54 protein-coding genes (1 of these 54 cut by a window edge) are annotated in these 56,506 nt (G+C 66.2%); 24 read left to right on the top strand and 30 right to left on the bottom strand.

The genetic code is table 11. The features are described 5' to 3' along the window. The 9 genes from AvAM_RS21810 to AvAM_RS21850 all read right to left on the bottom strand — a co-directional run. Nucleotides 1-375, bottom strand: a 375-nt coding sequence (locus tag AvAM_RS21810) for a GTP-binding protein (protein WP_171012197.1), incomplete at its 3' end; no start/stop codon positions are given. A gap of 174 nt (nt 376-549) precedes the next feature. Then, nucleotides 550-2,652 carry an elongation factor G gene (fusA, locus tag AvAM_RS21815; protein ID WP_137749039.1) on the bottom strand — a complete coding sequence of 701 codons (2,103 nt, stop codon included), beginning with the start codon at nt 2,650-2,652 and terminating at the stop codon, nt 550-552. A gap of 146 nt (nt 2,653-2,798) precedes the next feature. Further along, nucleotides 2,799-3,272, bottom strand: a complete 474-nt coding sequence (gene rpsG / locus AvAM_RS21820) for a 30S ribosomal protein S7 (RefSeq protein WP_005798541.1) — start codon at nt 3,270-3,272, stop codon at nt 2,799-2,801. Nucleotides 3,273-3,443: 171 nt separating this feature from the next. Then, nucleotides 3,444-3,821, bottom strand: coding sequence for a 30S ribosomal protein S12 (gene rpsL, locus AvAM_RS21825; protein WP_015012185.1), 378 nt, complete (start codon nt 3,819-3,821; stop codon nt 3,444-3,446). Nucleotides 3,822-4,136: 315 nt separating this feature from the next. Continuing rightward, nucleotides 4,137-5,306 (bottom strand): D-alanyl-D-alanine carboxypeptidase family protein, encoded by a 1,170-nt coding sequence (locus AvAM_RS21830; protein ID WP_137749040.1) that lies wholly within the window; start codon nt 5,304-5,306, stop codon nt 4,137-4,139. A 91-nt stretch (nt 5,307-5,397) separates the two neighbouring features. Further along, nucleotides 5,398-6,048, bottom strand: a complete 651-nt coding sequence (locus AvAM_RS21835) for an alpha/beta hydrolase (protein WP_137749041.1) — start codon at nt 6,046-6,048, stop codon at nt 5,398-5,400. A 92-nt stretch (nt 6,049-6,140) separates the two neighbouring features. Further along, nucleotides 6,141-6,500 carry a ferredoxin gene (locus AvAM_RS21840; protein ID WP_137749042.1) on the bottom strand — a complete coding sequence of 120 codons (360 nt, stop codon included), beginning with the start codon at nt 6,498-6,500 and terminating at the stop codon, nt 6,141-6,143. A gap of 9 nt (nt 6,501-6,509) precedes the next feature. Continuing rightward, nucleotides 6,510-7,613, bottom strand: a complete 1,104-nt coding sequence (locus tag AvAM_RS21845; RefSeq protein WP_171012363.1) for a VanZ family protein — start codon at nt 7,611-7,613, stop codon at nt 6,510-6,512. Between the two features lie 19 nt (nt 7,614-7,632). After that, nucleotides 7,633-8,061, bottom strand: a complete 429-nt coding sequence (locus AvAM_RS21850) for a CopD family protein (RefSeq protein ID WP_137749044.1) — start codon at nt 8,059-8,061, stop codon at nt 7,633-7,635. 339 nt (nt 8,062-8,400) lie between these two features. Between AvAM_RS21850 and hemB the strand changes: the two genes are divergently transcribed. From hemB to AvAM_RS21865, 3 genes are all read left to right on the top strand, one after another. Continuing rightward, entirely contained in the window at nt 8,401-9,408 is a 1,008-nt protein-coding gene (gene hemB, locus AvAM_RS21855) for a porphobilinogen synthase (RefSeq protein ID WP_137749045.1), read from the top strand. A gap of 69 nt (nt 9,409-9,477) precedes the next feature. Further along, nucleotides 9,478-10,614, top strand: a complete 1,137-nt coding sequence (locus AvAM_RS21860) for a magnesium transporter CorA family protein (protein ID WP_137749046.1) — start codon at nt 9,478-9,480, stop codon at nt 10,612-10,614. 381 nt (nt 10,615-10,995) lie between these two features. Beyond that, nucleotides 10,996-12,600, top strand: coding sequence for a methyl-accepting chemotaxis protein (locus AvAM_RS21865; protein ID WP_137749047.1), 1,605 nt, complete (start codon nt 10,996-10,998; stop codon nt 12,598-12,600). Between the two features lie 161 nt (nt 12,601-12,761). Here the strand turns inward: AvAM_RS21865 and AvAM_RS21870 are convergent, their stop codons facing one another. Together AvAM_RS21870 and AvAM_RS21875 are read right to left on the bottom strand one after the other, a co-directional pair. Continuing rightward, nucleotides 12,762-13,628, bottom strand: a complete 867-nt coding sequence (locus AvAM_RS21870) for an amidohydrolase family protein (RefSeq protein ID WP_137749048.1) — start codon at nt 13,626-13,628, stop codon at nt 12,762-12,764. An 89-nt stretch (nt 13,629-13,717) separates the two neighbouring features. After that, a complete protein-coding gene (locus tag AvAM_RS21875; RefSeq protein WP_137749049.1) occupies nt 13,718-14,407 on the bottom strand; it encodes a dienelactone hydrolase family protein in 690 nt (229 codons plus the stop codon). A gap of 118 nt (nt 14,408-14,525) precedes the next feature. Here AvAM_RS21875 and AvAM_RS21880 point away from each other — a divergent pair, with 118 nt between their 5' ends. The 4 genes from AvAM_RS21880 (at nt 14,526) to creC (ending at nt 18,321) form a co-directional block, all read left to right on the top strand. Then, nucleotides 14,526-15,272, top strand: coding sequence for an SDR family oxidoreductase (locus AvAM_RS21880; RefSeq protein ID WP_137749050.1), 747 nt, complete (start codon nt 14,526-14,528; stop codon nt 15,270-15,272). A gap of 166 nt (nt 15,273-15,438) precedes the next feature. Then, a complete protein-coding gene (locus tag AvAM_RS21885; protein ID WP_137749051.1) occupies nt 15,439-16,074 on the top strand; it encodes a MarC family protein in 636 nt (211 codons plus the stop codon). A 6-nt stretch (nt 16,075-16,080) separates the two neighbouring features. Next, nucleotides 16,081-16,788 carry a winged helix-turn-helix domain-containing protein gene (locus tag AvAM_RS21890; RefSeq protein WP_137749052.1) on the top strand — a complete coding sequence of 236 codons (708 nt, stop codon included), beginning with the start codon at nt 16,081-16,083 and terminating at the stop codon, nt 16,786-16,788. A 66-nt stretch (nt 16,789-16,854) separates the two neighbouring features. Beyond that, nucleotides 16,855-18,321 carry a two-component system sensor histidine kinase CreC gene (gene creC, locus AvAM_RS21895; protein ID WP_137749053.1) on the top strand — a complete coding sequence of 489 codons (1,467 nt, stop codon included), beginning with the start codon at nt 16,855-16,857 and terminating at the stop codon, nt 18,319-18,321. Here the strand turns inward: creC and AvAM_RS21900 are convergent. After that, nucleotides 18,318-18,770 carry a phosphopantetheine adenylyltransferase gene (locus AvAM_RS21900; protein WP_249368298.1) on the bottom strand — a complete coding sequence of 151 codons (453 nt, stop codon included), beginning with the start codon at nt 18,768-18,770 and terminating at the stop codon, nt 18,318-18,320. The two genes, creC and AvAM_RS21900, sit on opposite strands and share 4 nt — an antisense overlap. A gap of 100 nt (nt 18,771-18,870) precedes the next feature. On the opposite strand from AvAM_RS21900, the gene creD reads away from it, so the two are divergent. After that, nucleotides 18,871-20,367, top strand: a complete 1,497-nt coding sequence (gene creD / locus AvAM_RS21905; RefSeq protein WP_249368300.1) for a cell envelope integrity protein CreD — start codon at nt 18,871-18,873, stop codon at nt 20,365-20,367. Next, a complete protein-coding gene (locus AvAM_RS21910) occupies nt 20,364-20,729 on the top strand; it encodes a hypothetical protein (RefSeq protein WP_249368302.1) in 366 nt (121 codons plus the stop codon). The genes creD and AvAM_RS21910 overlap by 4 nt, the downstream gene beginning before the upstream one ends. 142 nt (nt 20,730-20,871) lie before the next feature. Here the strand turns inward: AvAM_RS21910 and AvAM_RS21915 are convergent, their stop codons facing one another. The 4 genes from AvAM_RS21915 to AvAM_RS21930 all read right to left on the bottom strand — a co-directional run bounded on the left by AvAM_RS21915 (nt 20,872) and on the right by AvAM_RS21930 (nt 23,744). Further along, a complete protein-coding gene (locus AvAM_RS21915) occupies nt 20,872-21,918 on the bottom strand; it encodes a sensor domain-containing diguanylate cyclase (RefSeq protein WP_137749054.1) in 1,047 nt (348 codons plus the stop codon). A 198-nt stretch (nt 21,919-22,116) separates the two neighbouring features. Next, nucleotides 22,117-22,650 (bottom strand): hemerythrin domain-containing protein, encoded by a 534-nt coding sequence (locus AvAM_RS21920; RefSeq protein ID WP_137749055.1) that lies wholly within the window; start codon nt 22,648-22,650, stop codon nt 22,117-22,119. A 173-nt stretch (nt 22,651-22,823) separates the two neighbouring features. After that, on the bottom strand, nt 22,824-23,411 hold the full coding sequence (locus AvAM_RS21925) for a hypothetical protein (RefSeq protein WP_137749056.1): 588 nt from the start codon (nt 23,409-23,411) through the stop codon (nt 22,824-22,826). A 114-nt stretch (nt 23,412-23,525) separates the two neighbouring features. After that, on the bottom strand, nt 23,526-23,744 hold the full coding sequence (locus AvAM_RS21930) for a CsbD family protein (protein ID WP_137749057.1): 219 nt from the start codon (nt 23,742-23,744) through the stop codon (nt 23,526-23,528). Nucleotides 23,745-24,138: 394 nt separating this feature from the next. Between AvAM_RS21930 and AvAM_RS21935 the strand changes: the two genes are divergently transcribed. The 3 genes from AvAM_RS21935 to AvAM_RS21945 all read left to right on the top strand — a co-directional run bounded on the left by AvAM_RS21935 (nt 24,139) and on the right by AvAM_RS21945 (nt 29,104). Continuing rightward, nucleotides 24,139-26,133 carry a DUF1800 family protein gene (locus tag AvAM_RS21935; protein ID WP_171012364.1) on the top strand — a complete coding sequence of 665 codons (1,995 nt, stop codon included), beginning with the start codon at nt 24,139-24,141 and terminating at the stop codon, nt 26,131-26,133. An 8-nt stretch (nt 26,134-26,141) separates the two neighbouring features. Next, on the top strand, nt 26,142-27,587 hold the full coding sequence (locus tag AvAM_RS21940; RefSeq protein WP_137749058.1) for a DUF1501 domain-containing protein: 1,446 nt from the start codon (nt 26,142-26,144) through the stop codon (nt 27,585-27,587). A 143-nt stretch (nt 27,588-27,730) separates the two neighbouring features. Continuing rightward, entirely contained in the window at nt 27,731-29,104 is a 1,374-nt protein-coding gene (locus tag AvAM_RS21945; protein WP_137749059.1) for an NAD(P)/FAD-dependent oxidoreductase, read from the top strand. A gap of 69 nt (nt 29,105-29,173) precedes the next feature. Here AvAM_RS21945 and AvAM_RS21950 read toward each other — a convergent pair whose 3' ends face one another. The 5 genes from AvAM_RS21950 to AvAM_RS21970 all read right to left on the bottom strand — a co-directional run bounded on the left by AvAM_RS21950 (nt 29,174) and on the right by AvAM_RS21970 (nt 33,909). Next, nucleotides 29,174-29,944: a hypothetical protein gene (locus AvAM_RS21950; protein WP_137749060.1), complete on the bottom strand. Its 771-nt coding sequence runs from the start codon at nt 29,942-29,944 to the stop codon at nt 29,174-29,176. Between the two features lie 147 nt (nt 29,945-30,091). After that, nucleotides 30,092-30,799, bottom strand: a complete 708-nt coding sequence (locus tag AvAM_RS21955; RefSeq protein WP_137749061.1) for an ABC-type transport auxiliary lipoprotein family protein — start codon at nt 30,797-30,799, stop codon at nt 30,092-30,094. A gap of 9 nt (nt 30,800-30,808) precedes the next feature. Continuing rightward, the gene (locus AvAM_RS21960) at nt 30,809-31,774 is read right to left on the bottom strand and encodes an MlaD family protein (RefSeq protein ID WP_137749062.1); all 966 of its coding nucleotides are present in this window, start codon (nt 31,772-31,774) and stop codon (nt 30,809-30,811) included. Continuing rightward, nucleotides 31,774-32,634 carry an ABC transporter ATP-binding protein gene (locus AvAM_RS21965; protein ID WP_137749063.1) on the bottom strand — a complete coding sequence of 287 codons (861 nt, stop codon included), beginning with the start codon at nt 32,632-32,634 and terminating at the stop codon, nt 31,774-31,776. The genes AvAM_RS21960 and AvAM_RS21965 overlap by 1 nt, the downstream gene beginning before the upstream one ends. A gap of 150 nt (nt 32,635-32,784) precedes the next feature. Beyond that, nucleotides 32,785-33,909, bottom strand: coding sequence for an ABC transporter permease (locus AvAM_RS21970; RefSeq protein WP_137749064.1), 1,125 nt, complete (start codon nt 33,907-33,909; stop codon nt 32,785-32,787). 290 nt (nt 33,910-34,199) lie between these two features. Here AvAM_RS21970 and AvAM_RS21975 point away from each other — a divergent pair, with 290 nt between their 5' ends. Further along, nucleotides 34,200-35,888, top strand: a complete 1,689-nt coding sequence (locus AvAM_RS21975; RefSeq protein WP_137749065.1) for a GMC family oxidoreductase — start codon at nt 34,200-34,202, stop codon at nt 35,886-35,888. A gap of 25 nt (nt 35,889-35,913) precedes the next feature. On the opposite strand, the gene AvAM_RS21980 is transcribed toward AvAM_RS21975, so the two are convergent. Continuing rightward, nucleotides 35,914-36,246, bottom strand: a complete 333-nt coding sequence (locus tag AvAM_RS21980; protein ID WP_137749066.1) for a hypothetical protein — start codon at nt 36,244-36,246, stop codon at nt 35,914-35,916. 43 nt (nt 36,247-36,289) lie between these two features. After that, nucleotides 36,290-37,642 (bottom strand): ammonium transporter, encoded by a 1,353-nt coding sequence (locus tag AvAM_RS21985; protein WP_137749067.1) that lies wholly within the window; start codon nt 37,640-37,642, stop codon nt 36,290-36,292. A 376-nt stretch (nt 37,643-38,018) separates the two neighbouring features. Between AvAM_RS21985 and AvAM_RS21990 the strand changes: the two genes are divergently transcribed. The 6 genes from AvAM_RS21990 to AvAM_RS22015 all read left to right on the top strand — a co-directional run bounded on the left by AvAM_RS21990 (nt 38,019) and on the right by AvAM_RS22015 (nt 43,743). Further along, complete coding sequence (locus AvAM_RS21990) at nt 38,019-38,777, top strand: TSUP family transporter (protein WP_137749068.1); 759 nt, start codon at nt 38,019-38,021, stop codon at nt 38,775-38,777. 250 nt (nt 38,778-39,027) lie between these two features. Further along, a complete protein-coding gene (locus AvAM_RS21995) occupies nt 39,028-39,789 on the top strand; it encodes an ABC transporter substrate-binding protein (protein ID WP_137749069.1) in 762 nt (253 codons plus the stop codon). Nucleotides 39,790-39,810: 21 nt separating this feature from the next. After that, entirely contained in the window at nt 39,811-40,593 is a 783-nt protein-coding gene (locus tag AvAM_RS22000; RefSeq protein WP_137749070.1) for an amino acid ABC transporter permease, read from the top strand. After that, nucleotides 40,590-41,339 (top strand): amino acid ABC transporter ATP-binding protein, encoded by a 750-nt coding sequence (locus tag AvAM_RS22005; protein ID WP_137749071.1) that lies wholly within the window; start codon nt 40,590-40,592, stop codon nt 41,337-41,339. Before AvAM_RS22000 ends, AvAM_RS22005 begins: the two co-directional genes overlap by 4 nt. Nucleotides 41,340-41,395: 56 nt before the next feature. Beyond that, on the top strand, nt 41,396-42,685 hold the full coding sequence (locus AvAM_RS22010) for a DcaP family trimeric outer membrane transporter (protein ID WP_137749072.1): 1,290 nt from the start codon (nt 41,396-41,398) through the stop codon (nt 42,683-42,685). A 170-nt stretch (nt 42,686-42,855) separates the two neighbouring features. Continuing rightward, complete coding sequence (locus AvAM_RS22015) at nt 42,856-43,743, top strand: DMT family transporter (RefSeq protein ID WP_137749073.1); 888 nt, start codon at nt 42,856-42,858, stop codon at nt 43,741-43,743. A 107-nt stretch (nt 43,744-43,850) separates the two neighbouring features. Here the strand turns inward: AvAM_RS22015 and AvAM_RS25960 are convergent, their stop codons facing one another. From AvAM_RS25960 to AvAM_RS22040, 5 genes are all read right to left on the bottom strand, one after another. Continuing rightward, nucleotides 43,851-44,948 carry a hypothetical protein gene (locus AvAM_RS25960; protein WP_249368304.1) on the bottom strand — a complete coding sequence of 366 codons (1,098 nt, stop codon included), beginning with the start codon at nt 44,946-44,948 and terminating at the stop codon, nt 43,851-43,853. 179 nt (nt 44,949-45,127) lie between these two features. Continuing rightward, nucleotides 45,128-46,972 (bottom strand): penicillin-binding protein 2, encoded by a 1,845-nt coding sequence (gene mrdA, locus AvAM_RS22025; protein ID WP_375708166.1) that lies wholly within the window; start codon nt 46,970-46,972, stop codon nt 45,128-45,130. 297 nt (nt 46,973-47,269) lie between these two features. Beyond that, entirely contained in the window at nt 47,270-47,788 is a 519-nt protein-coding gene (gene mreD / locus AvAM_RS22030; protein ID WP_137749075.1) for a rod shape-determining protein MreD, read from the bottom strand. 40 nt (nt 47,789-47,828) lie between these two features. Beyond that, nucleotides 47,829-48,752 carry a rod shape-determining protein MreC gene (gene mreC / locus AvAM_RS22035; RefSeq protein WP_137749076.1) on the bottom strand — a complete coding sequence of 308 codons (924 nt, stop codon included), beginning with the start codon at nt 48,750-48,752 and terminating at the stop codon, nt 47,829-47,831. Between the two features lie 60 nt (nt 48,753-48,812). Next, entirely contained in the window at nt 48,813-49,856 is a 1,044-nt protein-coding gene (locus AvAM_RS22040; RefSeq protein ID WP_063460976.1) for a rod shape-determining protein, read from the bottom strand. Between the two features lie 207 nt (nt 49,857-50,063). On the opposite strand from AvAM_RS22040, the gene gatC reads away from it, so the two are divergent. The 3 genes from gatC to gatB are packed head-to-tail and all read left to right on the top strand — an operon-like array spanning nt 50,064 to nt 53,337. Continuing rightward, the gene (gatC, locus tag AvAM_RS22045) at nt 50,064-50,363 is read left to right on the top strand and encodes an Asp-tRNA(Asn)/Glu-tRNA(Gln) amidotransferase subunit GatC (protein WP_137749077.1); all 300 of its coding nucleotides are present in this window, start codon (nt 50,064-50,066) and stop codon (nt 50,361-50,363) included. Nucleotides 50,364-50,384: 21 nt separating this feature from the next. Continuing rightward, nucleotides 50,385-51,878 (top strand): Asp-tRNA(Asn)/Glu-tRNA(Gln) amidotransferase subunit GatA, encoded by a 1,494-nt coding sequence (gene gatA, locus AvAM_RS22050; protein ID WP_137749078.1) that lies wholly within the window; start codon nt 50,385-50,387, stop codon nt 51,876-51,878. Between the two features lies 1 nt (nt 51,879). Next, a complete protein-coding gene (gene gatB, locus AvAM_RS22055; RefSeq protein ID WP_137749079.1) occupies nt 51,880-53,337 on the top strand; it encodes an Asp-tRNA(Asn)/Glu-tRNA(Gln) amidotransferase subunit GatB in 1,458 nt (485 codons plus the stop codon). 70 nt (nt 53,338-53,407) lie between these two features. On the opposite strand, the gene AvAM_RS22060 is transcribed toward gatB, so the two are convergent. Continuing rightward, complete coding sequence (locus tag AvAM_RS22060; RefSeq protein ID WP_137749080.1) at nt 53,408-54,100, bottom strand: DUF4124 domain-containing protein; 693 nt, start codon at nt 54,098-54,100, stop codon at nt 53,408-53,410. 5 nt (nt 54,101-54,105) lie between these two features. Further along, nucleotides 54,106-54,804 (bottom strand): orotate phosphoribosyltransferase, encoded by a 699-nt coding sequence (gene pyrE / locus AvAM_RS22065; protein ID WP_137749081.1) that lies wholly within the window; start codon nt 54,802-54,804, stop codon nt 54,106-54,108. A gap of 10 nt (nt 54,805-54,814) precedes the next feature. Here pyrE and AvAM_RS22070 point away from each other — a divergent pair, with 10 nt between their 5' ends. Further along, nucleotides 54,815-55,618: an exodeoxyribonuclease III gene (locus AvAM_RS22070; RefSeq protein ID WP_137749082.1), complete on the top strand. Its 804-nt coding sequence runs from the start codon at nt 54,815-54,817 to the stop codon at nt 55,616-55,618. 18 nt (nt 55,619-55,636) lie between these two features. Further along, nucleotides 55,637-56,506, top strand: the start of a protein-coding gene (locus AvAM_RS22075) for a GspE/PulE family protein (protein ID WP_137749083.1). 1,038 nt of this gene lie beyond the right edge of the window; only the first 870 of its 1,908 coding nucleotides appear in the window; its start codon is at nt 55,637-55,639; the stop codon falls past the right edge of the window.

Genomic DNA, 56,506 nt, shown 5'->3' on the forward strand with positions numbered 1-56,506 from the left:
TTGGCGGGCCAACAGGATGTGCTCACGGGTCTGGGGCATGGGGCCGTCAGCGGCCGAGCACACCAGGATAGCGCCGTCCATCTGGGCAGCGCCGGTGATCATGTTCTTCACATAGTCGGCGTGACCGGGGCAGTCCACGTGGGCGTAGTGGCGGTTGGCCGTTTCGTATTCCACGTGGGCGGTGTTGATGGTGATACCGCGGGCCTTTTCTTCGGGCGCTGCGTCGATCTGGTCGTAAGCCTTGGCTTCACCGCCGAACTTGGCAGACAGCACGGTAGCGATGGCTGCCGTCAGGGTCGTCTTGCCGTGGTCCACGTGGCCGATCGTGCCCACGTTGACGTGGGGCTTGGTCCGTTCGAATTTACCTTTTGCCATTTTCAATTCTCCAAAGAGCGATGCCTGTGTTGGGGTTTAACGTCTGCACCCGATTGCTGATTCGTCCTGCACAGAGCAACGGGACGGCACCGGGTCGCAGATTGCAAAAAAATTTGCTATTCAATCAATAGCTGCTAGCGCTTATTGGACAGGCGCCAGCAACTATTTAGAGCATTATTTTGCGCGAGCAGCCATGATGGCTTCAGACACGTTGCGAGGTGCTTCGCTGTAGTGCTTGAATTCCATCGAGTACGTAGCCCGGCCTTGCGTTGCGGAACGCAGGGTCGTGGAGTAGCCGAACATTTCCGACAGCGGCACTTCAGCGCGGATGGCCTTGCCACCGCCTGGGATGTCATCCATGCCCTGCACCATGCCGCGACGGCTGGACAGGTCGCCCATCACGTTGCCGGCGTAGTCTTCAGGCGTTTCCACTTCCACGGCCATCATGGGTTCCAGGATGACCGGACCGGCCTTCTTGCAACCTTCCTTGAAGCCGAAGATGGCAGCCATCTTAAACGCCAGTTCGTTCGAGTCCACATCGTGGTACGAACCGAAGTGCAGCGTGACCTTGACGTCCACCACGGGGTAGCCGGCCAGCACGCCTTGCGTGACGGCTTCGTTGATACCCTTTTCCACCGCTGGGATGAATTCGCGAGGCACCACGCCGCCCTTGATCGCATCGACGAACTCGATGCCTTTGCCGGCTTCGTTCGGCTCGATCTTGAGCACAACGTGGCCGTACTGGCCCTTACCACCGGACTGGCGCACAAACTTGCCTTCGGCTTCTTCCACCGTCTTGCGGATGGTTTCGCGGTAGGCAACCTGGGGCTTGCCCACGTTGGCTTCCACACCGAATTCACGCTTCATGCGGTCCACGATGATTTCCAGGTGGAGCTCGCCCATACCGGAAATGATGGTCTGGCCGGATTCTTCGTCGGTCTTCACGCGGAAGGATGGATCTTCAGCAGCCAGACGCTGCAGTGCGATACCCATCTTTTCCTGGTCGGCCTTGGTCTTGGGTTCCACAGCCTGCGAAATCACGGGCTCAGGGAAAATCATGCGCTCGAGAATGATCTGCGAGTTCACGTCGCACAGGGTTTCGCCCGTGGTCACTTCCTTCAGGCCCACGCAGGCAGCGATGTCACCGGCGCGAATTTCTTCGACTTCCTGGCGCTCGTTGGCATGCATCTGCACGATACGGCCGATACGCTCTTTCTTGCCCTTGATGGGGTTGTAGACCGTGTCGCCCTTGGTCAGCACGCCGGAGTACACGCGCACGAAGGTCAGCTGGCCCACGAACGGGTCCGTCATCAGCTTGAACGCCAGCGCAGAGAACTTCTCTGCGTCGTCGGCCTTGCGGGAAACAGGCTGCTCGTCATCGTCCGTGCCGGTCACATCAGGAATGTCCGTTGGCGCAGGCAGGTAGTCGATCACGGCGTCCAGCATGCGCTGCACACCCTTGTTCTTGAACGCGGTACCGCACAGCATCGGGTGGATTTCCGTGGCGATGGTGCGTGTACGCAGGCCCAGCTTGATCTCGGCTTCGCTCAAGTCACCTTCTTCGAGGTACTTGTTCATCAGGTCTTCAGACGCTTCGGCAGCGGCTTCCACCATCTTCTCGCGCCATTCCTTGGCGGACTCCACCAGGTCGGCCGGGATGTCTTCGTAGCTGAACTTCATGCCTTGCGAGGCTTCGTCCCAGATGATGGCCTTCATCTTGAGCAGGTCCACCACGCCGGTGAACTTGTCTTCGGCACCAATCGGGATCACGACGGGCACGGGGTTGGCCTTCAGGCGCAGCTTCATCTGGTCGTAGACCTTGAAGAAGTTGGCACCGGTGCGGTCCATCTTGTTCACAAAGGCCAGACGAGGCACCTTGTACTTGTTGGCCTGGCGCCACACGGTTTCCGACTGAGGCTGCACGCCGCCCACGGCACAGTACACCATGCAGGCGCCGTCCAGCACGCGCATGGAACGCTCCACTTCGATCGTGAAGTCCACGTGACCGGGGGTGTCGATGATGTTGAAGCGGTGCTCGTCGTACGAGTTGTCCATGCCCTTCCAGAAGCAGGTCGTGGCAGCCGAGGTGATCGTGATGCCGCGCTCTTGCTCTTGTTCCATCCAGTCCATGGTGGCAGCGCCGTCGTGCACTTCACCAATCTTGTGGCTCACGCCCGTGTAGAACAGAATGCGTTCGGTGGTCGTGGTCTTGCCAGCGTCAATGTGGGCCGAGATACCGATATTGCGGTAGCGCTCGATGGGAGTCTTGCGAGCCATGGTGGATCCTTGATGGGTCGTATTGGGGAGGGTGTCGGGCAGCCATACTGGCAAGAATGCCCGTCAATTTTGTGACTGCCTGAATCGACACAAGGCTGCAGGCAAAACACCTGCAGCCTTGGCCTATATCAGGACAAATCCGCGTTTTAGAAGCGGAAGTGGCTGAATGCCTTGTTGGCTTCGGCCATGCGGTGAACTTCGTCACGCTTCTTCATGGCGCCGCCACGGCCTTCGGTGGCTTCCAGCAGTTCGTTGGCCAGACGTTGGGCCATCGACTTTTCGCCACGCTTGCGGGCGGCTTCCTTGATCCAGCGCATGGACAGGGCCAGGCGACGGACAGGACGCACTTCCACAGGCACCTGGTAGTTGGCACCACCCACGCGGCGGGACTTCACTTCCACCATGGGCTTCACGTTGTTGATGGCAACGGTGAAGGCTTCCAGAGGGTCCTTATCGGGGTGCTTCTTCTCGATCAGTTCCAGGGCGCCGTAAATGATGCGCTCTGCAACTGCCTTCTTGCCGCCTTCCATGATCACGTTCATGAATTTGGACAGCTCTACATTGCCGAACTTGGGATCCGGCAGGATTTCACGTTTGGGGACTTCGCGACGACGTGGCATTTTTTACCTCTATCTTTGCTTCAGTTGGCACCGTTTCCGGCACCGCGAGAGCCAATTCAGGACTCCCACTTACTCGACCCGCGCAGACTATCTGCGTTTGGGGTCACTACGCTGGATCACCGCGCCACGCGGGAAACAGCACCGAAAATTCTTTGCAAAAAAGCGCAGGGCTTACTTGGCCTTGGGCTTCTTGGCGCCGTACTTGGAGCGCGCTTGCTTGCGGTCTTTCACGCCTTGCAAGTCGAGCGAACCACGCACGATGTGGTAACGCACACCGGGCAAGTCCTTCACACGACCGCCGCGAACCAGCACCACGCTGTGTTCCTGCAGGTTGTGGCCTTCACCGCCGATGTAGGAGATCACCTCAAAACCGTTGGTCAGGCGCACCTTGGCAACCTTACGCAGAGCGGAGTTAGGCTTCTTAGGCGTCGTGGTGTACACACGGGTGCACACGCCGCGGCGCTGTGGAGAGTTTTCCATCGCAGGGCTCTTGGACTTGGTCTTTTCGACCTCGCGCCCCTGACGGACCAGTTGATTGATGGTTGGCATGAAATACGTCCCTAAACGTAAAAAACGAAAACGTGAAACCCTTCGGAAATTCCGAAAAGCCTTCTAATGTAGCAGCAAGCCCCTGAACGGGCAAGCGGTACGAGGCTTCTCCCCATGGACGCAGCAAGCGTTCTCTCTCGGCCCAGCCGGACTGCGGCGCAAAGCATCGCCACCCACAACCGTCGAAAGCGCGCTACCCACGGGCGGCAGCCGTGCAAGGGCCGCCCCGCAGCACCGGCTGCGCCCCCTTCCCGAATCGCGCAGCGATTCGAGAGAAGGGGGTGAAGGCGCGACAGCGCCTCAGGGGGTTGCCCTCTACTTGATCCAAAGACGGATCGCATCCCAGGCGCGACCCAGAATACCCGCCTGCTCCACCGCCTCCAGCGCCACCAACGGCACCTCGCCGACGGACTGCTCGCCCAGCATCACCTTCAGGGTGCCGATAGGCTGGCCCTTGGTGTAAGGCGCCACCAGCGGATCGGGGCGGGATATCTGGGTCGTGACCTTGCCAGCGCTGCCCGCAGGCACGGCCACGACGATGGCTTCTTCGCGGCCGATTTTCAGCACGCTGTCCTTGCCCTTCCAGACAGCGGGCGTGGCCACGGGCTTGCCTGCGTCGAACAGCTTGACCGCCTCGAACGCGGTGTAGCCCCAGTTCAGCAGCTTCTGGCTTTCGTTCGCGCGCGCGTTTTCGCTTGCGGCGCCGAGCACGATGGACAGCAGGCGGCGCTGGCCCACGCCGGGGAATTCACGCTTGGACGTGGCCACCAGGCAGTAGCCCGCGGCGGCGGTGTGGCCGGTCTTGAGGCCGTCCACGGTCGGGTCGCGGAACAGCAGCGAATTGCGGTTGCTGCCGTTCGATGCCGGGGTGCCCGGGTAGCTGTACTGCTTGGTGGAGTAATAGTGCATGTACTCCGGGAAGTCCTTCATCAGGCGCATGGCCAGCACGGAGAGGTCACGCGCCGTGGTGGTGTGGCCGGGCTCGGTCAGGCCTTCGGGGTTCTTGTAGCTCGTGCCGTTCATGCCCAGGGCCTTGGCCTGGTCGTTCATGAGCTTGACGAAGTTCTCGGCCGTGCCGCCCACGCCTTCGGCCAGGGCCATGGTGGCGTCGTTGCCGGACTGCACGATCATGCCCTTGATGAGGTCTTCGACCGGCACCTGCATCTTGGGGTCGATGAACATGCGCGAGCCAGGCATCTTCCAGGCGCGCACGCTCACCGGCAGCTTCTGGTCCAGCGCGATCTTCTTGGCGCGCAGCGCGTCAAACACCAGGTAGCCCGTCATGAGCTTGGTGAGCGAGGCCTGCTCCACCGGTGCGTCGATGTCCTTGGCGGCCAGCACCTGGTTGGCGGTGACATCCACCAGCATGTAGGTGCGCGCGGCGATTTCGGGGGGCTGGGGTGCCTGGGCCAGGGCGCCAAAGGCAGCCGGGGCCACCGCAGCAAAGACGGCCAGGGATCGCAACGCAGACAGGATTCGTTTCATGGGGCAATAGGGGGCTGGAGAGGCTCAGAAAAAGAGGAAAAGAAAAATGCGCAGAGAGGGGATGAAGGCCCGGAGAGCCCGGGCCGCCCCCTCAGGCGCCCGATTGCAGGTGGCGCACCACCAGATTCTTCAAGAGCGGCAATTGTCCGTGAAAGAAATGCCCCCCTGCGGGGATCACTGTGACAGGCAGTATCTGGGGCCGTGCCCAGTCCATGACGGATGCCAGTGGCACGGTGTCGTCCGCCTCGCCATGCACGACCAGGGTGCTCAGGTGGGCGTCGGGGGGCACCGGGGCCACGGTGAATCGGCTGGCGGCGGTGCCAACCAGCACGGTTTTGTCCACGCGGCCCGTCGGCCAGAGCGCCGCCAGCGCGTGGCTGGTGACAAAGGCGCCAAACGAAAAACCCGCCAGCGCGATGCGCTGGCCTTCAGCCACAGGCGCCACCTGCTCCACCACGGCGAGCAGGTCTTGCAACTCGCCCCGGCCGTCGTCATGCACACCCGCTGTGCCGCCCACACCCCGGAAGTTGAAGCGCACGGCCGTCCAGCCGCATTGCACCAAGGCGCGCGCCAGGGTCTGCACCACCTTGTTGTCCATGGTGCCGCCAAACAGCGGATGGGGGTGGGCAATGATGGCCACGCCCCGGGGGCTGGCGCCCTCGGCCAGCGCGGCGCTGTCGCGCACGGCCTCGATGGCGCCTGCGGGGCCGGTCAGGGTCAGGCGTTCGGTCTGGGCATTCACGGGATTGCTACTCTATTAATAGCTGCAAACGCTTATCCATCAGGCGGAAGCAGCCAAAATCATTCAAAAACCGAAGCGGGATGGAGCCCGTATCAGCGGCCAAGTTCCGCTGGCGTGACCAGGCGTTCCACCACCTGGCCGTTCTTGAGGTGCGATTCGACGATTTCGTCGATATCGGCTGCGTCCACGTAGGTGTACCAGGTGCCTTCTGGGTAGACCACGGCCACAGGGCCGCCCGCGCAGCGGTCCAGGCAGCCTGCCTTGTTCACGCGCACCTTGCCGGCGCCCGCCAGCCCGGCCGCCTTGACCTGGGCCTTGCAGCGGTCAAACCCCGCCTGGGCGTTGTGGTGGGCACAGCTGTCTTCGCCGTTGGTGCGGTCGTTCAGGCAAAAGAAGATGTGGCGCTGGTAATAGCCGGGCGCTGCGGCCGGTGCGGTGGATGGTTCGCTCATCCCGGCATTTTAGGTTTGCGCATCCCGCCGGGACACGCGCAGCAACACATACAGCAGCGTGGCATAAGGCCACAGCCAGCCCAGCCACTGCCCCAGGCCGTAGAAACGGATGAAGCGCCCCTGCTCCCAGATCTGCAGCGTCTGGGCGAAATACGCGCTGGTGGGCGCCTGGTTGAGCAGCGCCAGGTGCCAGGCCAGCGCCAGCAGCAGCATGGCGGCGCAGGCCCGGCGCGGCAGGGCCAGCAAGAGCAGCGCCAGCGCCAGCGCGCCCCACACGCCCACGCGCACGGGCAGGCTCATCCATTCCCAGGCGTGCACCGGGCCCCAGCTCAACGCGGCCGACAGCGCCGTGAGGACCACACCCACCGCCACCACCCCCAGCGCAAACAGCGCGCGCCGCCCCATCTGGCGGATCACGCAGTAGCCCAGCAGGCAGGGGATGAGCAGGCCCAGCGTCACACACAGCAGCTCGCCACTGGGCGAGAGCGGGTCGAGCGCTGCCTCGCGCAGGGGCAGCCAGTCCAGAAACGGGGTGTCGGCCAGCAGCTCGATGAGCGCCGCCTCCAGCCGCTCCAGCACCTGGCCCAGGCCAAAGGGCACAGCCGCCGGGAACAGCAGCGCCATCGGCCACAGCGCCAGCAACACCATGCCTCCCGAAGCGTCCGAGACAAACCAGCGCGAGCGAAAGTCGCTCCAGCGGTCCAGCGCGCCCAGGCGCTCCAGCAGGGCGGCGCTCAGGGCGCCCGCCAGGGTGCCGCCCATGTTGAGCAGCAGGTCCAGGTTCGACGGCACCCGCCGGGGCAGGTAGATCTGCAGAAACTCCAGTGACAGCGACAGCAGCGTGCCCGCCACCGTGGCCAGCGCCACGGCCGCCAGCACACGCCGCCAGCCCGAGCGCAGCAGGCCCAGCACCAGCAAAAAGCCCAGCGGCGCATAACCCGCGGCGTTGGTGACCACGTCAAACCCCGTCCAGTACGGCGGGGGCAGGCGGGCCAGCAGGAACACCAGCGGGTCAATGCCCTGCGCGCGCCAGCCGTCAAACGGGAACAGGCTCGCAAAAACAATGAGCGCCGTGTAGATCAGCGCCAGGGGCCAGGCAGAAGTCTTGTGCACCAGCGTCCGCCCTGCACCATCAAAACGGTTTGACCACCACCAGGATCACCGCCACCAGCAGCAGCAGGACGGGCGCCTCGTTGAACCAGCGGAACCACACATGGCTCCTTCGGCAGGTGCCATCGGCCAGCTTGCGCAGCAGCACGGCGCAGGCATGGTGGTAGCCGATCACCAGCAGCACCACGGCCAGCTTGGCGTGCATCCAGCCATTGCCATGGCCCCGGCCGATGCCGTAGCCCATCCAGAGCCACACCCCCAGGGCCAGCGCAGGCACCGCCAGCAAGGTGGTGAAGCGCAGCAGCTTGCGCGCCATCAACAGCAGCCGTTCGCGCTCAGCCACCGAGCCCGGGGCCACCATCTGCAGGTTCACGAAGATGCGTGGCAAATAGAAAAGGCCAGCAAACCAGCTGGCCACGAAAACGATGTGAAAGGCTTTGACCCAGAGCATGGGTGCAGTTTACGTTCCAGCAAGCTTTGCTACGGCCCAGACCCGGACAAAAAAAGCCCGGCTGTCCGCCGGGCCAGGAAAGCCTGTTTTGCATTGCTGCAATCCGAGGCCCCGCTCAGGGAGGAAAGCGGGGGGCAGCAAGCCGCCCGGCGCCAATTTAGCACCGGGCACAGGCTGTTACAAGCGGCATTTCCAGAGTGAACGTGTGAGGCCTTGCGGCTTGAAACGGGCACGCGCCACGCCGGTGCACCCGTGGATCCGGCTGTGCCGGTCCAGGGGGTGCGTCCCCCCTCGGGGGGAAGCCGCGCAGCGGCACAGGGGGGGCTTCATAATCCAGTGATGCACCTCCAAAGCCCTGCCCCCTTCCCCCAGAACCGCCCCCGCCGCCTGCGCCGCGATGCCTTCACCCGCCGCCTGGTGCGCGAGAACCTGGTCACCGCCGACGACCTGATCTACCCCGTGTTCGTGCACGAGGGCACGAACCGCAGCGAGGCCGTGACCTCCATGCCCGGCGTGGACCGCCTGAGCCTGGACTTGCTGCTGCCCGTGGCCGAAGACTGCGTGAAGCTGGGCATCCCGGTGCTGGCGCTGTTCCCGGCGATTGACCCGTCGCTCAAGACGCCGGACGGCAAGGAAGCCCTGAACCCCAACGGCCTGATCCCGCGCGTGGTGCGGGCGCTCAAGAAAGAATTCCCCGACCTGGGCGTGATGACCGACGTGGCGCTGGACCCCTACACCAGCCATGGCCAGGACGGCGTGCTGGACGAGACCGGCTACATCATCAATGACGAGACGGTGGAGATCCTCACCGGCCAGGCGCTCACGCATGCCGAGGCGGGCGTGGACATCGTCGCGCCCAGCGACATGATGGACGGCCGCATCGGCGCCATCCGCGAGGCGCTGGAAGTGCAGGGCCACATCCACACCCGCATCATGGCCTACAGCGCCAAATACGCCAGCGCCTTCTACGGCCCCTTCCGCGACGCGGTGGGCACGCGCGGCGCCCTGGGCAAGGCCGACAAGAACGTCTACCAGATGGACCCCGGCAACAGCGACGAAGCCCTGCGCGAAGTAGCCATCGACATCGCCGAAGGCGCCGACATGGTGATGGTGAAACCCGGCATGCCCTACCTCGACATCGTGCGCCGCGTGAAGGACGAGTTCAAGGTGCCCACCTTCGCCTACCAGGTCAGCGGCGAGTACGCCATGATCAAGGCCGCCGCCGCCAACGGCTGGCTGGACCACGATGCCGTGATGATGGAAAGCCTGCTGGCCTTCAAGCGCGCAGGCGCCGATGGCGTGCTGACCTACTTTGCCCGCGACGTCGCCCGGAAACTTCAAAAATAATAGCTGCCAGCGCTTACCCAGTGCGCGCAGAAGCCATTTTTTGAACACAAACCCGGGGCCCAGTTGTTCATGCGCATCTTTCACATCCACAGCGGCGGCGTGCAGGAGCTGGCCGCGCTGCCCACGCAGATGCCCGCCCAGGGTTTTGTCTGGATTGCCTGCGCACGCCCGGCCTTCCAGGCGCAGCTGGCCGAGGTCCAGGCCAGCCTGCAGGCCCTGGTGGGACTGCAGCTGGTGGACCTGCATGTGTCCGACCTGCTCAACGCCCAGCTGCCCTCGCACTACGACTACACCTCGCAGTACGACCTGCTGGTGTTCCGCCGCCTGGCCACTGCGCAGGGCGAAGCCGCCGACCCGGCCCCCGGGAGTGACGGCCCGGCCAGTGCGCCGCTCAAGCGCAGCGGCCCGCCCGTGCTGCGCCGCATCGACACCAGCCCGGTGGGTTTTGCCGTATTCGACCAGTTGCTGCTGACCGTGCACCCCACCGACTGCGCGGTGCGCGACGCCTATGCCGCCCGCCTGCTGGCCGCCCTGCCCGCCAGCCCAAGCGAAGGCCGCAGCAGCCCCGTGCCCGGCGCCCGCGTGCCCACCAGCCCGGCCGACCTGATGCTGCGCGTGGTCAACCAGATGGTGGACGGCTACCTGGACCTGCGCCGCGAACTCACACGCCAGCTGGACCACTGGCAGACCGAGCTGCTCAAGCCCCGCGCGCGCTACGTGAACTGGGGCTCGCTGCTCGAAGCCCGCCTGGCCCTGCACGGGCTGGACGAAATCTGCGAAGACCAGCGCACCGCCGTGCAGGACTGGATCGACGCCCTGGAAACCTGGGCCTTGCCCGACACGCCCGCCGGCCTGCGCGAGCTGGACCTGCTCAAGGTGCGCAGCCGCGATGTGCTGGAGCACATCGAACGCGTGGTGCACCACGTGCGGCGCCTGGAGCAAAGCACCGAAACCGCCGTGCAGATGCACTTTTCGGTGCAGAGCAACCGCACCAACGACATCATGCGCACGCTCACCGCACTCACCGCCGTGTTCCTGCCGCTGAACCTGATCGCCGGCATCTTCGGCATGAACTTTGAGTTTTTGCCGCTCATCCACAAGCAGGACGGCTTCTGGTGGGCCACAGGGTCCATGATCGTGATCGCCTTGGCGCTGGTGCTGCTGTTTTGGCGCAAGCGTTACCTCGCCCGCACCAGCACGCGATAGCCCTGGCGGGGGCACCCCTGTTGAAATCAGTTTTTTTCAAACCAACCACCCCAACATACGCAGCGCTTTCTCATCTGCGTGCCGCCCCCGCCTTGCCCTTCTTTCGGTCTCTGCCGTCCCCCCCACCACCTGGCGGCAGCCTGAGAGCCTCCAGAGGCCTGCCATCTAGACCTGTCTCGCACCACTTCCAGCTGGCATGCGCCGGATGGTCAGTGATTCCGTGAGAGGTGGCAGGGTGCGGCCAGAAGCATCCACCGCTACCTCTGCCCAGCAGACCTTTCGGGATAACCCTTACAAAATGTGACAGGGCTTGACCCTCATCAAGCCCCTGGTGGTGAGTGCCCGATAACCTCGACGGCGCACTTGAAACAAAACCGTCACATGAATCAAATCGCCATAGGAAAACGCCTGACCCTGGGCTTCGGCCTGCTGCTGGCACTGTCGCTGCTGGGCACCTTGCTGGGTGTGTGGCAACTACATGCCGCATCTGTCTCCACGCAAGCCGTGATTGAACAACCCCTTGCCAAGGAACGGCTGATCACAGACTGGTACCGCCTGATCCATACGGCCGTGCGGCGTACCACTGCCATTGCCAAAAGCAGCGATGCATCCCTGGCCAACTACTTCGCCGAGGAGCAAAAGCTCTCTGCCGGCACCACCACCGAGATCCAGAAGAAGGTGGAAGGGTTGATGCAGACCGATGCCGAGCGCGCTCTGTTTGCCGACATCAGCGCACTGCGCCGCACCTACACCGAATCTCGCGATACGGTGATCCGCCTGCGCCGCGAGGGGGATGCGGACAAGGCCGATGCTCTGCTGGAAACCCGCTTCGTGCCAGCGGCCAAGCAGTACATGGGCCGCGTGGAAGCCCTGATGGAACTGCAGCGCAAGGCACTGGACCAATCCGCGGCCCCCATCAAGGCAGCCAACGACAAGGCCCGCATGTGGCTGATTGCGCTGGGCGCCATCACCTGCGGCCTGGGCGTGGTGCTGGCCGCAACCATCACGCGCAGCATTACCCGCCCTCTGAGCGAATCGGTGGCTGTGGCTGACACCATCGCACGGGGCGACCTCACGGCCCAGGTGCAGAGCACCAGCAGCGACGAAACCGGTCAGCTGCTGCGCGCGCTGGCCGATATGCAGCATTCGCTGGCCTCGGTGATTGGCCAGATCCGCGATGCAGGCAACCAAATCGCCAGCGCCAGCGACCAGATCGCGGGCGGCACGCAAGACCTGTCCTCGCGCACGGAGCACACGGCCGCCAACCTGCAGCAGACGGCTTCGTCCATGGAACAATTCACCGCTACCGTGCAGCAATCCGCTGAAGCCGCGCGCACGGCCAGCACGCTGGCCTCCTCTGCCGCCGAGGTGGCATCTCAGGGCGGAAGCCTGGTGGCCCAGGTGGTGGCGACCATGGACGACATCCACACCAGCTCGCGCCGCATTGCAGACATCATTGGCGTGATTGACGGCATTGCCTTCCAGACCAACATCCTCGCGCTGAACGCTGCGGTGGAAGCCGCCCGCGCTGGAGAACAAGGCCGCGGCTTTGCAGTGGTGGCGGGCGAGGTGCGCAGCCTGGCCCAGCGCAGCGCCGAAGCCGCCAAGGAGATCAAGGGACTGATTTCCAGCAGCGTGGAAAAAGTGGGCGCGGGCACCCAGCTGGTGCAGGACGCAGGGGCCGCCATGCAGAACATCGTGACCTCGGTGGGCCGCGTGACCGAAGTGGTGGCGCACATTGCCGCCAGCGCCCGCGAACAATCCGACGGCATTGCCATGGTGAACGGAGCGATCGCGCAGCTCGATCAGGCCACCCAGCAGAACGCCGCGCTGGTGGAAGAATCCGCCGCAGCCGCCCAGAGTCTGCGCGAGCAGGCCCACCGGCTGGCCGAGGCGGCCTCCAGCTTCAAGGTGACCGAGGGCACGGACTTGCGCCGCCCTGCGTCTGCGGCGGCGGTCCCAAAGCCGCGGTTGCTGCCCGCCTGAACGCAAGCCCTGAACGTGAAACAGCCTTCATGGTCCAGGGTGGCTCTGCCCCCGAGGCCATGAAACTGAGAGCCTGTTTATGGCCTTGCCGGGCTCGCTTCGGAGAGCCATCGGGACAAGTGGACGCTTCGGTTGCATGCGAGCGCAATCAGAATCAGCGATCAGGGACTGGTGGTGGGGACGCCGAACAGCCCCGCCGCGTTGTCCCACGCCACCTTGCGCGCCACATCGGCGGGCAGGCCGCCCAGCCACTGGCGGTAGCCCTGCATCAGGCTTTCGTAGTGCTGCCAGCGCTGGTTGACCCAGGTGTCCGAGCCGATCACGAAACGCGTAGGGTACTTGAGCAGCAGCGCGCGCCAGGCGGGGCACAGCTGGTTGTCGTCGCAGACCAGGCCAGGGCGGTACGAGAGTTCGCCCACCAGGCCCGGGTAGCGGGCCATGAGCGCATCCACCCGCTCCACCGGCGCGCCGCCAATGCCGGTGTGGGCCCAGATCAGGCGCGCCTTCTGACCTTTGGACGGGGTGTTGGCCATCAGCAGGTCGATGGCCACATCGTCCACATGGGCCAGCACCACCAGGTCTCGCTGCTCGGCCAGGGCCATGAGCTTTTTGGCCACGGGGCCGTTGGCATTGGCGCTGTCGTACAGGTGGAATTCACCAATGCCCCGGTACGGCCCCGCCGCCGTGCCGCGCGCCAGCTCGGTCTGCACCATCGTGTAGATGCTCTCGTCGGCAAACCAGCCGGTGTAGTCGGCGCGGTTGCGGTACAGCCGCACAAAGGGCACCACGGTCACGCCCGCCTCGCGGGTCTGCGGCAGGCCCGCCAGGGTGAGAGAGCCGGTGTTGGGCCGCGAATTGGCCACGATGGCGCGCACGCCGCTGGCCTTCATGCGCGCCAGCACATCGGCGGGCGGGTGGGGGCCCGTTTTGCCGTCCCAGGCTTCCTCGTTGTAGTGCAGGTGGGCGTCGAACAGGGGGCCGGTGTAGTCGGCGGCGTGGGCTGCAGCGCCAATAGCTATCAAAAGCATAGCTATCAGTGCTTGGTGGACAGGCGCAAGGGGCCTAAAAAGCTTCAAATTTTCCATGGCAGCCCCCCGTTTGTGCGTTGTGGGTTTTCTCAGGCCAGGTGTTTGTCGAAGAACGCCAGGGTGCGATCGCGCGCGGTCATGGCGGCGGGCTCGTCGTAGCTGCCGCGCTGGTCGCAGTTGAAGCCATGGTCAGCCGCGTAGATGTGCACCTCGGCACCCGGCTGGGCGCGGGCAAAGGCCTGCACGCTGTCTACAGGAATCCAGTGGTCGCGCTCGCCAAAGTGGGCCAGCACGGGTACGCGGGGTTGGCGCGCGGCTTCGTCGGGGCTGGTCATGCCACCGCCGTAGTAAGGCACGGCGGCCGACAGGCCGGTGAGCGTGCAGGCCGCGCGCCAGGTGAGCAGCCCACCCCAGCAAAAGCCCACGATGCCCACCTTGCGCCCGCTTTGCGCGGCGGCGTAGTCGATGGCGGCCTGGATGTCGGGCATCACGCCGGGGGCGGGCAGCGCTTCCACCGCCGCCTTCAGGCCCATGCCAGCCTGCATGTCATCGCCGGTGTAGCCCAGTTCCACGCCCGGTTTCACGCGGTGAAAGGTCGAAGGCGCTACCGCCAGGTAGCCGCGCGCTGCAAAGCGGTCGGCCACGGCGCGGATGTGGGAGTTCACGCCAAAAATCTCCTGCAGCACCACCACCGCGCCGCGCGGGGCCGCGTCAGGCTGGGCCACCCAGGCCGGAAACACCAGGCCATCGCTGGAAGTCATATCCACAAACTGTCCCATGCTGCTATCTCCTTGAAGAAAAAAGGGGTCCACACGTTGCGCCCCCGGCACATCGGGCTCTGCCCGATCCCCCGAGAACCTGTTCCAATGCGCCATTCTTGCAGGAGACCCCGATTTCATGGACAAGATCGCCTTAATCACCGGCGCCAGCCGAGGCATTGGCGCTGCCACCGCGCTGCGGGCCGCGCGCCAGGGCTGGGCGGTGGCGGTGAACTACCAGGGCAACCAGGCCGCCGCCGATGCGGTGGTGCAGCAGATCCGCGCCGCAGGCGGCACCGCCCTGGCCGTGCAGGCCGATGTGGCCGACGAGGCCCAGGTGCTGGCCATGTTCACCACCATCGACGCACAACTGGGCCGCATCACCGCGCTGGTGAACAACGCGGGCGTGGTGGACACCACCCAGCGGGTGGACGAAATGAGCGTGGCGCGCCTGCGCCGCATGTTCGACGTCAACGTGATCGGCAGCTTTGTCTGCGCCCGCGAGGCCGTGCGCCGCATGAGCACGAAACACGGCGGCACGGGTGGCAGCATCGTCAACGTTTCCAGCGCCGCATCCCGGCTGGGCTCAGCCCACCAGTATGTGGACTACGCAGCGGCCAAGGGCGCCATCGACACCTTCACCATCGGCCTGGCGCGCGAGGTGGCGGCCGAGGGCATCCGTGTGAACGCCGTGCGCCCCGGCCTCATCGAAACCGACATCCACGCCAGCGGCGGCCTGCCCGACCGCGTGCGCGACCTGTCCCACCAGGTGCCGATGCAACGCGGCGGAACCGCCGACGAAGTGGCCGAGGCCATCGTGTGGCTGATGTCGGATGCTTCGCCGTACACCACCATGTCCCTACTCGACGTATCCGGAGGCAGGTAGTGAAACACCCCCTGAGTCGCTTCGCGCCTTCCCCCCTCTCTCGCTTCGCTGCGCGATGCGGGAGTGGGACGCCCCCGGCGCGGCGGGGCGGCCCTTGCGCGGGGGTACTGGCCTTTGCCGTGACAGTTTCAACGGCTATGAGCACGCAGCAAAATGGAGAACTGATATGGACTTGAAACCCCTCATTACTTTGCTGGCCATCGTGAACCCGCTGGCCATCGTCCCGTTTTTCATCCACTACACCCAGGGCTTTTCGTACGCGCAGCGGCGCCGCACCATCCAGGTGGCCAGCTTCAGCGTGTTCTGCGTGATTGCGGCCTGTGCGCTGCTGGGCCTGCAGATCCTCGACTTCTTCAACATCTCGCTGCAGAGCTTTCAGGTGGGCGGCGGCATGCTGCTGCTCATCAGCGCGATGAACATGCTCAACGCACAGCCCGCCGAGGCCAAGCCCAGCACCAACGAGTACGAAGAAGGGGCAGAGAAAGCCGCCGCAGGCAGCAGCATTGCCGTGGTGCCACTCACCATCCCGCTGCTCACCGGCCCGGCCAGCATGTCCACCGTGGTGATCTATGCCGACCGCGCGCAGGGCGTGTGGCAGACGCTGGCGCTGGTGGGCTACGGCGTGGTCATCGCACTGGCCACGGCGGTGTGTTTCTCGCTGGCCGACCCGATTGCGCGCGTGCTGGGCAAGACCGGCATCAACGTGATGACCCGGCTCATGGGCCTGATCCTGGCTGCGCTGGCGGTGGAGGTGATGGCGGACGGGCTGGGCAAGATTTTCCCGGTCCTGATCGCGCGCTGACCGACCATGTCTGCCCGCCTGCTGCTGCTCGAAGACGACCCCGCCATCGCCCGCACCGTGGCCTATGCGCTGGAGCGCGACGGCCTGGCCGTGACGCACAGCCTGCTGGTGCACGACGCGCGCCAGCAGCTGCAGCGCGCACGTTTTGACCTGCTGGTGCTGGACGTGGGTCTGCCCGACGGCAGCGGCCTGGATCTGCTGCGCGATGTGCGCAATGCGCCGCCCACCGCCGCCCTGCCCGTGCTGATGCTCAGCGCCCATGGCGAAGAGATCGACCGCGTGCTGGGCCTGGAGCTGGGCGCCGACGACTACCTGACCAAACCCTTCAGCCCCCGCGAACTGGCCGCCCGCGTGAAGGCACTGCTGCGCCGCGCGGGCCATGGCAACGGCAATGGGCACACGGCCGCAGCACCCGCCGCCACGGCCACCGCGCTGTTCCACGACGACGAGGCCGGCCAGCGCATCAGCCTGCGCGGCCAGGCCCTGCCACTGACCCGGCGCGAATACCGCCTGCTGTCGCACCTGCTGCGCGGCGCAGGCCGCATCCATTCGCGCGACACCCTGCTGGCCGCCGCCTGGGGCGACGACAGCGAAAGCACCGACCGCACGGTGGACACCCACATCAAGACCCTGCGCGCCAAGCTGCGCGAGGTGGCCCCTGGGCGCGAGTACATCAGCACGCACCGGGGCATGGGTTACTGCCTGGACATCTGAAGCCAAATTAGCTGCCAGCGCCCCTTTGAAAAGCGCTGGCAGCTATTGTTTTTGAAGTAACGCACCATGCGCCTCGGCATCCGCCTGCTGTTCGCCTTCTTCCTCATCAACGGTATCGCCGCGTTCTTTGTGCTGCGCGTGTTCATGGCCGAGATCAAGCCCAGCGTGCGGGAGGTGATGGAGGACATGATGGTGGACACGGCCAACATCCTGGCCGAGCTGGCCAGTGAAGACCTGGCCGCCGGGCGGCTGGCGGCGGGGGCCGACAACAGCAGCACCAGCCCGTTTGCCCAGCATGTGCGCCGCTACGCCACGCGGCCCATCGACGCGGCGATCTGGGGCTTTTCCAAGCAGTCGCTCGACTACCGCATCTATGTGACCGACACCACGGGGCGCGTGCTGTTCGACTCGGAGAACCGCGCCATCGGTGCGGACTATTCGCAGTGGCGCGACGTGGCGCGCACGCTGCGGGGCGAGTACGGCGCGCGCTCCACCCGCGATGTGGAAGATGACGACACCAGCGGCGTGATGCATGTGGCCGCGCCCATCTATGTAAAGAGCCAGATCGCGGGCGTGCTCACCGTGGCCAAGCCCACGCGCACGGTGCAGCGCTTCATCGACCGGGCCGAGCGCAAGGTGTTCATGGGCGGGCTGTTGCTGCTGGCGCTGTCGGCCGCTGTGGGCGTGGCGGTGACGCTGTGGATGGTGTGGAATGTGCGCCGCCTGCGTGACTACGCACTGAGCGTGCAGGGCCCTGCCGATGGCGAGCGCCACGATCCGAGACTTCCGCCCCCCACGGCCCTGGCCGTGCCCGAGGTGCCCGGCGAGCTGGGCGACCTGGCCCGCGCCATGGACCGCATGCGCGCACGGCTGGAGGGGCGCGACTACATCGAGGGCTATGTGCGCGCGCTCACGCACGAACTCAAGAGCCCCGTGGCCGCCATCCGCGGCGCGGGCGAGCTGCTGCAGGACGAGCTGCCCGCCGCCGACCGCGCCGAGTTTGCGACCCAGGTGGTGCAGCAGAGCGAGCGCCTGCAGCGCATCATTGACCGGCTTCTGGAGCTGTCCAAGCTTGAGCAGCGCCAGCATGCCGAAGGCCGCGCGCCCGTGGCGCTGCACGACTGCGCCGAGGCCGCCATTGCCCAGACCCGCGCCCGTGCCGGGCAGCGCGGCATCGCCCTGGCCCTGGGAGGCCACGGCACCAGCGGCCCGTGGGAGGCCGAGCTGGTGACGCTGGCGCTGACCAACCTGCTGGACAACGCCATCGACTTTGCGCCCGCAGGCAGCACGGTGCGGGTGGAACTGGACGGCGCCACGGTGGCCGTGCAAGACAGCGGCCCCGGCGTGCCCGAGTACGCGCTGCCACGCCTGGGCGAGCGCTTTTTCACCACCGCACGACCGGGCGGCGAGCGCAGCGGATCGGGCCTGGGGCTGGCGATTGTGCAGCGCGTGATGGCGCTGCATGGGGGGCGCATGGCGACACGCAATACCTCCCCGGGGTTGCGGGTGACGCTGGAGTTTCCCGCCGGTTAGCGTGGAGGGCACAGGTGCAATGCCAGCGCCACGACCAGCAAGGCCAATGCCACCAGGTCCACCCAAACGACCGTCACCAACGAAGCACTGAGCGTGCTGTTCGGCTGCACCCACGACAGCAGCAGGAACGACACCACACTCACCAACCCCGCCACCAGGGCCAGCCGATGCAGTTCGGGGCGCAATGCGGCATATCCCAAGAAGGCGGCCAGCAACCCGAAGAGCACGGCACGGTGGCGCAACAACAGTTCCACGCCCGTATCCCGCACTGAAATGCCGTACAGCTGCACCAGTTTGTCCGCACCCAGCACACCCACCAGCGGCAGCGCGTGGATCACTGCCACAACAACCAACACGACCGGAATCCCATAGCGCATGTAGAACTCCTTCACTGCAATGCGCCGTTTGTAGGCCCCAGGCAAGTGGCTGTCGATGACATGGCAGGTCATGCAGCGCAAAGCGCCACTTCACACCCGCCTCACAAACTTCATAGCGCCCTCACAGCGCGCCACAACACTGCCCCCACAACAGTCACTTGTGGAGGATCTTTTGTTCAAACACCCTTTGTTCACCAAGCTGGCGGCGCTGACCGCCATCACCGTGTTGCTGCTCTTTGGTCTGGGCCTGATCGAAGACGTGGTGCGCGACCGGCTGCGCTACCGCAGCATCACCGCGCAAAGCGTGGCCGAGAGCCTGGCCGGGCCGCAGACGCTGATGGGCCCCATGATCCACAGCGCCTGCGTGGAAAGCTGGGATGAAGAAGTCGGCAAGGGTGACGAGCGCCGCATGGTCGAAAGGCGCCGCGAGCTCATCCTGACTGCCATGCCCGAGCAGCTCAAGCTCACCACCGGCGCCGCGATGGAAGAACGCGCACGCGGCCTGCACAAGGTGAACACCTACAACCTCAAGGCCAACGTGACGGCGCAATGGGGTTCGCTGGCCAGCCTGCTGCCGCAGAGCAGCATGAAGAATTCGCGCATGCACTGCGGCGCGCCCATTGTGATGATGGCCGTGGGCGATGCGCGCGGCATCCGCACCGCGCAGTTCACGATGGGCAGCCAGGCGCTGGCCCTCAAGCCCGGCACCTTCCACCCCACCTACAGCCGGGGCCTGCATGCGATGCTGCCCGAATCCGTGCGCGGCAAGGCCGACGGCCTTACGGCCACCTTGGACCTGGAACTGGTGGGCACCGAGCGCCTGGCCATCGTGCCGCTGGGCGGCAACACCGAGGTGCTGATGACCAGCAGCTGGCCCCACCCGTCGTTCGGGGGCCGCTTTCTGCCATCGGAACGCGAGATCAAGAAGAGCGGTTTCTCGGCCCAGTGGCGCCTGTCGTCACTGGCCACCACGGCGCAGGCCGACATTGCCAGCGGAAAACGCATCTGTCTGGGCGCGGATGAGGGCAGCGACTATGCGCACACCGGGGCCACGCCGGGCGACTGCGCCGACAGCTTCAGCGTGGCCTTCATCGATCCGGTGAATCCCTATTCCCTCTCGGACCGCGCCACCAAGTACGGCGTGCTGTTCATCGCCCTCACCTTCGTGGCCGTGGGCCTGTTCGAGCTGATGAAGAAGCTGCGCGTGCACCCGGTGCAATACCTGCTGGTGGGCAGCGCGCTGTGCAGCTTCTTCCTGCTGCTGGTGAGCCTGTCGGAGCACCTGCCGTTTGGCATCTCCTACGCGGTGGCCGCCAGCGCGTGTGTGCTGCTGCTGGCTTACTACGCCAGCCACATGCTGGGCGGGCTTGCGCGCGGGATTCCGCTGGGTGCGGGCATTGCGCTGCTGTATGGCCTGCTGTACGTGCTGCTGCAGCTGGAGCAGACGGCGCTGGTGGTGGGGGCGATTGCGCTCTTCCTGGTGCTGGCGGCGGTGATGGTGCTGACGCGCAAGGTGAACTGGTACGGGCTGTCGCAAGGCGGCGGCACACCAGGCCGCCCCATGCCGCCCAAGCCACCGTCCACACCGCCCTCATCGCCCATGCCACCCACACCAGCCGCGCCCACCGCACCGGCCCGCCCAGTCACCCCACGCACGGAGGCCGCATGACACCCGGCGCCCTGGGCCCACAGCCCGGCATCCCGCCAGCCCCTCGCACCTGGGCCGCGCACCTGGCCCAGGGCCAGGGGGGTGCGGGCCCCCACACCCCGGCATTGGCAACGACACTGACGGCGGCCGAAGCCGCACGTGTGCAGCGCCACCGCGACCAGTTGATGAACGCGCTGCGCGCCCGGGACCGGGTGGCGCTGCTCAGCGCCAAGCAGCAGGTGCTGGAGGCGGCCTTCAGCCCCTGCGAGGCGACCGGCGTGGCCGGTGCTGCAACAGCGCCATCGCCCGCCTTGCGCCGTGCGCTGCGTGATCTGACCTGGCGCATGGCGGCGCTGCTGCTGCCGCGCAGCCCCCGCCATTGAGCCGGTGGCCAAACCCTGCATGCCTGCGTGGGCGTGCAGGGTTTTTTTCATATCTTCAAAGCCAAAGAACACAAAGAAATACGGCCCCTGCGCGCATCCATATTGCGCCAATAGCTATCAAAAACAGAGCAAATTAACTATACTAGACAACCACCGTACGGCTGCGGCCTTCCCGCTTGGCGGTGTACAGCGCGGAATCGAGCAGGCGCAGGGTCACGTCGAGCGGGCGCAGCGGGTCCAACAGCGTCAACCCCATGCTGACGGACAACAGGTGCGGCGGTTCGATCCCGGGCAGGGGCTGCTGGGCCAGCGCGGCGTGCACACGCTGCGCCACGGCCTGGGCCTGCTCCACCCCGGTAGAGGGCAGCAGGGCCATGAACTCTTCCCCTCCCCAGCGGCCCAGCACGTCGGCCGCACGGAACACATCGCGGCACAAGGAGGCAAACAGCTGCAGCGCCTGGTCCCCCACATGGTGGCCATGCACGTCATTGATGCGCTTGAAGTGGTCCAGGTCCATCATCAGCAGGCAGGTGGGCTCACGACCCCGCTGCAGCAAGGCCAGCTCCTGCCGCAAGCGGTCGGTGAAGGACCGGCGGTTGGCCAGCCCGGTCAGCACGTCGGTGTGGGCCAACACCGCCATCTGCTGGCGCGCAGCGTCCAGTTCGGCCAACATCTGGCCCTGGCGGTCGTTGGCACGTTGCAGCTCCAGCAGCCGGACCACCTGGCGCGCCAGGGCACTGAGCAGGTCCTGCACCCGCTGCGAGAGCTGGCGCGGGCGGTGGTCCAGCACACAGAGGGTGCCCAGGGCGTAGCCGTCGGGGGTGACCAGCGGGGCGCCCGCGTAAAAACGCAGCGGGTGTTTCTGGGTGACGATGCCGTAGTGCGCAAACCGCACATCCTGGGCCAGGTCGGGCACGATGAACACACCCGGCTGCCGGATGGCGTAGCGGCACACCGATTGGTCCAGCGGAGTCTCCCGCTCAGGCAGCCCCTGCGCGGACTTGAACCACTGGCGGTCGCGGTCCACAAAACTCACCTGGGCCACCGGCGCATCACACACATGGCCTGCGATGTCGGCCAGCTCGTCGTAGGCTGGCTCCATGGGGGTGTCGAGAATTCCGTAGCGATGCAGGGCCAGCAGGCGCTCGGTGTCATCGACCGGGGCTTCGGGGGAGGAGGTTGCGGCCATGGAGCAAAGCGGCCATGCCGCCCACACTTGCCTTGAAGAAAGGCAGCATGCCACACAAGTGACGCCCGCGCACGGGTAGAAGCACGCTTGCGGCCGCACACGGCATGCCGCGCCGGGGCGGGCCGACGGGGTGGTGCGTAAGGGCTGAGTTTCCTGGTGCGGCAGTAGCTACAGCCCTGTGGCCTGCCCTCCCGGTCTTCAGGCCGGAGCGGTTTGCCGGTTGGAGGCGTCTTCGCGGCCATCTGCGGGCGCATCGCCTGCGTCCGAGCAGGTGGCACCGCCACAGCCCTGGATCAGTTCACCGGGCAGCGCCTGCGGTGCGTGCACCACGCCGGTGGCAGGGTCGAAACCCACGCGGCGCAGGTGCAACGCCAAAGCGGCATCCATGCTCTGCGCATGCTGGGGGAACCACAGGGCCAGTTCGCTGGCCATCACGCGCAGCACCTTCAGGTCGCCCTGCGCGGCCCGTGCGGCGCCTTCGCGCATCACCTGCAACACCACGCGGTGCTGCATGCTGTGGCAATTGCCCGAGGCAAACCGGGTGGAGGCCATCCAGGCGTCTTCCTGGCCGAAGTGCTGGTCGGTGTGCTCCACCAGCGCCTGCCAGGCCAGCGGCAATTGCGCGTCCTCGGCCTGCTCCACGGCGGCCAGCAGATCGACGAACTCCCGGTGGGTGTCGTCCATCAAGGGCAGATCCAGGTTCAGAGCGTCCGACCATTCGAGTTGGGCCATGGGTGTCTATCCCTCTGCCATCCGGCAAAAAACAACGGGGGTAAAAATGGGAAAGCCCAGCTTAGAACCCGCCCTGCCACCCTGTATTGATGCAAGTCAGGCAATCCCGCCTGCACACGTTAAAAAGCCCCGCCAGGGCGGGGCTTGTGCGAGAAATTGCGCGGGGACCGCGATCAGCTCTTGCCGTACATGCGCTTGATGTCATCCACACAGGCCGACTTGGCGTTGCCCGACAGCGCATCGCAGCGCTCCTTGGCCGCCTGGTAGTTGGCGTCGTTCTTTTCTGCGTTGGCTTCCTTGCGGGCTTCAGCCACGGCGGCGGCCTTCTCTGCCGGGTTGTCCGCTGGCTTGGCCTGCACAGCGGCCACCTTGGCGTCTTCCTTGGCCTTCACATGGGCGGCCTTGGCATCTTTTTCGCAGACATCCTTCTCATTGCCCTTGAGGTCGTCGCACTTTTCCTTGGCGACTTCGTAGGCAGCGTCAGCGCGGGCTTCGGCGACTTTCTGGGTGTTTCTGGGGCTGGGCTTGTACTGGGCGTCCAGCTCGGCCTTGGCCACTTTGTCCTTGCCCTTGGCTTCCTTCTGGCAGATGTCCTTGGCGTTGGCGCTCAAGGCATCGCATTTTTGCTTGTCGGCCTTGTAGGCGGCTTCAATGCTGTCCTTGGCGGCCTTGTGTTCGGCCGGGGTCATGGCAAAGGCAGATGTGGCCACCAGACCGGCAGCCACGGCGGCAATCAGCGTGCGTGCGGATTGGAATTGCATGGAGTTCTCCTCTGCATCAGGGTGGTGCAAAAAAAGGGGGGGAGGCGGGCGGCAGGGCCTGCCTGCTGCTGCGATAGGCGGGCAGCACAGCACGGGGTGTGCAGCCCCGGCCCATCAATCGTTGAAGTGGAAGCCCGGATGGCGTTCCTGCCATTCCTTGAGCTGCTTTTCGGCCGCTTCACGGGCCAGACCCTGGCGTTCCTGCAGCTTGCCCAGGAACTGCTCGCGCTTGCCGTCGATGACGTCCAGATCGTCGTTGGTGAGCTTGCCCCACTGCTCGATCATCTTGCCCTTGAACTGCTTCCAATTGCCCTTGATGGTGTCTTCATTCATGGTTGCATCCTTCAAAAACCTCGCCCTGGCCATCCACCCGGAATGCGTGGAAACACTGCGTGGGGCGATGGGTTCACTGTAAAAACGAATGCGTCGGAGGCCCGTAGTCCATGCCAAGCGGCGCGCGTGGGCGTCGGCCTACGGGGCTGAAGGACAGGGCCGACGGCCCGGGCGCAGTCCCGCGTGCTGCAAGGGCTGGCAAAGGGCCGAACGCCCTGCCGGGGCCTCGCCAGGCCACAAAGTGTTGCAATTGCCCATCATTCCGCGCCCTGGGCTTCCGCATACGCCCAAGGAACCGTTTCTCTTCGTAACACTTGTGTTCCCGGCCGCCGTCTGCCCTGTGATTAAGTGGCGGTTGCGCCATTTGGACAGCGCGCGTTTCACCACGATCACCATGACAAACACATACGAGGAACCTCTGGCCACCCAGGTTGCAGAGGACGCAGAGGGCGAATCCGTCACCGCAGCGCAGGCCGCACCGGCTGAGCGCGGCCACGCACCGTTGCTGACAGCGCTGTTCGCCTCAACCGCCGCACTCGCAGCCTGTGGCGGCGGCAGCGAGGACACTCCTCCAACCAGCCCGCCCATCACAGCCCCGCCAGGTTCCGCGCCTGCACCGGCACCGACGCCTGCCACTCCCGGCCCAGCACCAACGCCCCCCAGCCCGTCTCCGGCACCCACCCCAACCCCCAGTCCCGCACCCAGCCCGACGCCAGCCCCACCACCCCCTGCTGTCGGCAACTACGCCTACCCCGCCGCCGCTACCGACCAAGAAGCAGCCCGCTTCCTTCTGCAGGCGCAGTTCTCGGCCTCCACCGCAGAGATTGCGGCCCTGCGCGCCACCACCTACGCTGACTGGCTACGCACCCAGTTCAGCGCACCCGCCAGCCAGACCGGCTGGGACTGGCTGAACCAGCGCGGTTACTCCGCCATCAGCGACAGCACGGCCTACTACGACAACTCCTACCCGGCGGACTACATGATCTGGAAGCAGCTCATGACCTCCCCCGACAGCCTGCGCAAGCGCGTGGCCCTGGCGCTCTCCGAAATCTGTGTGGTGTCGCTCACGGGGGTGGACATCACCTGGCGCTGCCATGCCATGGCCTGGTACTGGGACCAGCTGGTCAACAATGCGTTTGGCAACTACCGCTCGGTGCTGGAAAACGTCACGCTGAACGCGGCCATGGGGTACTACCTCAACACCCGGGGCAACCAGAAGGAAAACGCCGCCACCGGCCGCCAGCCGGACGAGAACTACGCCCGCGAAATCATGCAGCTGATGTCCATTGGGCTGGTGGCGCTCAACCCTGATGGGACGACCAAGAAGGACGGCGCGGGCAAGCCCATCGACAGCTACACGATGGACGATGTGACCAACCTCGCACGGGTGTTCACCGGCTACGACTACGACCAGACGCAGAACGTGCCCACCACCGTGCCAGGCACCTCGCGGGTGGTTTCCAACACCACCTTTGCACGTCTGCCCATGGCGCTCAATGCGTCGCGCCATTCCACCCTGGCCGCCACCTTCCTCGGCACCACTGTGCCAGCCAATACGCCTGGGGCTGCCGCGCTCAAGACGGCGCTGGATACGCTGTTCAACCACCCCAACGTGGGCCCATTCATCGGCAAGCAGCTCATCCAGCGCCTGGTGACCAGCAACCCGTCACCCGCCTACGTGGCGCGCGTGACGGCGGCCTTCAACAACAACGGCGCGGGCGTGCGCGGCGACATGCGTGCCGTTGTCCAGGCCATCTTGCTGGACGATGAAGCGCGCTCCCCCACCGGGCTTACCCAACCCGGCTTCGGCAAGCTGCGCGAACCCATGCTGCGCCTTGTGCAATGGGGCCGCACCTTCGGGCTGAACTCGGCCCAGGGCAGCTGGAAGATCGGCGACCTGACCGACCCGGGTTCGCGCCTGGGGCAGAGCCCGCTGCGTTCACCCTCGGTGTTCAACTTCTTCCGCCCGGGCTATGTGCCCCCATCCACCGCGCTGGCGACCACCGGGGCCGTGGCGCCCGAGTTCCAGCTGGTCAACGAAAGCAGCGTGGGCGGCTACCTCAACTACATGCAAGGTGTGATCCGCAGCGGCATTTTTGTGAACGCCCCGGAGCTGCCCAACAACGCCAGCACATCCAACAATGGTTACGACATCAAGGCCACTTACGCCAACGAACTGGCCATCGTGGCCGATGCCGATGCTCTGGTGGCGCGCATCAACCTGCTGATGTGTGCGGGCCAGCTCTCGGCCGCCACGGTCAAACTGATCTCGGACGCCCTGAAGGCCACCCCCGTCACGGCGGCCAGCACGGACAACGCCAAGCTCGACCGCGTCGCAGCCGCCGTCTTCCTGGTGATGGCTTCGGCCGAATACCTCGTTCAAAAGTAAGCCCCGCCATGCACCTGCTTCAACCCGAACTTCACACCCGCCGCGCGTTCCTGCGCCGCTCCACCCAGCTGGGCCTGGCGGGCACCGCCCTGCCCTTTGCACTGAACCTGGCCGCCATGGGCGAGGCGGCGGCCTTCACGGCCACCGACTACAAGGCCCTGGTCTGCGTCTTCCTGTACGGCGGCAACGACTACGCCAACACCGTGGTCACCTACGACGACGACAGCTACAACCGCTACAGCACCATCCGGGGCGGCGGCTCCGGCCAGACAGCGGGCGGCATTGCGCTGGCCAAGGCTGACCTCACCCCCACCCTGCTGACGCCCACCACCGCCCTGCCCGGCAACCGCCAATATGCGCTGCACCCGGCCATGACGGGGCTCGCAGGCCTGTTCAACAGCGGCAAGGCCGCCGTGCAGCTGAACGTGGGCCCGCTGATCGTGCCCCTGACACGCACGCAGTACAACAGCGCCGACCGCACCACATACCCCATCCCGCCCAAACTGTTCTCGCACAACGACCAGCAATCGGTGTGGCAGTCCTCGTCGCCCGAGGGTTCCACCGTGGGCTGGGGCGGCAACATCGGTGACCTGGCGCTGTCGTCCAACGGCAACTCGCTGTTCACCTGCATCTCGGTCACGGGCAATGCGGTGTTCCTGTCGGGCGACTCGGCCCTGCAGTACCAGGTCAGCACCAACGGCGCCGTAGCCATCAACGGCGTGAAGAACAACGTCTACGGCTCCTCGGCCGTACGCACTGCCCTCACTTCGCTCATCCAGCAAGGCAGCACGCAGACGCTGGAAAACGAATACACCCGGGTCACCACCCGCGCCGTCACGGCCGAAAGTCAGATCACCAGCGGCCTGTCGGCCGTCACGCTGGCTACGACCTTCCCCAACAACAACTCGCTGGCCAACCAGATGAAGATGGTGGCGCGCCTCATCGGTGCGCGCTCGGCACTGGGCAGCAAGCGCCAGGTGTTCATGGTGTCGCTGGGCGGTTTCGATCTGCACGACAACCTCATTGCCCAGCAGCCCGTACTGATGCAGCGCGTGAGCGAGGCCATGACCGCGTTCTACAACGCCACCGTCGAGCTGGGCGTGGCCGACAAGGTCACCGCCTTCACCGCCTCGGATTTCGGCCGCACGCTCAGCTCCAACGGCGACGGCTCGGACCACGGCTGGGGCGGCCACCACCTCATGGTGGGCGGCGCGGTCAAGGGCAAGGCCTTCTACGGCAAGGCGCCACCGGTGAGCAACACCAACACCACCGATGCCAACGACCAGTGGCACGTGGGCCAGGGCCGCCTGCTGCCCAGCACCTCGGTGGACCAGTACGCCGCCACGCTGGCCAGCTGGTTTGGCGTGAGCAACAGCGAACTGGCAGGCGTGCTGCCCAACCTCAGCCACTTTGGCGGGGCCGACTACCCGACCAACCTGGGCTTCATGGCCTGACGCGCGCCCCCTGAGCGGCTGCGCCGCTCGGGGTGTCTGCCAGAGGCGCCCTCGCAGCAGGGTGGGCCTGGCCCGGCGGCCCCAGTCCGGGACAGCCCCGCGTCGCAGGCCGCCCGGAATCTGCAAGCCCCAATAATGGAGGCATGACCACCTCCTCCGCTCCCTCGCCCCGCCCCCGTGTTGTCATCATCGGCTGCGGCTTTGGTGGCCTCGAAGCGGCCCGTGCGCTGCGCGGCGCCGCCGTGGACGTGACCCTGGTGGACAAGACCAACCACCACCTCTTCCAGCCCCTGCTCTACCAGGTAGCCACGGCCGGGCTGTCGGCCCCGGCAATTGCGGCGCCCATCCGGCACCTGTTTCGCCAGCAGCGCAATGCCACCACCTTGCTGGGCGAAGTCACGCGCATCGACGTGGCCCGGCGCAGCGTGCAACTGGCAGACGGCGGCCACCTCCCCTACGACCACCTCATCGTCGCCGCAGGCGCCACCCATAGCTACTTTGGCCGCGACGACTGGGCGGCCTATGCGCCCGGCCTCAAGACCCTGGACGATGCCTTCGAGATCCGCCGCCGCGTGCTGCTGGCCTTCGAAGCCGCCGAGAAGGAGCCCGATCCCGCGCGCCGCGCCGACTGGCTCAACTTTGTGGTCGTGGGCGCGGGCCCCACGGGCGTGGAGATGGCGGGCACCCTGGCCGAGATCGCGCGCCACACGCTGCCCGGCGAGTTCCGCCACATCGACCCGGCCAGCGCCAAAATCATCCTGCTCGAAGGCGGCACCCGCGTGCTGCAGGCCATGCCAGAACGCTTAAGCCAGCGCGCCAAGGAACAACTCGAAAAGCTGGGCGTGGACGTGCGCCTGGGCGCCCGCGTCACGGCCATCGATGCCCAAGGTTTGAGGGTCGAATCAGCCTCCTCCGCGCAACCATCAAACCCCAATAGCTATCAAATAAATAGCAAATGCATTGTCTGGGCTGCGGGCGTGGCTGCCTCCCCCCTGGGCCGCCACCTGGCCGAAGCCACTGGCGCCCCCACCGACCGCGCAGGCCGCGTGGTGGTTGCGCCCGACCTGGGCCTGCCCGGCCATCCCGAGATCAGCGTGATCGGCGACTTGGCAGCCGCCAAGAGTCACATGCCCGGCCACGAGCCCACGCCCGTGCCTGGCGTGTCGCCCGGCGCCAAGCAGATGGGCCGTGCCACCGCCGCCAACATCTTGTGCCGCCTGGCCGGCCAGCCCACCCAGCCGTTTCGTTACCGCGACTACGGCAACCTCGCCACCATCGGCCGCAACTCGGCTGTGGTGGACCTCACCTCGCCCGCCGGGCCGGTGCGCTTCTCAGGCTACTTCGCGTGGCTGTTCTGGCTGTTTGCACACGTGTACTTCCTGATCGGGTTTCGCAACCGGCTGGTGGTGCTGCTCGACTGGGCCTGGGCGTACTGGAGCTTTGCGCGGTATGCGCGGGTGGTGACGGGGATCGAGGAGCGACCTGCCGACGCTGCCAAGGCAGGCCCCACGCCCTAGCGCAGGCGACGGGGCCGCAGCGCCCTGCCCTGTGGGCACGAAACGCCTGCTGAGCGCAGGCTACGACTGTCAGCGGTCGCCGCGCGGGCCCGCGATCTGCGCGACCAGTTCGGGCAGCGTGAGCTTGGTGGCCATCTTGTGCCGCAGGGTTTTGAGTTCCGCCATCACGGCCTGCAACTCCCCTGGCGTAGGCTGCAGCGGCCGCAGGCACTTGGCCAGCACGGGCAGCACTTCGCGCCGCATGAAGCGGCCGCCAGCCAAGGCGATCTGCACGATCACCAGCACCACCCCCAAGGCCATGCACACCAGCACCGCCAGATCAGCCGAGTCTGGCGCCACCTTGCGCACGAGGGCTGGCCCCGCCATCATCAGGCCCAGCGCAACCAGGGCCGCGATGCCGACCTCCTTGTCGAAATGGGTCGATGCAAACCGTTTCTCCACCTTGGGCGACAGCAGCAGAAAGGGGCTGCGGATCAGCGCCTTGCGGTCGTCGGCGTGCAAGGCATGCGGGTCGCGGCGCAGCTGCCGCTCCAGATCCAGGCGGTCCTTCCAGGCCTGCTCCAGGTCCGGAAAGGTCTGCCGCGCCAGCTCGGGCAAGGGCAGCGGCTTGGGCGCCACAGTGGCGTAGTGCGTGGGCTCGGCATTGAACGCAGTGCCGCACTGCGCGCAAGTGCGCTCGTAGCCCACCAACTCCCCCTGACTCACGGTGACGTAGTACAGGTGCCCTGCAGAGCCAATCCGCCGCAGCACAAAAGCGCGGGGTTTGCGGCAGATAGGACAGAAGTCGGCCACATGGCCGAGCTTGCGATAGACGAGCTTCTTCCCCCAGACGATGAACATGGCATTCCCTCTCGAACCTGTTGTGTGATTTTTTGGATGCGGGAACCCACATGGTACGCACTGGCGTGGCAGGTGAACATGCGCGACGCCCCTCACAACAACATCTGTGCAACGGTCCGCCAGCCGCGAACCGTGCCAGCTGCGGCGCTACGGTCTGGCGTCGCCCACCTGTTCCACCCACGCCGCCAGCTCCTGCGCCACGCGGCCCGAGGCGTCGGCCAGTGCCGCCACCCCACCCGCCGCGTCGGCCGAGCGGGCGGGTTGCTGGGCGATGAACACGCGTTGGCCACGCAGGGATTCGCCCGCCGGTGTCAGTTCGACCACCGTGGCGCGCAGGCGCACCACGCCGCTGCTGTCGGTGGGGCTGGTGAACAGGTGGCTGAATTCCTCCAGCTCCACACGCAGCACCAGCGGCAGCTTGCCGCCCTGGGCCGGGTCGCGGGCCTGGGCGGCGCCGTCGTCAGCTTTCAGGATGGCGCGGCGCTGGCCCAGCTGCTCGCGCAGGCGCTGCTGCACCAGCTGAGCGGGTGGCTGGCTCCAGCGCGCCTGGCTGTAGGGGCGCAGCTGCTGGCCATCGGCATAGGCCAGGCGGTAGAGCACGGCGTTGCTGCCCTCGGGCAGGCCGGTGCTCTCCACGTCGGCCAGGGCCAGTGGCGGCAAGGGCGCACGGCGGTCGGTGGGCGCCGGGGCCACGGCGCCCGGGCCGAAGTCGTACAGCGCGGGGCGGGCGGGCGGGGCGGGCAGGGCCGAGCAGCCGGCCAGTACCAGCAGCGCGGCCGAAAGGCCTAGGCCAAAAATGCCTTTAGCACTTGATGAATAAGCGCTAGCAGCTATGTTTTTAATAGTAATTTTCATGGCCACTCCTCAAGGTGCCGCAAAGCCTTGTTCACCCGGCCCGGGCGGGATGCGGCCCGAGCCGTAGATGAACAGCTGCGGGTTGTCGGTGATGCCCCCGGCCGCACGCCCCAGCTGGCGCGCGGCGCGCGAGGTGTCGTCGGCGGCGCGGTTCACACGCGGCAGCGTGGTGGTGCTGAACTGATCGGCCGCGCGGGCCAGCGACTGGGTGCCGGTGGTGATCTGGTCGATGGCGCCACCTTCGGCGTTGAGGCGCTGGGTGGTCTTGCCCAGGTCTGCCGCCAGGGCCGACACACCGGCGCCCGCCTGCTGCAGCGATTGCAGGGTCTGGCGCGCGTCGCTGGCCAGGGGGGGCAGTGCGGCCAGGGCCGGGTCCAGGCGCTGGGTCACGGTGGCGTCGAGCCGCTGCGTGAGGGTGTTGACGCTGCCCGCCGCCTGGCCGATGTTCGACAGCGCTTCGGTGAGCTTTTGCTGGTTGTTGTCGGAGAGCAGCTGGTTGATGCGGCGCGTGGCTTCTTCCACCTGGGTGAGGATGGCCGGGGCCTGCTCGGCCAGCTTGCCAAATGGCGAGGGCTTGAGCGGCAGGCGCGGCAGGCCGCTGGGGCCGGGGGGCAGCTCGGGGTAGGGCTTCTCGGCATCGTCCAGCAGGATGTGGGCCAGGCCGGTGACGCCCTGGTAGCCCAGCACGGCAAAGGTGGTGGGGCTGATGGGCGCCTGTTCGTTGACGGCGATGCGGATGAGCACGTTGCCGGTGACCTGCGGGTCAAACCCGATGCGCGTGACCTTGCCCACAGCCACGCCTTTGTAGCGCACGGCAGCCTGCGACTGCAGGCCGCTCACGCCGTCGCGGGTGGAGAGTTCGAACTGCTCGTAGCTGGCGTTGTCGCGCGTGAGCCAGACGGCCAAGCCTGCCAGCATGGCGGCGACCACCAGCACAAAGATGCCGGCGGCGAGGGCGTGGGACTTGTTTTCCATCAGCGGGGTTCCTTTGCGGGCGTGGGCGCGGCGGTGGGCTCCACGGGTTGCACCGGGGCCATGGCGCGCTGGCCACGTTCGCCCAGGAAGAAATGTTCGATGAACGGGTGCTTGAAGTGCGCCACCTCATGGGGTGGCCCGGTGACGATGACCTTCTTGTCGGCCAGCACGGCCACGCGGGTGCTGAGCGCAAACAGGGTGTCCAGGTCGTGCGTGACCATCACCACCGTGAGCCCCAGCGCCGCACGCAGCTCGCGCAGCAGGGCGCAGAAGTCGTCGGAGCTGCTCGGGTCCAGCCCGGCGGTGGGCTCATCGAGCAGCAGCAGCGGCGGGTCCATGATGAGCGCACGCGCCAGCGACACGCGCTTGACCATGCCGCCCGACAGGTCGGCCGGCATGCGCGTGGCGTGTTCTGGCTTGAGGCCCACCATCTGCAGCTTGACCAGGGCCGCGTCGCGCACCAGGTCGTCGGGCAGCGTGCCCTGCTCGCGCAGCGCAAAGGCCACGTTGTCGAGTACGTTGAAGGCCGAGAACAGCGCGCCGTGCTGGAATAACATGCCCACCCGGCTGGCCGCGCCCTCGCGCCCCATCTCCGAGGCCGGGCGGCCCAGCACCGTGACCTGCCCCCGCGTGGGCCGCGCCAAGCCGAGGATCTGGCGCAGCAGCACGGTCTTGCCCGTGCCCGAGCCCCCCACCAGCGACAGCATCTCGCCGCGCTGCACGGCGAAGTTCAGGTCCTGGTGCACGGTAAAGGCCTCGCTGCCTTTGCCAAAGGTGGTCCAAAGACCGCGCACATCCACAATGGGCGGCTCGCCCGGCGCGACGGCGATGTGTTCGGGTTGGGCGACGCGCTCAGTCATGGCTGCCCTTCCCATCTTTCAACAGACCCGTGACGCAAGATACTGACGCGCCCCCATGCCCGTGCCACCGTGGAGCTGGCTTTGCCAGGCCACGGGTGGCGTCCCCCCATCGGGGGGAAGACGCGAAGCGGCTCAGGGGAGGCTTCCTGGTCATATGCCGATGTTCTTGAAAGCCACCGCAAACAGCGCGTCCACGATGATCACCATGGTGATGGACGACACCACCGACGCCGTCGTGCCTTCGCCCAGGCTCTGCGTGTTGGGCTTGACGCGCAGGCCCCAGTGGCAGCCGATGAGCGCGATGAACGCGCCAAACACCACCGACTTGGCCATGGCCAGGCCGAGGTTGCCGATCTTCACGGCGGCGGGCAAAGCCTGCACAAAGTAGGACGGCGAGATGCCCATCGAGATATCGGCCGCCAGCATGCCCCCGGCCAGCGCGGCCAGCGTGGTCCACACGCTGATGAGCGGCATGGCCAGCGCCAGCGCCAGCGTGCGCGGCATCACCAGCCGAAAGCCGTGGGGGATGCCCATCACGCGCATGGCGTCCAGCTCCTCGGTCACGCGCATCACGCCAATCTGCGCGGTGATGGCCGAGCCCGAGCGGCCCGCCACCAGGATGGCCGCGAGCATGGGCCCCAGCTCGCGGATGAGGGAGATGCCCAGGATGTTGACGATGAACGACTCGGCGCCAAACTGCCGCAGCTGCAGGCTCATCAGATAGGCCAGCACCACACCAATCAAAAACCCCACCAGCGCCGTGATGGGCAGGGCCGTGGCCCCCATGCGGTACAGGTGGCCGGACACATCGCGCCACGGCCCCTTGCGCGGCGCGCGCGCCAGGCGCACCAGGTCCAGCACCAGCTGGCCCACCATCTCCAGCAGGTGGCGCGCGTGGTCCACACCATGCAGCACCAGCACGCCCAGGTGGTCGATCTGGTCGCCCAGGCGCCAGGGCTCGGGCGGGGGGGCAATGGTGGTGAAACCGGCCACACGCGAGAGCATGGTGCGCTGGCCCTCGGTGCAGGCCAGTTGCGCGGGCCAGGCGTGTTGCCAGTGGTTCCAGAGCAGCTGGGCGCCCACATGGTCCAGCCATTGCAGTTCGCGCAGATCCCAGCCCAGGGTGGGACTAGCGGGGCAATTGCGCAACTGTGCGGACACGGCCTCCCACTGCGCCTCGCTGCCCAGCTCGGCCGCACCCCAGCGCCCACGCAACTGCGCGCAAGGCCCCTGGGGCGTGTCGGCGCGAACAATGCACGGGATGTGGTCGGTCATGGGTCGGGCTGCCAAGGCAACCAGAAGGAAGTGGAAGTCAAGAAGCAGAAAGGAAGAGCGTGCATGGTAGCGGACCGTGCACGGCCCGCCCCCACCAGCCCCCGGATCGCAAGCACAGGCGGCCCTTGGTGACATGTAATTATTATCAAAACAGGCTCCTGCGCGCCACCAGCAAACCCAAGTAGCTACCAAATATGTAGCAATCCACACACACCCTATCGACAGGGCCCGAGCGTTCCGCACAATGGCCCACCGTTACCACCCTTGTTCTTTGCCCCGCGATCCCACCCATGAGCGACACCACGTTTGACACCATCATCATCGGCGGGGGCACGGCCGGTGCCTTGCTCGCCAACCGCCTGAGCGCCGACGGCCGCCACCGCGTGCTGCTGATCGAGGCGGGCCGCAAGGACGACTACCACTGGATCCACATCCCCGTGGGCTACCTGTACTGCATCGGCAACCCGCGCACCGACTGGCTCTACAACACCGAGCCCGACGCGGGCCTGAACGGCCGCACGCTGCGCTACCCGCGCGGCAAGACCCTGGGCGGCTGCAGCAGCATCAACGGCATGATCTACATGCGCGGCCAGGCGCGCGACTACGACCAGTGGGCCGAGCTGACGGGCGACGCCAGCTGGCGCTGGGACAACGCCCTGCCCTACTTCCGCCGCCACGAGGACCACTGGCGCCTGGACCAGCCCGGGGCCGTGAACGAAAATTTCAAGCGCCTGCACGGCAACAAGGCCACCGGCAGCACGGGCGAGTGGCGCGTCGAGAAACAGCGCCTGCGCTGGGACGTGCTGGATGCCTTTTCGCACGCGGCACAACAAGCGGGCATCCCGGCCACCGACGACTTCAACAGCGGCAGCAACGAGGGCGTGGGCTACTTCGAGGTCAACCAGAAAAGCGGCTGGCGCTGGAACACCGCCAAGGCCTTTTTGCGGCCCACCTGCTATGGCCGCCCCAACTTCGAGATGTGGACCAGCGCGCAGGCATCCAAGCTCATCCTCGAAACCCAGCCCGACGGCAGCCAGCGCTGCACCGGCGTGCTGGTGTGGGATGGCAACGAGATGGTCACCGCCCGCACCACGGGTGAGGTGATCCTGAGCGCGGGCGCCGTCAACTCGCCCCAGCTGCTGCAGCTGTCGGGCATCGGCCCCGCCGCGCTGCTGCGCCAGCACGGCGTGGAGGTGAAGGTGGACCTGCCCGGTGTGGGCGCCAACCTGCAAGACCACCTGCAGATTCGCGCGGTGTTCAAGGTGCAGGGTGTGCAGACGCTCAACACCATGGCCAACTCGCTGGTCGGCAAGGCCAAGATCGGGCTTGAATACGCGCTCAAGCGCAGCGGGCCCATGAGCATGGCGCCTTCGCAGCTGGGAGCGTTCACCCGCAGCAGCCCCGACCAGCCCTACCCCAACATCGAATACCACGTGCAGCCGCTGTCGCTCGATGCGTTTGGCGAGCCGCTGCACAGCTTCCCGGCGTTCACGGCCAGCGTGTGCAACCTCAACCCCACCAGCCGGGGCACGGTGAACATCAAGAACGCCGACTTCAAGACCGCCCCCGCCATCGCGCCCAACTACCTCAGCACGACCGAAGACCGCCAGGTGGCGGCCGACAGCCTGCGCGTCACGCGCCGCATCGTGGCCCAGCCCGCAATGGCCAAGTACCAGCCGCAGGAGTGGAAGCCGGGCGTGCAGTTTGAAAGCGACGCAGATCTGGCGCGCCTGGCAGGTGACATTGCCACCACCATCTTCCACCCCGTGGGCACCACCAAGATGGGCCGCGACGGCGACCCGATGGCCGTGCTGGATGCCCAGCTGCGCGTGCGTGACGGGCGCGGCGGTGTGGTGGCAGGCCTGCGCGTGGTGGATGCGGGCGCCATGCCCACCATCACCAGCGGCAACACCAACTCGCCCACGTTGATGATGGCGGAGAAGGCGGCCGAATGGATCATCGCCGCGCGGCGGGCGTGACGCCGGAGGGATTACACAGGCCCGGTCAGCGGATACCGCCCACATAGCGCGGCACTTCGGGCGGCGGCGGTGGCGGAGGTGGTGCCAGGCGCTGGCGCACCGCTTGTGCGGCCACATCCAGCAAGGGCTTGCGCGTTGCGGGCGCAGGTTCCTGGTGCACGGCGTGGTCCAGCCGGTCGGCCCATTCGGCCAGCTCGGGCGCGTTGTCTTCCTGCGCACGCAGGCGGGCAAAGCGCACGATCTCCAGCGCGTACTCGTGGTTGGCCGCCATCCATTCGGTGTCGGTCACGCGCCCCGTCTTGCGGCGCAGCAGCACGTGCAGATGGGCGGCAATGGCAAGCTTGTCGGAATCGGGCATGGTCGGCTCCTTGTGGCATTTCAGTCATCCAGGGCGCTGTGGGTCAACCCCCTAGGTGCTCGCGGTGCTGGGCGATGTCGAGCCCGGTCTGCTCGCTCTGCTCGTCCACCCGCAGGCCCATCGCAAAGTTGACGAGCCACAGCAGCGCGGCCGTCACCACCAGGCTGTAGGCCATCACCGCGCCCACACCAATGGCCTGGGTGAGCAGGCTGCCTGGCACACCACCCACCGTGCGGCTGGCCAGCACGCCCGTGAGCAGCGAGCCCACGATGCCGCCAATGCCATGCACGCCAAACACATCGAGCGAGTCGTCCACCCGCAGCAGGCGCTTGAGCCCCGTGGCGCCCCAGTAGCAGGCCAGCCCGGCCACCAGGCCAATCACGACGGCCGAGCGCAGCGTGACAAAACCGGCAGCGGGTGTGATGGCCACCAGGCCCGCCACCAGCCCGGAGCACAGCCCCAGCAGCGACGGGCGCCCGCGCACCACCCACTCGCCCAGCATCCACGCCAGCGCCCCGGCCGCGGCGGCCAGGTGCGTCACTGCCATGGCCAGCCCGGCACGGCCATCGGCCGCCACGGCCGAGCCCGCGTTGAAGCCAAACCAGCCCACCCACAACAGGCCCGCGCCCGCCATGGTGAGCCCCAGGCTGTAGGGCTCGAAGGGCTCGCGGCCATAGCCCGAGCGGCGGCCCAGGAACCACGCGCACACCAGCCCGGCCACACCCGCATTCACGTGCACCACCGAGCCGCCCGCAAAGTCGAGCGCCCCCATCTGCGCCAGCCAGCCACCTGGCTCCCACACCCAGTGCGCCACCGGGGCATAGACCACCAGGGTCCACAGGCCGACGAACACCAGCATGGCGGCAAACCGCATGCGCTCCACCAGCGCGCCCACCAACAGCGCGGCGGTGATGATGGCAAACGTGAGCTGGAACATGGCGTACACCGATTCGGGGATGTGGGGCGCCACATGGCTCACCGCGAGCTTGCCGCCTGCGAGGTCAAAGTCCAGCCCCGCAAACCCCGCACGCTCCCAGCCCCCCAGCCAGGCATTGCCGGGCGTGAAGGCGAGGGAATACCCCGCCGCAAACCACAACAGGCTGACCAGCGCCGCAATCGCCACCACGCTGGCCATGGTGTTGAGCACATTCTTCTTGCGCACCATGCCCGCATAGAACAGTGCAATGCCCGGCAGCGTCATGAGCAGCACCAGGGCGGTGGAGGTCATCATCCAGCCGGTGTGGGCGGCATTCACCGTGTCCTGGGCCACCAGGGCGGGGCGGGCGAGGGGCGCCGCCACGGCGGGGGCCTCCGGCACGCCCTGCGCCAAGGCGCAGGTGCAAAGCCCCAGACACAACGACACGACCGCAACGACCCGGTGGTTGACTGCACGCATGCACGCTCCCTTACGCAATTTGTTACGAACGCATTGCACGAGCCATGCCAGCCCCATCCCACCGAATCGGGGCACAGCCCCCTGCGGCAAGCCGACCGGTGCCCAACAACGGGGGGCGGGAAACCCCCAATGCACCAGCGGGGTGCAGCCGTTACAGTCACGGCACTCGAAAGCGCGCTTCGGTGTGCCAAGCGAGGGGCCCGAGGAGACACTCTTTCTACCAACAACCAAATTCAAAGCACCCAACGAGGTGCATCACTTTCCAGGCGCTGGCGATCCCAGCGCCTTTTTCTTGCCCGTTCGAAAAGTGACCCCGGGCGCCCAGCGCACAAGTTCAGTCCTGAATTGATAGCACTCCAGGTGCGAAAATAGCGCCATGGAATGGATTTTGATGACCCTGGCCTCGCTGCTCGCAGGCTTTGTGGATGCGATTGTGGGTGGCGGGGGCCTGGTGATGGTGCCCGCCTTGTTTGCGGCATTTCCGGGGGCGCCACCGGCCACGCTGCTGGGCACCAACAAGGCCGCCTCGGTGTGGGGCACGGCCATGGCCACCTGGCAGTACAGCCGCCGGGTGCAGATTCGCTGGCAGGCCATGCTGCCCGCCGCCGCTGCGGGTTTTGCGGGGTCGTTTGCCGGGGCCTGGGCCGTCACCGTGGTGTCGGCCGACTTCCTGCGCAAGCTGCTGCCCCTGGTGCTGCTGGCGGTGCTGGTCTACACCCTGGCCAAGAAGGACCTGGGCAAACACCACACGCCGCGCTTTGCGGGCCGCACCGAGGTGCTGGTGGCCGGCCTGATCGGCGTGCTCATCGGGTTCTATGACGGCTTCTTCGGCCCGGGCACCGGCAGCTTCTTTGTGTTCCTGTTCGTGCGGTTGCTGGGCTACGACTTCCTCAACGCCTCGGCCTCGGCCAAGCTGCTCAACTGCGCCACCAACATCGCCGCCATCGTGCTGTTTGCGGCCAAGGGCCATGTGTGGTGGCACTTTGCCGTAACGCTGGCCGTGGCCAATGTGGTGGGCAGCCTGCTGGGCACCCACATGGCGCTCAAGCACGGCACCGGCTTTGTGCGCGGCATCTTCATCCTGGTGGTGAGCACGCTCATCCTCAAGACCGGCTATGACGCCTTCTTACGCTAACGCCGGGCCCGAAAACCGCTCCCGAAAGTTCGGGAGCCCCGTCTAAACCTGTTGTGAATAGGCCCACAAGCGCCCGCTGGGGGTTGTCCGCAGTGTCAAGGAAAAAGTTCACATCTTTATAATCGTGTCCATTTGATGACGGCAGGCTTCGCCATTGGCGATGACCCCGTCCGCAATCCCCGAGCCTCCGGCCTGCTTACCCGCATGCCGGATTTTTTGTACCTGAAATACCCCGTACAGGACCCATCCCATGAAATTGTTCAAGGCTGTCGCCACCGCCCTCGCGCTCTGCGCCGCATTTGCCGCCCAGGCCCGGACACTGGACGAGGTGAAGAAGGACGGCAAGATCCTCATCGCCACCGAAGGACAGTTCGCCCCGTTCAATTTCTTCAACGGCACCACACTGACCGGCTTTGAAGTGGAAGTGGCCGAACTCGTGGCCAAGAAGATGGGCCTGGCCATCCAGTGGAAAACACTGGGCTTCGACGCCCTGCTGACCGGCCTGCGCCAGGACCGCTGGGACCTGGTGATCGCCTCGCACGGCATCACCGAAGAGCGTGCCAAGGCCGTGACCTTCACCGAGCCCCACTACTGCTCAGGCGGCATGATCATCGCCATGGACCCCGCCATCAAGAGCGCCAAGGACCTGGCCGGCAAGATCGTGGCCGTGCAGACCGGCACCAGCTACCTCGAGAACGTGCAGAAGGTCTCGTCCATCAAGGAAATGAAGAACTTCCCCACCGACGTGGACGCGCGCAGCGCCCTGAACTCGCGCCGCGTGGACGCCTGGGTGACCGACCGCTTCGTGGCCAAGGCCGTGGCCGAGAAGAACCCCGGCGCGGGCTTCAAGCTGGGCGACATGCTGTTCATCGAGCGCATCGCCGCCGCCGTGGCCAAGGGCAACAGCTCGCTGGCTGGCGGCTGGAACAAGGCCCTGGCCGAAGTCATGGCCGATGGCAGCTACGCCGCGCTGTCCAAGAAGTATTTCAACGAAGACGTGCGCTGCCAGTAAGCACGCCCAGGGTTTTTCTTCATGCTCACTGCCCTTTGGCCACAGCGCTGGTCCCGCCAGCAGCGCAGCAACGCCACGCTCGTCTCCGCCGTCATCCTGATGGTGCTGGCGCTGGCGCTGCTGGGCCAGTTGCTCTCCTTCCTGCCCGAGCCCATTGGCTCCAACGCCCAGGCTTTTTCTGATGGCGCGCGCACCACGCTGTGGCTCACGCTGATCAGCGGAAGCGTTGGCCTGGTGCTGGGCACCGGTGCGGCCCTGGCCCGCACCGCACGCTGGGCCGCTGTGCGCTGGGCAGCCAGCTTCTACATCTGGGTCATCCGCGGCACGCCACTGCTGGTACAGATCCTGTTCGTGTACTTCGCGCTGCCGGTGCTGGTGCCGGGCCTGAACCTGCCGGACTTTGCTGCCGCCGTGCTGGCCCTGGGCCTGAACGTGGGTGCCTACAACGCCGAGGCCATCCGCGCCGGCCTGCTGGCCGTGCCCCGTGGCCAGACCGAAGCCGCCAAGGCCTTGGGCCTGGGCCGCATGCATGTCTTTCTGGACGTGGTGTTTCCGCAGGCGTTCAAGATCTCGTTGCCACCGCTGGTGAGCAACTTTGTCGCGCTGCTCAAGGACTCGTCGCTGGCCTATGCGATTGGCGTGGTGGAGCTGACCAACGTGGGCAACCGCATCCAGTCGGCCACCTTCCAGCCGATCGCCACGCTGTCCACCGTGGCCATCACCTACCTGCTGCTGACCACGCTGGTCACGCAGATCTCGAACGCGGTGGAGTACCGCTTCGACGTGGAAGGCCGCAACCAATGACGACGGGCCAAGCCACTCCATTCATCGTCGTGGACCGGGTGTGCAAGTCGTTTGGCGCCCACCAGGTGCTCAAGGACGTATCGACCACCTTCAACACCGGCGAGGTCACCGTGATCATCGGCGCCTCGGGCTCGGGCAAGAGCACCTTGCTGCGCGCGATCAACCGGCTGGAGCCCCACGACAGCGGCACCATCACCATTGGCGGCGAGCCCGTGGGCGACGACCAGCACCTGCTGCAAAAGCAGCGCAGCGAGGTCGGCATGGTGTTCCAGCAGTTCAACCTGTTCGGCCACATGAGCGTGCTGGACAACGTGGCGCTGGCGCCGCGCCGCATTCGCCACACACCACGCGCGCAGGCCAACGAGCAGGCCCTGGCCCTGCTGCGCCGCGTGGGCATGCAGGACCATGCGCACAAGTACCCCTGGCAGCTGTCGGGCGGCCAGCAGCAGCGCGTGGCCATTGCGCGCGCGCTGGCCATGCAGCCCAAGGTGATGCTGTTCGACGAACCCACCTCGGCCCTCGACCCCGAGATGGTGCAGGAGGTGCTGGACGTGATGCGCGAACTGGCCCGTGGCGGCATGACCATGATCGTGGTGACCCACGAAATGGGCTTTGCGCGCGAGGTGTCCGACCGCGTGATGTTCTTCGACCAGGGCCGCATCGCGCACGACGCACCCCCAGCCGAATTTTTCAGCAACCCTGCCAACGACCGCATCCGCGCCTTCATCGGCCGCATGGGGGCCTGAGATCCAGGCCCATGCGCACCGCATAACAAAAGCCAACAACCCCTACCGGAGTGACCATGAAACTGAACCACACGTTCCTCGCCCTGATGGCCGCCGGCCTGTGCAGCCTGCCACCCGCAGCCTTTGCCCAGACCGCCAAGGATTTCGAAGACATGCGCAATGAGCTCAAGGCCCTGCGCGCCGAGCTGAACGCGCTCAAGGCCCAGGCACCGGCCGCAGCGCCCGCCGCCTCCGCGTCGGCCTGGAACGACCGCATCGACGCCGTCGAACTCAAGCAGAAGGACGCCGTGGTCCTGGGCGACATCCCCGGCAGCTTCCGCCTGCCCGGCAGCGAGACCTCGATCCGCATCTATGGCTTTGCCGAAGCCAACATGGTCAAGGACTTCAAGGGCACGGCCCCTGGCGACACCTTCACCAACCTGATGGAACAGCCCCTGGGCGATACGCGCAACGGCAAGACCAGCCTGACCGCACAGACCTCGCGTTTTGGTTTCGAGACCTCCACGCCCACCGCAGTGGGCACCTTCAACACCAAGATCGAAGCCGACTTCTACGCCTACTGCGGCGCCGAGTGCAACCGCAACCGCCTGCGCCTGCGCCACGCCTACGGCGAGTACGCAGGCTGGCTGATCGGCCAGACCTGGTCCACCTTCATGGACACGGACAACCTGCCCGAGACCGTGGACTTCAACGGCCCGCCCGGCGCCACCTTCCGCCGCCCCACGCAGATCCGCTACACCTACAACAACCCCAGCCTCGCCAAGTTCCAGTTCGCAGTGGAAGAGCCCACCGACGGCGCACGCAGCCCCAACCTAGTGGCCCGCGTGGACAAGGCCTACGACTGGGGCAACGTGAACGCCCGCCTGTTGTCGCACGAACAGCGCGTCTCCGGCGTGTCCAAGCGCGGCACCGGCTTTGGCCTGGGCGCGGGCTACAAGATCACCGGCACGACCACGCTGATGGCGCAGTACACGCGCCTGGACGGCGATGGCGACGGCGCCTACCTGGTGGGCACCAACTACCCGGTGCTGGACGGCGGCACCGTGCGCCTGGACAAGTCGCACGGCGTGGTGCTGGGCCTGTCCAACGTGTTCAGCGAACAGCTGCGCGGCACGGTGTCGCTGGGCATGGTGCGCTCGCGCAACCACCTGGGCGACGCCTACGTGAATGCCTACGGCGCCGAAGGCAACCACAAGCTCTACCAGTGGCATGCTGGCATGTACTACCTGCCGATCAAGAACGTGGAACTGGGCGGCGAGCTGATCGGCGGCCGACGCACGACGTTCGACGGCCAGCAGGGCGACATGCTGCGCCTGAACCTGCAGGCACGCTACCTGTTTAATTGAGGTTCACCCCCTGAGGCGCTGCGCGCCTTCACCCCTCTCTCTGCGCGCTGCGCGCTCCGGGAGGGGGCCGCGCCAGTGCGACGGCAGCTGGTCGTGAAGAGGCGCTGCGAGGAAATTTTTTGCAAGTGGCTGGCCGGGGAACCGACCAGCCCTTTCTTGTTTTGGAGCCTATGAAATCCGAACGTCTGGGCCTGCTGGCCCTGCTGGCAGTGACCGTGGTGTGGGGCACCACCTTCCCCGCCATGAAGCTGCTGTCCACCCAGCTTGATGCGCTGCAGATCATCTGGCTGCGTTTTGTGATCGCGCTGGTGGTACTAGCGCCCCTGTGGTGGGGCATGTTGCGCCACGAGCGCCTGTGGGGCTGCGCACTGGGCGTGCTGCTGTTCCTGGCGTTCTGGCTGCAGATCGAGGGGCTGGCACGCACCAGCAGCAACCGCAATGCGTTTGTGACCGGGCTGAATGTGCTGGTGGTGCCGCTGATCGCCATGGCGGCGCTGGGCCGCCGCTATGGCTGGCAGCTGTGGGTGGCCTGTGGGATGGCCCTGGCGGGCATGACCCTGATGTTCCACGAGAACGAGCCCTGGAACCTGGGCGATACGCTCACGCTGGCCAGCACCGTGTTCTACGCGCTCTACATCCTGGCGCTGGAAGAATGCGCGCGCCGCACGGCCGCACGCCCCCTGCGTGCCACGCGCATGGCGGCCGCGCAGGCCACGGTGATGGCCGTGGCATCCACCTTGCTGCTGCTGGGCCGCGACGGGGGCATGGGCTGGCTGCAATCCACCGCCCGCCTGCCCACCGATGCCTGGGTCGCCCTGCTGTACCTGGGCCTGCTGGCCAGTGTGGTGGTGGTGACGCTGCAGGCCTGGGGCCAGCAGCGGGTGGACGCCATGCGCAGCGCCATCGTGTTCGGGCTGGAGCCGGTGTTTGCCGCGCTCACGGCCTGGGTGCTGCTGGGCGAGCAACTGGGCTGGGCGGGCCTGGCGGGTGCGGCGCTCATCGTGGCGGCGCTGGTGTTCAGCCAGCTCCCGTCGCTGGCGCGGGCGCAGCCTGCATGAGCCCCACATTCAAAGAAAAATCAGCCTCTGCGCGCGACCCTATTGCCTTTATAGCTATATAAACAGTAGCAACCAATAAGACAAGGATCGTTCACGCACGGGTCGCGCTAGACCTGCGTGACCAGCCCGCTCATCTTCACCACCTCCAGGTCGCGCCCCTTGACCAAGGCCAGCTCGGCGCGCAGGCGGTCGTTGTTCCAGCGGGCATCGGGGGCGCCGCTCAAGTACCAGTCCGAGCCGTTGTCGGCCAGGAACATGCCGTAGGTCTTGAGCGCCGCCAGGATGGCCTGGGCCTCGGGGCTGAAGCTGGCGGGGATGGCATAACCCGCCTTGAGGCGCACGCGCATGCCCATGGGCGGCAGGTTGGGATCGGTGTTGGACGACGCGTAGTGCGTGGCCGGCGGCACAAATGCGCGGCGTGTGCGCGCCGCCGTGAAGCGCAGCGCATGGCGGATTCCGCCCGCGCCCTGCGATGCCTCGTCGTACCGCACCAGCCCCGGGAAGATGGGCAGCCCGGCGGCGTCGGCGCTGGTCCAGCCAGGTTTGGCGGTGGGCCGCACGGCGTTGTTGTCGAGATGGAACACGGCGCCCACATCGGCCACCCAGCGGTCGCTGCGCACAAAGGCGCGTCCCAGCTCATACAGCCGCTGGTTGTCGCGGTCGATCACCAGCACATGGCGATCGCCGTTCAACCCCGGCGCGCCTTCCACGGGCGCGTCCAGCGGGACGGGGAACGGGCCGGGGTCGCTTTCGTCCCCGTAGGCCTGGTACTCGACGGCCACCCGGGCCTGCCGGCCCGAGACCACCTGGTAGGGGATGCCAATGGGTGCGCCCTCCCACAGGCCGGAGCCGAAGTCGCGGTACAAGCCCTTGTCGGCACCGATGCTGGCGATCAGGCGCTCGGAGGCCGGGTCCACCTCGGCACCGCTGATGTCGGTGTTCCAGGAGTTGTCGGCCGGGAAAGGAATGGCGCCGTTGAGCGCCGCCCCAGCCCCCAGGCTTGCGCGCGACAGGTTGCCATAGGCCACGCTGCCAGTGGGCGGTGGCGGCGGGGGGGATGGTGAAGGAGAGGGCGAAGGGGACGGCGCCGGAGAGGGCGCGGGGGATGGGCTGGCAGGGGCATCGTCGCCACCGCTGCCGCCTCCACAGGCGGTGAGCAGCAGAACAGGAAGGGCCCCCAGGACCCGGCGGCGTTGGCGTTGCATGGTGGTTGTCTCCGGTGCGTGGCGATCGGGCGCAGCCCCGGGGCGGAACCAGCATCAGGTTCACGGTCATCCAGAGGGGGCGGGCGGATTCTGCCGCAGATGCGGCGCGCAGCCTGTTAGAAGATGTTTGCGATCGGCTGCGGAGACAGACAGGGGCGGGCCTTGGTGCTGCCCGGCCATCAGGGCAGGGGCAATGCCACCTCGGCCGCCTTGCGCGGCTTGCCGATGGGGGCTGCGGCCAGGCCCTTTTGCACGGCGGCGATGTCTTCCTCGTTGGGGTATTCGCCCTGCAGCCAGTAGTCGAACACGCGCCGCACGATGGGCGCCGCATGGGCCGCGCCAAAACCGGCGTTCTCCACAATCGCAGCCACGGCAATGGTCGGGTTCTCGGCCGGGGCGAAGGCGGCAAACAGCGAGTGGTCGCGCTGGTGCTCTTCCAGCGCCTTGGCGTTGTACTTCACGTTCTGGCCCAGGCTCACTGCCTGCGCCGTGCCGGTCTTGCCGCCTGCGGTGTACAGGGCCCCGGCGAACACGCGGGTGCCGGTGCCGCCCTTGTTCACGGCCACCATGGCGTTGCGCACGATCTCCACGTTCTTGGGGGCGTAGCCCAGGTTCTCGCCGGGCGGCTGGATGATTTCGGTGACAGCCCCCGTGACCGAGTTCTTCACCGCTTTGGCCAGGTGCGGGCGGTAGCGGGTGCCCCCGTTGGCCATCGTGGCCTGGGCCAGCGCCAGCTGCAGCATGGTGAAGTTGTTGTAGCCCTGGCCGATGCCCAGCGACACGGTTTCGCCCGGGAACCAGCGCTTCATCTCGGGGCGTTTGTAGGCGTTGCGCTTCCACTCGGTGCTGGGCAAGGTGCCACGCACTTCGCCGTTCAGGTCGATGCCCGTGGACTGGCCAAAACCCAGCGGCTTCATGAAGTCATGGATGGCGTCCACGCCCATGTCCACGGCCAGCGAATAGAAGTAAGTGTTGCTCGACTGCTGGATCGCGCGGTGCATGTCCACCCCGCCCAGCCCGCCTTCGTGGCTTCGGAAAGTGTGGCCGCCAAAGGTATAGAACCCCGGGTCGTTGACCACCAGGCTGGGCGAGCGCTTGTTCAGCTGCAGCGCGGCCAGCGCCATGAAGGGTTTGTAGGTGGAGCCCGGCGGGTAGGTGCCACGCAGGGCGCGGTTGAGAAGCGGCTTGTCGATGGACTCGTTGAGCGCGGCCCAGTTTTCGGCGTCGATGCCTTCCACAAACAGGTTGGGATCGAAGGTGGGCTTGCTCACCAGCGCCAGGATTTCGCCGTTGCGCGGATCGATGGCCACCAGCGCGCCCCGGCGGCTGCCATACAGCTCCTCGATGAGTTTTTGCAGCTTGATGTCGATGGACAACATCACGCTGTCGCCCGGTGTGGCCGCGTGGCTGGACAGCTTGCGCACGGCACGCCCGCCCGCCGAGGTTTCCATCTGCTCGAAGCCGGTCACGCCGTGCAGCGCCGCCTCGAAGCTTTGCTCCACGCCCAGCTTGCCGATGTATTCCGTGCCCCGGTAGTTGGCCTCGTCCTCCGAGTCCTGGATGCGTGCCTTCTCGGTCTGGTTGATGCGGCCGATGTAGCCAATCGCATGACTGGCCACGTCGCCCAGCGGGTAGTTGCGGAACAGCCGCGCCTTGATGTCCACGCCCGGAAAACGGTAGCGCTGGGCGGTGAACCGCGCCACCTCCTGGTCGGTCAGGCGGGTGCGGATGGGCAGGGATTCAAAGTTGCGCGACTCGTCCATGAGCCGCTTGAAACGCCGGCGGTCCCGGGCCTGGATGTCCACCACCTTGGACAGCGCGTCGATGGTTTCATCCAGCACGCCCGCACGCGAGGGCGTGATCTCCAGCGTGTAGGCCGAGTAGTTGGTGGCCAGCACCACACCATTGCGGTCCAGGATGAGCCCCCGGTTGGGCACGATGGGCGCGACTGCCGTGCGGTTGCTCTCGGCCTGGGCCGCAAGGTCGTCGTGGCGGATCACCTGCAGAAAGATCAGCCGGGCCACCACCAGGCAGAACGCGGCAAACACCACCAGGCCCACCACCACGGCCCGCAGGCGAAAACGCGATGCATCGGCTTCGCTGCTGCGCAGTTCGGTCATGTCAGTTGTCCACGGGGCTACGCGCCACCCACAGCCCATGCAACTGGCGCAGCGCAGGCGAGGGCAGCCGCGCAAGGGCCGCCAAGCCGCATATGCGGCGCTTCGCTCGCGTGCGCTGGCTGCGTCCCCCTGCCCGCATTGCGCAGCAATGCGAGAGCGGGGGGAAGGCCCGCAGGGCCTCAGGGGGGTGTTGCTTCATGCTCACAACGGGCGGTTCTGATCGCTATCGGGCGGGCGGCGCTGGGGCGCCAGCAGCACCCAGCTGGCCAAGGGCCAGAGCAGCGCCTCGATCAGCGGCGCCAGCAGGCTCCAGAACCCCGGAAAGATACCCCCCGCCGCCACGCGCAGCAACAGCTCGACCGCATGGGCCAGGGCAAACAGCGGGAACACCTGCAGCGCCTGCGAGGGCACGCTGAACCACAGCAGCCGGCGGTGGATGGCAATGGCGCCAAACGACAGCACGGTGTACGACAGCGCATGCTGGCCCAGCAGCGCCGACTGGCTCACGTCCATGCACAGGCCCAGCACAAAGGCCGCCCCCATGCCGATGCGCAGCGGCTGGTGCACGCCCCAGAAGACGAGCAGCACCATGAGCAGGTCGGGCGTCCAGACGATGCGGCCCAGCGGCAGCATGTTGATCGCCAGGCCCGCGACCAGGCTGAACCACATGAACACCGGGTTCACCGGCATCAGCAGGGGCTCACCGCGCGGCATGATCATGGCGCGTGTCCTTTCGTCTTGGGGCTGGGGGTGCGGCGGCTCACTTGCGGCCTCCGCGTTTGTTCGATGGCACCGGGTGCGCGGGCTCGGGTCGGGGCAACTCGTGTTCGGCCAGAGGCTTGAGCACCACCACATGGCGTGCGCCCTGCACCTGGGCCAGGGGCGCGCAGTAGATGCGGGCAAACGCGGAATCGGCCCGGCGCTCCACCCGCACCACCCGCGCCACGGGCAGGCCCGGGGGGTAGAGGCCGTCCACGCCGCTGGTGGTCAGCAGGTCGTCTTCGCGGATGTCGGCGTTGGCGGGCATGAAACGCAGCTCCATGCCGCCGCCATGCCCTGCCACGGGGTCGCCATAGGCCACGCCACGCACGCCGGTGCGGATATTCAAGACGGGGATCGCCTGGTCGCGGTCCACCAGCAGAGTGACCTCGCTCACCAGGGGGAACACGCGTGTGACCTGGCCCAGCACCCCGGCCTCGTCCATCACCGGGGCACCCAGCTCCACGCCGCCCACCTGCCCCCGGTCCAGCACCACACGGCGCGTGTAGGGGTCGGCGGTGTCGTAGATCACCTCGGCCGCCTGGGCCGGGGTCTGCAGCCGGTCGCGCAGCTCCATCAGCTTGCGCAGGCGGCCGTTTTCCAGCGCCAGCTGATCGGCCTGGTTGGCGCGCTGGCCCATCTCGGTCATCTTCTTGCGCGCGGTGTCCAGGTCCTGCTGAGCGGTCTGCAGCGACTGGAAATAGCCAGCGCCCTGGCTTGCAAACTCGACCGGCTTGAGCATGAGCCACTGCACCGGGTAGAGCACGGTGGCCACCACCTTGCGCAAAGGGTCCGTGATGTGAAAGCGCGCGTCCGCGACCATGAGGAACAGCGCCAGCGCACTGAACACGGCCAAACGCGACAGGGCCGAAGGGCCCTGTTTGAAGAAAGGGGGAGCGCTGCGCTCTAAAGTACCCAGTGGCATGTGCGGCGCATGCGATCAGTGAAGTGGTTGCGTGCCTGTGGCATGACAGGCATCCCCGAATTACTCGCTGGTAAAGATGCTGCCCAGGCGGTCCATGCGCTCCAGGGCAATGCCGCAGCCGCGCACCACGCAGGTCAGCGGGTCTTCGGCCACCAGCACCGGCAGGCCGGTTTCTTCGGCCAGCAGCCGGTCCAGGTCGCGCAGCAGCGCGCCGCCACCGGTGAGCATCATGCCGCGGTCGGCAATGTCGGCGCCCAGCTCGGGAGGGGTTTGTTCCAGCGCGTTCTTCACGGCCGAGACGATCTGGTTCAGCGGGTCGGTCAGGGCTTCCAGCACTTCATTGCTGGAGATGGTGAAGCTGCGCGGTACGCCTTCGGACAGGTTGCGGCCCTTGACTTCCATCTCGCGCACTTCGGAGCCAGGGAAGGCCGAGCCGATGTTCTTCTTGATGGATTCAGCGGTGGGTTCGCCGATCAGCATGCCGTAATTGCGGCGGATGTAGCTGATGATGGCTTCGTCGAACTTGTCGCCGCCCACGCGCACGCTGCCCTTGTAGACCATGCCGCCCAGCGAGATCACGCCCACCTCGGTGGTACCGCCGCCGATGTCCACCACCATGGAGCCCGAGGCTTCCGAGACGGGCAGGCCGGCGCCGATACCGGCCGCCATGGGTTCTTCGATCAGGTATACCGCCGTGGCGCCTGCAGCCTCGGCCGCGTCCTTGATGGCACGGCGCTCGACCTGGGTGGAGCCGCAGGGCACGCAGATGATGATGCGCGGGCTGGGGGTGAACAGCGTGCGCGGGTGCACCATCTTGATGAACTGCTTGATCATCTGCTCGGTGATCACGAAGTCAGCGATCACGCCGTCCTTCATCGGGCGGATGGCTTCGATATTGCCGGGCACCTTGCCCAGCATGGCCTTGGCCTCGTGGCCTACGGCCTGGATGACTTTCTTGCCGTGGGGACCGCCTTCGTGGCGGATGGCGACCACAGAGGGTTCGTCGAGGACGATGCCTTTGTCGCGGGCGAAGATGAGGGTGTTGGCTGTGCCAAGGTCAATGGCAAGGTCGGTGGAGAAGTACCGACGGAAAGCTCCGAACATTCAAAAGTCCTCTCGGGCACGGCATGCGCGTCGGCCTGCCATCGCCAGGTATTTCAGGGGGTGTTTATTGGCTTTTTTCACGCAATTGACTCCCATTCCGGGAGCTTTGCGGCAAAGCCGGGATAATACCCCATCCCCTGTGAATAACTCCCTCTGGCGCGGGCCGGATCACAGCTTTACGTCTGGTTTCTTTAGATTTTCCTCCCTATGGCACTGACCCCCCAGGACATCGGCCGCATTGCCAACTTGGCGCGGCTTGAGCTGACAACTTCCGAAAGTGAGCGCATGCTCACTCAGCTCAACGGATTCTTTGACATCGTGGAACAGATGCGGGCTGTGGATACCTCGGGCGTCACGCCCCTGGCACACCCCGTGGCAGCCATCCAGGACGTGGCCCTGCGGCTGCGCGAGGACGTGGCCAGCGAGCCCAACCAGCGCGAAGCCAACCAGCAAAGCGCTCCCGTCGTCGAGCGAGGCCTGTTCCTCGTGCCCAAAGTGATCGAGTAAGTAAGAACTGACTTTCGCCGCATGACTTCCACCGCATTGCATGACCTGGGCGTGGCCCAGCTGGCCACCGAGCTGCGCGAACGCCGCGTCTCGGCCGTCGAGGCCGCCCAGCATTTCCTCGCCCGCGCGCAGGCCCACCAAAACCTGGGCGCCTACGTGGCCGTGAACCCTGACATCACCCTGGCCCAGGCCCGCGCCCAGGACGCCGCCATTGCCGCAGGCACCGCAGGCCCCCTGGCGGGCGTGCCAATTGCGCACAAGGACATCTTTGTCACCAAGGGCTTCCCCAGCACTGCGGGCTCCAAGATGCTCGCGGGCTACCAGTCGCCCTTTGACGCCACAGTGGTCACCAAGCTGGCCGACGCGGGCGCCGTGACCCTGGGCAAGCTGAATTGCGACGAGTTCGCCATGGGCTCGGCCAACGAGAATTCGGCCGTGACCCCCGTGGGCTTTGACGCCCCGGCCCCGGTGCGCAACCCCTGGGCCACCGACCGCATCCCCGGCGGCTCGTCCGGCGGCAGCGCCGTGGCTGTGGCCGCGCGCCTGGCCCCGGCCGTCACCGGCACCGACACGGGCGGCTCCATCCGCCAGCCCGCCTCGTTCTGCGGCATCACCGGCATCAAGCCCACCTATGGCCGCGCCAGCCGTTACGGCATGATCGCGTTCGCCTCCAGCCTGGACCAGGCCGGCCCCATGGCCCGCTCGGCCGAAGACTGCGCGCTGCTGCTGTCCGCCATGTGCGGCCCGGACCCGGACCGCGACTCCACGTCGCTCGATGTGCCTGCCGAAAATTTCAGCGCCAAGCTCAACGACAGCATCGACGGCCTGCGCATCGGCATCCCCGCCGAGTTCTTTGGCGAAGGCCTGGCGCCCGATGTGCGCGCAGCGGTGGACGGTGCCCTGAAGGAATACGAAAAGCTCGGCGCCAAGCTCGTACCCATCAGCCTGCCGCGCACGCAGCTGTCCATCCCGGTGTACTACATCATTGCCCCGGCCGAGGCGTCGTCCAACCTCTCCCGCTTTGACGGCGTGAAGTTCGGCCACCGCGCCAAGGATTACACCGACCTGGTGGACATGTACAAGAAGACCCGCGCCGAAGGCTTTGGCGACGAGGTCAAGCGCCGCATCATGATCGGTGCCTATGTGCTGAGCCATGGCTACTACGACGCCTACTACCTGCAGGCGCAGAAGATCCGCCGCATGATTGCCGACGACTTCCAGAACGCCTTCAAGGAATGCGATGTGATCGCCGGCCCCGTGGCCCCCACCGTGGCCTGGAAGCTGGGTGACCACGGCAACGACCCGCTGGCCGACTACCTGGCCGACATCTTCACCCTGCCCGGCTCGCTGGCCGGGCTGCCCGGCATGAGCGTGCCCGCCGGTTTTGGCGAAGGCGGCATGCCCGTGGGCCTGCAGCTGCTGGGCAACTACTTCCAGGAAGCCCGCCTTTTGAACGCTGCGCACCGCCTGCAGCAAGCCACCGACTTCCACCTCCGCCGTCCGGAGGGCTTCTGACATGACCGCCAAATTGATCCATGGCTACGAAGTCGTCATCGGCTTCGAAACCCACACCCAGCTCGCAACAAAGAGCAAGATTTTCAGTCGCGCGCCCACGGCCTTCGGTGCCGAGCCCAACACCCAGGCTTGCGCGGTGGACTTGGCCTTGCCCGGAACCCTGCCCGTGATGAACCGCGAGGCCGTGGCCTGCGCTATCAAATTGGGACTGGCCCTCGGCTCCCATATTGCGCCAGTGAGCATTTTTGCGCGCAAAAACTACTTCTACCCTGACCTGCCCAAGGGCTACCAGATCAGCCAGTTCGAGATCCCAGTGGTGCAGGGCGGCGAGGTGTCGTTCTTCCTGGGCGACGAAAAGAAGACCGTGCGCCTGGTACGCGCCCACCTAGAAGAAGACGCCGGCAAGTCGCTGCACGAGGACTTCATCGGCCAGTCGGGCATCGACCTGAACCGTGCCGGGACGCCCCTGCTGGAGATCGTGACCGAGCCCGATATCCGCAGCAGCGAAGAAGCCGTGGCCTATGCCAAGGAACTGCACAAGATCGTGACCTGGATCGGCATCTGCGACGGCAACATGCAGGAAGGCAGCTTCCGCTGCGACGCCAACGTGTCGGTGCGCAAACCCGGCCAGCCGCTGGGCACCCGCCGCGAGATCAAGAACCTGAACTCGTTCAAGTTCATGCAGCAGGCCATCGACTACGAGATCCGCTGGCAGATCGAGCAGATCGAAGACGGCCACGCGATCCAGCAGGCCACCGTGCTGTTCGACCCCGACACGGGCGAAACGCGTGCAATGCGCACTAAGGAAGACGCGGCGGACTACCGCTACTTCCCTGATCCGGACCTGCCTCCGCTGCACATTTCAGAGCAGTGGGTGCAGGAAGAACGTGCGCAGATGGCCGAATTGCCGCGCGTTGTTGCAGCACGTTACGTCAGAGATTACGGCCTGTCTGAATACGACGCATCCGCTCTCACGCAAAGCAAAGCCACCATGATTTACTTCCAGCAAGTTGTCTTGGGCGCTAGTACACCTGTGTCGCCGAAAATTGCGTGCAACTGGATCATGGGCGAGTTGTCGCGACGACTCAATTTGGATGAAATTGCCATTGAAGACGCGCCCGTAAAACCAGAACAAATGGTTGCGCTACTGACGCGCATTTCTGACGGCACGATCTCCAACAACGCCGCCAAGCAGGTGTTTGATGCGCTGTGGACCGGGGAGTCGAACGACGTGGACGCCGTCATCGAATCCAAGGGCCTCAAGCAGATGAACGACTCCGGCGCGCTGGAGAAGATCATCGACGAGGTGATTGCCGCCAACCCCGACAACGTGGCGCAGTTCCGTGCGGGCAAGGACAAGGCCTTCAATGCGCTGGTGGGCCAGATCATGAAGGCCAGCAAGGGCAAGGCCAACCCCACGCAGGTCAACGAACTGCTGCGTGCCAAGCTGGCGGGCTGAATACAGAGCGACCAAAACAAAGGGGCCCCACGGCCCCTTTGTTCTTTTCAAGCCTTGCAATGACCCGTGTTTAGCGGCTGGCAGCGGGCGCTTCTGCCGCAGCGCCAGAGGCCGCAGCCGGCAGACGTTGGGACTCCCACAGCTTGCGCAGCTGGGCCAGTTCGGTGTCAAAGCGCTGGTGCACGCGCCGCTTCTCCTGGTCCTGCCCCGCGATGAAACGCTGCTGCTCGGCCATGCTGTCTTCGTTCTCTGCAATCTTGCGGCGCAGCGCCATGGGGGCTTTGTTGGGGTCCCGCTTGTAAAACTCCATCTCCACCTCAAACGCCTTGTGCTGCTGCCTGAGTTCGACGATGCGTTTTTCTGCGGTGGCGGTGACCTCATCCACCATCTGGATGGCGGCGGCGCGCTCTACATCGTGGCTGACCTTGTCGGGGTAGCGGGTGGTCAGCACGCGCTCGCGGCGGCGTTCCTCCAGCTCACGGCTGCGGGCTTCGGCCTCTTTGCGTTGCTGGGCTTCCTGGGCGGCGCGCTCCTGCTCGGTGAGCGAGGGGCCGATCTGGCGGCGCACAGTGCCCGAGGGGCTCAGCTCGCGCTGCTCGCGGTCCAGACATTCAGGGATGGGGCGGTCGGCCGTCAAGCGCCGGCCATTGCGGTCCACACAGGTGTAGATGCCACCGGATGGCACCTGCGCCCACACACTATCGGCGGCCAGGGTGGCCAGCAGAATCCCGCCCAAGATCCACGCCGATGTGCTACTGCTCAAGTTGTCTACCCCTCGTTGACGCCATACCGCTGGCGGTAAGCCAGCACTTTTTCGTGGTGGGAGCGCACTCCATCCTCCCCGTTGTGCTCAAGATAGAGCAATAAGTCTGCCAGACGTGCGATGGCGCACACCTGCATGCCCAGCTGGTGGCGCACGTACTGCACAGCGCTGTGATCTACGTCCTGGCCATTCTCTGTGGCTTTTTCCTGGCGGTCCAGCGCAATGGCCACTGCATGGGGCGTGGCGCCTGCCGCCTTGATGATGGCAATGGACTCGCGCGCGGCGGTGCCGGCGGACATCACGTCGTCCACGATCAGCACCCGGCCTTGGAGAGGCGCACCCACCAGGGTGCCGCCTTCGCCGTGGTCCTTGGCCTCCTTGCGGTTGTAGGCAAAGGGCACGTTGCGGCCCAGGCGGGCCAGCTCCACGGCCACCGTCGCGGCCAGGGGGATGCCCTTGTACGCGGGGCCAAACACCATGTCGAATTCGATGCCGCTGGCCAGCAGGGCTTTTGCATAGAATTCCGCGAGGCGGCCGATCTTGCGGCCGTCGTCAAACAGACCGGCATTGAAGAAATAGGGGCTCAGGCGCCCGGCCTTGGTCTTGAATTCACCAAACCGCAGCACGCCCGATTCAACGGCGAAACGGACAAAATCCTGCGCCAGCTGGCCCTGCTCTGAGGTTTGCGCGCCAACATCCACCATGGGGAAATCCTTGTTCAAATTAACCAGCCTCAATCTCAATGGCATCCGCTCGGCCACCAGCAAAGGCGTGGAAAGCTGGATGGCAGCCACGCGGCCGGATTGTATTTGTGTGCAGGAAGTCAAGGCACAGGCGCCCGACATGGCCAACCGCTTCGAACGGCTGGCCGACCTGCAGGGCCACTTCCACTTTGCCCAGAAGAAGGGCTACTCCGGTGTAGGGGTGTACACCCGGCACGAGCCTTCCGACATAGTGGTTGGCTATGGATCTGAAGAGTTTGATGCAGAAGGCCGCTATGTGGAGCTGCGCTTTGACACACCCGCGCGCAAGCTGTCCATCATCAGTGCCTATTTCCCCAGCGGCTCCTCGGGCGAAGAACGCCAGCAGGCCAAGTTCCGCTTTCTGGCCGAGTTCCACCCGCATCTCATGCGCCTGAAGGCCGAACGCGAATTCATCCTGTGCGGTGACATCAACATTGCGCATCAGCAAATAGACCTCAAAAACTGGCGCAGCAACCAGAAAAACAGTGGTTTTTTGCCCGAAGAGCGCGCGTGGATGACAAAGTTGTTGCACACAACTGATGAAGGCGGCGGCATCATCGACGTGTACCGTCAGTTGCAACCGACCGCGACCGACACCGCCTACACGTGGTGGAGCAACCGCGGCCAGGCCTATGCCAACAACGTGGGATGGCGGCTGGACTACCACCTGGCCACCCCGGCGCTGGCGGCGCTGGCACGCACCGAATCCATCTACAAGGGCGAGAAGTTCTCCGACCACGCACCCATCACGGTGGACTACGAATTCCGTCTATGACCCGGCCCCGCTGACCCGATGACCGACGCCGCCGCCTCCGCACCCCCACCCGCCCACAGCTTTCGGCCACCCAGTGCAGAGGCCTTGTGGAAACAGCTTTCCACCCCCCACCCGACGGTGGGGAAGGCGCGGCACCTGGGCGAGGCGCTGGTGCATGCCGGGCTGCTGGCCACACCCGCGTTGTCCGAGGGCCTGCAGGCGCAGCAGGCCGAGCGCAGCCAGGGCCAGCACCGGCCCATTGGCCAGATCCTGGTGGACCGGGGGGCGCTGACCCAGGAGCAGCTGCGCAATGTCATCGCCACCTGGCTGGGCGAATACACGGTGCACCCGGGGGACATCACCCCCGAGGCATCGGCCCTGGCCCTGATCCCCCGCGCCGTGGCCGAGCGCGAGTCCGTGCTGCCGCTGATTGCGCGCGAGGACGCGCTGGTGCTGCTCATGGCCGACCCCTGGGACCGGGTGCTGGTGGACGAAATGCGCTTTCTGACCCAGCGGCGCCTCATCCCGCTGCAGGCTGCGCCGGGCACGCTGATGCCAGCCATCCACAAGGCCTACCGCACCACATCCGCAGCGCCGGGCAACGCCAACGCGGGCGCGCGGGCCACCTCGCAGGAGCTGCTGACCAACCTGAGCAGCGCCGCGCCCGACACCGATGCGGAACAGGCCGACGTGATCAGCGAGTCGGACAACACCCTGGTGCGGCTCATCAACTCGGTGATCGACGAGGCCATCAACCACCGCGCCTCGGACATCCACATCGAGACCGAGCCCGCCCCGCGCAATGTGCGCGTGCGCCTGCGCATCGACGGCGATCTGGTGCCCTACCTGGAGCTGCCCGCGCGTTACCGCTTTGCCATGGTGGCGCGCATCAAGATCATGGCCAGCATG

Source organism: Acidovorax sp. NB1 (assembly GCF_005405905.1).
Classification (GTDB): Bacteria; Pseudomonadota; Gammaproteobacteria; order Burkholderiales; family Burkholderiaceae_C; genus Acidovorax.

Bases quoted from the DNA above. Each gene is read 5' to 3' on its own strand.
- AvAM_RS22000 (WP_137749070.1), top strand. From the start codon at position 39,811: ATGCTCACTGCCCTTTGGCCACAGCGCTGGTCCCGCCAGCAGCGCAGC.
- AvAM_RS21890 (WP_137749052.1), top strand. From the start codon at position 16,081: ATGTCTGCCCGCCTGCTGCTGCTCGAAGACGACCCCGCCATCGCCCGC.
- AvAM_RS22010 (WP_137749072.1), top strand. From the start codon at position 41,396: ATGAAACTGAACCACACGTTCCTCGCCCTGATGGCCGCCGGCCTGTGC.
- AvAM_RS22040 (WP_063460976.1), bottom strand. From the start codon at position 49,856: ATGTTCGGAGCTTTCCGTCGGTACTTCTCCACCGACCTTGCCATTGAC.
- AvAM_RS21920 (WP_137749055.1), bottom strand. From the start codon at position 22,650: ATGGCCCAACTCGAATGGTCGGACGCTCTGAACCTGGATCTGCCCTTG.
- AvAM_RS21970 (WP_137749064.1), bottom strand. From the start codon at position 33,909: ATGACCGACCACATCCCGTGCATTGTTCGCGCCGACACGCCCCAGGGG.
- AvAM_RS21995 (WP_137749069.1), top strand. From the start codon at position 39,028: ATGAAATTGTTCAAGGCTGTCGCCACCGCCCTCGCGCTCTGCGCCGCA.
- AvAM_RS21865 (WP_137749047.1), top strand. From the start codon at position 10,996: ATGAATCAAATCGCCATAGGAAAACGCCTGACCCTGGGCTTCGGCCTG.
- creC (WP_137749053.1), top strand. From the start codon at position 16,855: ATGCGCCTCGGCATCCGCCTGCTGTTCGCCTTCTTCCTCATCAACGGT.
- rpsL (WP_015012185.1), bottom strand. From the start codon at position 3,821: ATGCCAACCATCAATCAACTGGTCCGTCAGGGGCGCGAGGTCGAAAAG.
- AvAM_RS21990 (WP_137749068.1), top strand. From the start codon at position 38,019: ATGGAATGGATTTTGATGACCCTGGCCTCGCTGCTCGCAGGCTTTGTG.
- AvAM_RS21830 (WP_137749040.1), bottom strand. From the start codon at position 5,306: ATGAAACGAATCCTGTCTGCGTTGCGATCCCTGGCCGTCTTTGCTGCG.
- AvAM_RS21930 (WP_137749057.1), bottom strand. From the start codon at position 23,744: ATGAATGAAGACACCATCAAGGGCAATTGGAAGCAGTTCAAGGGCAAG.
- AvAM_RS22015 (WP_137749073.1), top strand. From the start codon at position 42,856: ATGAAATCCGAACGTCTGGGCCTGCTGGCCCTGCTGGCAGTGACCGTG.
- rpsG (WP_005798541.1), bottom strand. From the start codon at position 3,272: ATGCCACGTCGTCGCGAAGTCCCCAAACGTGAAATCCTGCCGGATCCC.
- AvAM_RS21965 (WP_137749063.1), bottom strand. From the start codon at position 32,634: ATGACTGAGCGCGTCGCCCAACCCGAACACATCGCCGTCGCGCCGGGC.
- AvAM_RS21925 (WP_137749056.1), bottom strand. From the start codon at position 23,411: ATGCAATTCCAATCCGCACGCACGCTGATTGCCGCCGTGGCTGCCGGT.
- AvAM_RS21935 (WP_171012364.1), top strand. From the start codon at position 24,139: ATGACAAACACATACGAGGAACCTCTGGCCACCCAGGTTGCAGAGGAC.
- AvAM_RS21980 (WP_137749066.1), bottom strand. From the start codon at position 36,246: ATGCCCGATTCCGACAAGCTTGCCATTGCCGCCCATCTGCACGTGCTG.
- AvAM_RS21945 (WP_137749059.1), top strand. From the start codon at position 27,731: ATGACCACCTCCTCCGCTCCCTCGCCCCGCCCCCGTGTTGTCATCATC.
- AvAM_RS21985 (WP_137749067.1), bottom strand. From the start codon at position 37,642: ATGCGTGCAGTCAACCACCGGGTCGTTGCGGTCGTGTCGTTGTGTCTG.
- mreD (WP_137749075.1), bottom strand. From the start codon at position 47,788: ATGATCATGCCGCGCGGTGAGCCCCTGCTGATGCCGGTGAACCCGGTG.
- mreC (WP_137749076.1), bottom strand. From the start codon at position 48,752: ATGCCACTGGGTACTTTAGAGCGCAGCGCTCCCCCTTTCTTCAAACAG.
- AvAM_RS25960 (WP_249368304.1), bottom strand. From the start codon at position 44,948: ATGCAACGCCAACGCCGCCGGGTCCTGGGGGCCCTTCCTGTTCTGCTG.
- gatB (WP_137749079.1), top strand. From the start codon at position 51,880: ATGACCGCCAAATTGATCCATGGCTACGAAGTCGTCATCGGCTTCGAA.
- AvAM_RS21910 (WP_249368302.1), top strand. From the start codon at position 20,364: ATGACACCCGGCGCCCTGGGCCCACAGCCCGGCATCCCGCCAGCCCCT.
- AvAM_RS21960 (WP_137749062.1), bottom strand. From the start codon at position 31,774: ATGGAAAACAAGTCCCACGCCCTCGCCGCCGGCATCTTTGTGCTGGTG.
- AvAM_RS21880 (WP_137749050.1), top strand. From the start codon at position 14,526: ATGGACAAGATCGCCTTAATCACCGGCGCCAGCCGAGGCATTGGCGCT.
- AvAM_RS21850 (WP_137749044.1), bottom strand. From the start codon at position 8,061: ATGCTCTGGGTCAAAGCCTTTCACATCGTTTTCGTGGCCAGCTGGTTT.
- gatC (WP_137749077.1), top strand. From the start codon at position 50,064: ATGGCACTGACCCCCCAGGACATCGGCCGCATTGCCAACTTGGCGCGG.
- AvAM_RS21955 (WP_137749061.1), bottom strand. From the start codon at position 30,799: ATGAAAATTACTATTAAAAACATAGCTGCTAGCGCTTATTCATCAAGT.
- AvAM_RS21870 (WP_137749048.1), bottom strand. From the start codon at position 13,628: ATGCTTTTGATAGCTATTGGCGCTGCAGCCCACGCCGCCGACTACACC.
- AvAM_RS22005 (WP_137749071.1), top strand. From the start codon at position 40,590: ATGACGACGGGCCAAGCCACTCCATTCATCGTCGTGGACCGGGTGTGC.
- fusA (WP_137749039.1), bottom strand. From the start codon at position 2,652: ATGGCTCGCAAGACTCCCATCGAGCGCTACCGCAATATCGGTATCTCG.
- AvAM_RS21840 (WP_137749042.1), bottom strand. From the start codon at position 6,500: ATGAGCGAACCATCCACCGCACCGGCCGCAGCGCCCGGCTATTACCAG.
- AvAM_RS21950 (WP_137749060.1), bottom strand. From the start codon at position 29,944: ATGTTCATCGTCTGGGGGAAGAAGCTCGTCTATCGCAAGCTCGGCCAT.
- AvAM_RS21860 (WP_137749046.1), top strand. From the start codon at position 9,478: ATGCGCATCTTTCACATCCACAGCGGCGGCGTGCAGGAGCTGGCCGCG.
- AvAM_RS21940 (WP_137749058.1), top strand. From the start codon at position 26,142: ATGCACCTGCTTCAACCCGAACTTCACACCCGCCGCGCGTTCCTGCGC.
- AvAM_RS21885 (WP_137749051.1), top strand. From the start codon at position 15,439: ATGGACTTGAAACCCCTCATTACTTTGCTGGCCATCGTGAACCCGCTG.
- pyrE (WP_137749081.1), bottom strand. From the start codon at position 54,804: ATGGTGGATGTTGGCGCGCAAACCTCAGAGCAGGGCCAGCTGGCGCAG.
- AvAM_RS21975 (WP_137749065.1), top strand. From the start codon at position 34,200: ATGAGCGACACCACGTTTGACACCATCATCATCGGCGGGGGCACGGCC.
- AvAM_RS21900 (WP_249368298.1), bottom strand. From the start codon at position 18,770: ATGACCTGCCATGTCATCGACAGCCACTTGCCTGGGGCCTACAAACGG.
- gatA (WP_137749078.1), top strand. From the start codon at position 50,385: ATGACTTCCACCGCATTGCATGACCTGGGCGTGGCCCAGCTGGCCACC.
- hemB (WP_137749045.1), top strand. From the start codon at position 8,401: ATGCACCTCCAAAGCCCTGCCCCCTTCCCCCAGAACCGCCCCCGCCGC.
- AvAM_RS21915 (WP_137749054.1), bottom strand. From the start codon at position 21,918: ATGGCCGCAACCTCCTCCCCCGAAGCCCCGGTCGATGACACCGAGCGC.
- AvAM_RS21875 (WP_137749049.1), bottom strand. From the start codon at position 14,407: ATGGGACAGTTTGTGGATATGACTTCCAGCGATGGCCTGGTGTTTCCG.